Source organism: Sporolactobacillus sp. THM19-2, assembly GCF_004153195.1.
Lineage (GTDB): Bacteria > Bacillota > Bacilli > Bacillales > Sporolactobacillaceae > Sporolactobacillus.
Map to the genome: position 1 here is coordinate 1 of NZ_SEMC01000012.1, position 56,850 is coordinate 56,850.

The 56,850-nt window shown below is 45.7% G+C and carries 64 protein-coding genes and 5 tRNA genes (1 of these 69 only partly in view); 51 read left to right on the plus strand and 18 right to left on the minus strand.

The window, feature by feature from the left end:
- Positions 1-221: 221 nt before the first annotated feature.
- Positions 222-1,052 (minus strand): late competence protein ComER, encoded by an 831-nt coding sequence (gene comER / locus EWH91_RS09490; protein WP_129929811.1) that lies wholly within the window; start codon positions 1,050-1,052, stop codon positions 222-224.
- Between the two features lie 115 nt (positions 1,053-1,167).
- Here comER and EWH91_RS09495 point away from each other — a divergent pair, with 115 nt between their 5' ends.
- The 4 genes from EWH91_RS09495 to holA all read left to right on the plus strand — a co-directional run bounded on the left by EWH91_RS09495 (position 1,168) and on the right by holA (position 6,075).
- Positions 1,168-1,821 carry a helix-hairpin-helix domain-containing protein gene (locus tag EWH91_RS09495; RefSeq protein ID WP_129929812.1) on the plus strand — a complete coding sequence of 218 codons (654 nt, stop codon included), beginning with the start codon at positions 1,168-1,170 and terminating at the stop codon, positions 1,819-1,821.
- Positions 1,822-1,928: 107 nt separating this feature from the next.
- On the plus strand, positions 1,929-2,504 hold the full coding sequence (locus EWH91_RS09500; protein ID WP_129929813.1) for a ComE operon protein 2: 576 nt from the start codon (positions 1,929-1,931) through the stop codon (positions 2,502-2,504).
- The gene (locus EWH91_RS09505) at positions 2,501-4,825 is read left to right on the plus strand and encodes a DNA internalization-related competence protein ComEC/Rec2 (protein ID WP_129929814.1); all 2,325 of its coding nucleotides are present in this window, start codon (positions 2,501-2,503) and stop codon (positions 4,823-4,825) included. Before EWH91_RS09500 ends, EWH91_RS09505 begins: the two co-directional genes overlap by 4 nt.
- Before the next feature lie 224 nt (positions 4,826-5,049).
- Positions 5,050-6,075, plus strand: a complete 1,026-nt coding sequence (gene holA, locus EWH91_RS09510) for a DNA polymerase III subunit delta (protein ID WP_129929815.1) — start codon at positions 5,050-5,052, stop codon at positions 6,073-6,075.
- A gap of 52 nt (positions 6,076-6,127) precedes the next feature.
- On the opposite strand, the gene rpsT is transcribed toward holA, so the two are convergent.
- Positions 6,128-6,394 carry a 30S ribosomal protein S20 gene (gene rpsT, locus EWH91_RS09515; protein WP_129929816.1) on the minus strand — a complete coding sequence of 89 codons (267 nt, stop codon included), beginning with the start codon at positions 6,392-6,394 and terminating at the stop codon, positions 6,128-6,130.
- Between the two features lie 216 nt (positions 6,395-6,610).
- Here rpsT and gpr point away from each other — a divergent pair, with 216 nt between their 5' ends.
- From gpr to mtaB, 10 genes are all read left to right on the plus strand, one after another.
- On the plus strand, positions 6,611-7,693 hold the full coding sequence (gpr, locus tag EWH91_RS09520) for a GPR endopeptidase (protein ID WP_129929817.1): 1,083 nt from the start codon (positions 6,611-6,613) through the stop codon (positions 7,691-7,693).
- A gap of 169 nt (positions 7,694-7,862) precedes the next feature.
- On the plus strand, positions 7,863-8,177 hold the full coding sequence (locus EWH91_RS09525; protein ID WP_129929818.1) for a hypothetical protein: 315 nt from the start codon (positions 7,863-7,865) through the stop codon (positions 8,175-8,177).
- 178 nt (positions 8,178-8,355) lie between these two features.
- Positions 8,356-10,179 carry a translation elongation factor 4 gene (lepA, locus tag EWH91_RS09530; RefSeq protein ID WP_129929819.1) on the plus strand — a complete coding sequence of 608 codons (1,824 nt, stop codon included), beginning with the start codon at positions 8,356-8,358 and terminating at the stop codon, positions 10,177-10,179.
- Positions 10,172-11,311: a radical SAM family heme chaperone HemW gene (gene hemW / locus EWH91_RS09535; protein WP_129929820.1), complete on the plus strand. Its 1,140-nt coding sequence runs from the start codon at positions 10,172-10,174 to the stop codon at positions 11,309-11,311. The genes lepA and hemW overlap by 8 nt, the downstream gene beginning before the upstream one ends.
- Before the next feature lie 87 nt (positions 11,312-11,398).
- On the plus strand, positions 11,399-12,433 hold the full coding sequence (gene hrcA / locus EWH91_RS09540; protein WP_129929821.1) for a heat-inducible transcriptional repressor HrcA: 1,035 nt from the start codon (positions 11,399-11,401) through the stop codon (positions 12,431-12,433).
- Positions 12,434-12,469: 36 nt separating this feature from the next.
- Positions 12,470-13,150 (plus strand): nucleotide exchange factor GrpE, encoded by a 681-nt coding sequence (grpE, locus tag EWH91_RS09545; RefSeq protein ID WP_129929822.1) that lies wholly within the window; start codon positions 12,470-12,472, stop codon positions 13,148-13,150.
- Positions 13,151-13,203: 53 nt separating this feature from the next.
- A complete protein-coding gene (dnaK, locus tag EWH91_RS09550) occupies positions 13,204-15,051 on the plus strand; it encodes a molecular chaperone DnaK (protein ID WP_129929823.1) in 1,848 nt (615 codons plus the stop codon).
- A 137-nt stretch (positions 15,052-15,188) separates the two neighbouring features.
- Complete coding sequence (dnaJ, locus tag EWH91_RS09555) at positions 15,189-16,322, plus strand: molecular chaperone DnaJ (protein ID WP_129929824.1); 1,134 nt, start codon at positions 15,189-15,191, stop codon at positions 16,320-16,322.
- 29 nt (positions 16,323-16,351) lie between these two features.
- On the plus strand, positions 16,352-17,296 hold the full coding sequence (prmA, locus tag EWH91_RS09560; RefSeq protein ID WP_129929825.1) for a 50S ribosomal protein L11 methyltransferase: 945 nt from the start codon (positions 16,352-16,354) through the stop codon (positions 17,294-17,296).
- A 69-nt stretch (positions 17,297-17,365) separates the two neighbouring features.
- The gene (gene mtaB / locus EWH91_RS09565; RefSeq protein WP_129929826.1) at positions 17,366-18,718 is read left to right on the plus strand and encodes a tRNA (N(6)-L-threonylcarbamoyladenosine(37)-C(2))-methylthiotransferase MtaB; all 1,353 of its coding nucleotides are present in this window, start codon (positions 17,366-17,368) and stop codon (positions 18,716-18,718) included.
- A gap of 25 nt (positions 18,719-18,743) precedes the next feature.
- Here mtaB and EWH91_RS09570 read toward each other — a convergent pair whose 3' ends face one another.
- Entirely contained in the window at positions 18,744-19,667 is a 924-nt protein-coding gene (locus EWH91_RS09570) for a Na/Pi symporter (protein ID WP_129929827.1), read from the minus strand.
- Positions 19,668-19,911: 244 nt separating this feature from the next.
- Between EWH91_RS09570 and rpsU the strand changes: the two genes are divergently transcribed.
- From rpsU to EWH91_RS09670, 20 genes are all read left to right on the plus strand, one after another.
- Entirely contained in the window at positions 19,912-20,091 is a 180-nt protein-coding gene (rpsU, locus tag EWH91_RS09575) for a 30S ribosomal protein S21 (protein ID WP_129929828.1), read from the plus strand.
- A 16-nt stretch (positions 20,092-20,107) separates the two neighbouring features.
- Positions 20,108-20,551 (plus strand): GatB/YqeY domain-containing protein, encoded by a 444-nt coding sequence (locus tag EWH91_RS09580; protein WP_129929829.1) that lies wholly within the window; start codon positions 20,108-20,110, stop codon positions 20,549-20,551.
- A 97-nt stretch (positions 20,552-20,648) separates the two neighbouring features.
- A complete protein-coding gene (gene floA / locus EWH91_RS09585) occupies positions 20,649-21,644 on the plus strand; it encodes a flotillin-like protein FloA (RefSeq protein ID WP_129929830.1) in 996 nt (331 codons plus the stop codon).
- A gap of 18 nt (positions 21,645-21,662) precedes the next feature.
- Positions 21,663-22,127, plus strand: coding sequence for a hypothetical protein (locus EWH91_RS09590; protein ID WP_129929831.1), 465 nt, complete (start codon positions 21,663-21,665; stop codon positions 22,125-22,127).
- A 355-nt stretch (positions 22,128-22,482) separates the two neighbouring features.
- The gene (gene yqfC, locus EWH91_RS09595) at positions 22,483-22,779 is read left to right on the plus strand and encodes a sporulation protein YqfC (RefSeq protein ID WP_129929832.1); all 297 of its coding nucleotides are present in this window, start codon (positions 22,483-22,485) and stop codon (positions 22,777-22,779) included.
- Positions 22,780-22,848: 69 nt separating this feature from the next.
- The gene (yqfD, locus tag EWH91_RS09600; protein WP_129929833.1) at positions 22,849-24,063 is read left to right on the plus strand and encodes a sporulation protein YqfD; all 1,215 of its coding nucleotides are present in this window, start codon (positions 22,849-22,851) and stop codon (positions 24,061-24,063) included.
- Positions 24,064-24,239: 176 nt separating this feature from the next.
- Entirely contained in the window at positions 24,240-25,139 is a 900-nt protein-coding gene (locus EWH91_RS09605) for a PhoH family protein (RefSeq protein WP_206184320.1), read from the plus strand.
- 65 nt (positions 25,140-25,204) lie between these two features.
- On the plus strand, positions 25,205-27,352 hold the full coding sequence (locus tag EWH91_RS09610) for an HD family phosphohydrolase (protein ID WP_129929835.1): 2,148 nt from the start codon (positions 25,205-25,207) through the stop codon (positions 27,350-27,352).
- Positions 27,349-27,825, plus strand: a complete 477-nt coding sequence (gene ybeY / locus EWH91_RS09615) for an rRNA maturation RNase YbeY (RefSeq protein WP_129929836.1) — start codon at positions 27,349-27,351, stop codon at positions 27,823-27,825. Before EWH91_RS09610 ends, ybeY begins: the two co-directional genes overlap by 4 nt.
- Positions 27,822-28,205, plus strand: a complete 384-nt coding sequence (locus EWH91_RS09620) for a diacylglycerol kinase family protein (protein ID WP_129929837.1) — start codon at positions 27,822-27,824, stop codon at positions 28,203-28,205. The genes ybeY and EWH91_RS09620 overlap by 4 nt, the downstream gene beginning before the upstream one ends.
- 18 nt (positions 28,206-28,223) lie before the next feature.
- Complete coding sequence (locus EWH91_RS09625) at positions 28,224-28,625, plus strand: cytidine deaminase (RefSeq protein WP_129929838.1); 402 nt, start codon at positions 28,224-28,226, stop codon at positions 28,623-28,625.
- Entirely contained in the window at positions 28,618-29,523 is a 906-nt protein-coding gene (gene era, locus EWH91_RS09630) for a GTPase Era (protein ID WP_129929839.1), read from the plus strand. The genes EWH91_RS09625 and era overlap by 8 nt, the downstream gene beginning before the upstream one ends.
- 99 nt (positions 29,524-29,622) lie before the next feature.
- Positions 29,623-29,766 carry a YqzL family protein gene (locus EWH91_RS09635; protein ID WP_129929840.1) on the plus strand — a complete coding sequence of 48 codons (144 nt, stop codon included), beginning with the start codon at positions 29,623-29,625 and terminating at the stop codon, positions 29,764-29,766.
- Between the two features lie 48 nt (positions 29,767-29,814).
- Positions 29,815-30,579, plus strand: a complete 765-nt coding sequence (gene recO / locus EWH91_RS09640; RefSeq protein WP_129929841.1) for a DNA repair protein RecO — start codon at positions 29,815-29,817, stop codon at positions 30,577-30,579.
- Positions 30,580-30,626: 47 nt separating this feature from the next.
- The gene (gene ccpN, locus EWH91_RS09645) at positions 30,627-31,256 is read left to right on the plus strand and encodes a transcriptional regulator CcpN (protein ID WP_129929842.1); all 630 of its coding nucleotides are present in this window, start codon (positions 30,627-30,629) and stop codon (positions 31,254-31,256) included.
- Positions 31,257-31,509: 253 nt separating this feature from the next.
- On the plus strand, positions 31,510-31,965 hold the full coding sequence (locus EWH91_RS09650; RefSeq protein ID WP_129929843.1) for a DUF188 domain-containing protein: 456 nt from the start codon (positions 31,510-31,512) through the stop codon (positions 31,963-31,965).
- A 38-nt stretch (positions 31,966-32,003) separates the two neighbouring features.
- Entirely contained in the window at positions 32,004-33,818 is a 1,815-nt protein-coding gene (gene dnaG, locus EWH91_RS09655) for a DNA primase (RefSeq protein WP_129929844.1), read from the plus strand.
- A 21-nt stretch (positions 33,819-33,839) separates the two neighbouring features.
- Positions 33,840-34,946 carry an RNA polymerase sigma factor RpoD gene (gene rpoD / locus EWH91_RS09660; protein ID WP_129929845.1) on the plus strand — a complete coding sequence of 369 codons (1,107 nt, stop codon included), beginning with the start codon at positions 33,840-33,842 and terminating at the stop codon, positions 34,944-34,946.
- A 353-nt stretch (positions 34,947-35,299) separates the two neighbouring features.
- Complete coding sequence (locus EWH91_RS09665; protein ID WP_129929846.1) at positions 35,300-36,037, plus strand: tRNA (adenine(22)-N(1))-methyltransferase; 738 nt, start codon at positions 35,300-35,302, stop codon at positions 36,035-36,037.
- 55 nt (positions 36,038-36,092) lie between these two features.
- Positions 36,093-37,214: a Nif3-like dinuclear metal center hexameric protein gene (locus EWH91_RS09670; protein WP_129929847.1), complete on the plus strand. Its 1,122-nt coding sequence runs from the start codon at positions 36,093-36,095 to the stop codon at positions 37,212-37,214.
- A gap of 161 nt (positions 37,215-37,375) precedes the next feature.
- Here EWH91_RS09670 and EWH91_RS09675 read toward each other — a convergent pair whose 3' ends face one another.
- Together EWH91_RS09675 and vrrA are read right to left on the minus strand one after the other, a co-directional pair.
- Positions 37,376-38,368 carry a 4-hydroxy-3-methylbut-2-enyl diphosphate reductase gene (locus tag EWH91_RS09675; protein WP_129929848.1) on the minus strand — a complete coding sequence of 331 codons (993 nt, stop codon included), beginning with the start codon at positions 38,366-38,368 and terminating at the stop codon, positions 37,376-37,378.
- 92 nt (positions 38,369-38,460) lie between these two features.
- Positions 38,461-38,958 carry a VrrA/YqfQ family protein gene (vrrA, locus tag EWH91_RS09680; RefSeq protein WP_326407606.1) on the minus strand — a complete coding sequence of 166 codons (498 nt, stop codon included), beginning with the start codon at positions 38,956-38,958 and terminating at the stop codon, positions 38,461-38,463.
- Positions 38,959-39,289: 331 nt separating this feature from the next.
- Here vrrA and EWH91_RS09685 point away from each other — a divergent pair, with 331 nt between their 5' ends.
- Entirely contained in the window at positions 39,290-40,183 is an 894-nt protein-coding gene (locus EWH91_RS09685; protein WP_129929850.1) for a deoxyribonuclease IV, read from the plus strand.
- Between the two features lie 56 nt (positions 40,184-40,239).
- Here the strand turns inward: EWH91_RS09685 and EWH91_RS09690 are convergent, their stop codons facing one another.
- On the minus strand, positions 40,240-40,506 hold the full coding sequence (locus tag EWH91_RS09690) for a DUF2624 family protein (RefSeq protein WP_129929851.1): 267 nt from the start codon (positions 40,504-40,506) through the stop codon (positions 40,240-40,242).
- A gap of 251 nt (positions 40,507-40,757) precedes the next feature.
- On the opposite strand from EWH91_RS09690, the gene EWH91_RS09695 reads away from it, so the two are divergent.
- The 3 genes from EWH91_RS09695 to EWH91_RS09705 all read left to right on the plus strand — a co-directional run bounded on the left by EWH91_RS09695 (position 40,758) and on the right by EWH91_RS09705 (position 42,905).
- Entirely contained in the window at positions 40,758-41,747 is a 990-nt protein-coding gene (locus EWH91_RS09695) for an ATP-binding protein (protein WP_240697322.1), read from the plus strand.
- A gap of 92 nt (positions 41,748-41,839) precedes the next feature.
- On the plus strand, positions 41,840-42,202 hold the full coding sequence (locus EWH91_RS09700) for a hypothetical protein (protein ID WP_129929852.1): 363 nt from the start codon (positions 41,840-41,842) through the stop codon (positions 42,200-42,202).
- A gap of 124 nt (positions 42,203-42,326) precedes the next feature.
- Positions 42,327-42,905, plus strand: a complete 579-nt coding sequence (locus EWH91_RS09705; RefSeq protein WP_129929853.1) for a nitroreductase family protein — start codon at positions 42,327-42,329, stop codon at positions 42,903-42,905.
- 75 nt (positions 42,906-42,980) lie between these two features.
- Here EWH91_RS09705 and ispG read toward each other — a convergent pair whose 3' ends face one another.
- Together ispG and EWH91_RS09715 are read right to left on the minus strand one after the other, a co-directional pair.
- A complete protein-coding gene (gene ispG / locus EWH91_RS09710) occupies positions 42,981-44,090 on the minus strand; it encodes a flavodoxin-dependent (E)-4-hydroxy-3-methylbut-2-enyl-diphosphate synthase (RefSeq protein WP_129929854.1) in 1,110 nt (369 codons plus the stop codon).
- Positions 44,091-44,190: 100 nt separating this feature from the next.
- Complete coding sequence (locus EWH91_RS09715) at positions 44,191-44,508, minus strand: LysM peptidoglycan-binding domain-containing protein (RefSeq protein ID WP_129929855.1); 318 nt, start codon at positions 44,506-44,508, stop codon at positions 44,191-44,193.
- A 167-nt stretch (positions 44,509-44,675) separates the two neighbouring features.
- On the opposite strand from EWH91_RS09715, the gene EWH91_RS09720 reads away from it, so the two are divergent.
- The 6 genes from EWH91_RS09720 (at position 44,676) to EWH91_RS09745 (ending at position 45,883) form a co-directional block, all read left to right on the plus strand.
- The gene (locus tag EWH91_RS09720; protein WP_129929856.1) at positions 44,676-45,302 is read left to right on the plus strand and encodes an NfeD family protein; all 627 of its coding nucleotides are present in this window, start codon (positions 44,676-44,678) and stop codon (positions 45,300-45,302) included.
- Between the two features lie 164 nt (positions 45,303-45,466).
- Positions 45,467-45,541: transfer RNA gene (locus tag EWH91_RS09725), tRNA-Asn, on the plus strand.
- Position 45,542: 1 nt separating this feature from the next.
- Positions 45,543-45,616, plus strand: a tRNA-Met gene (locus tag EWH91_RS09730).
- Between the two features lie 19 nt (positions 45,617-45,635).
- Positions 45,636-45,708 (plus strand) — tRNA-His (locus EWH91_RS09735).
- Between the two features lie 3 nt (positions 45,709-45,711).
- Positions 45,712-45,788: transfer RNA gene (locus EWH91_RS09740), tRNA-Ile, on the plus strand.
- Between the two features lie 6 nt (positions 45,789-45,794).
- Positions 45,795-45,883 (plus strand) — tRNA-Ser (locus EWH91_RS09745).
- Between the two features lie 189 nt (positions 45,884-46,072).
- Here EWH91_RS09745 and EWH91_RS09750 read toward each other — a convergent pair.
- Positions 46,073-46,447 carry a YmaF family protein gene (locus EWH91_RS09750; protein ID WP_129929857.1) on the minus strand — a complete coding sequence of 125 codons (375 nt, stop codon included), beginning with the start codon at positions 46,445-46,447 and terminating at the stop codon, positions 46,073-46,075.
- Between the two features lie 172 nt (positions 46,448-46,619).
- Positions 46,620-46,733 (minus strand): YjcZ family sporulation protein, encoded by a 114-nt coding sequence (locus EWH91_RS09755; RefSeq protein ID WP_129929858.1) that lies wholly within the window; start codon positions 46,731-46,733, stop codon positions 46,620-46,622.
- Positions 46,734-47,258: 525 nt separating this feature from the next.
- Here EWH91_RS09755 and EWH91_RS09760 point away from each other — a divergent pair.
- Both EWH91_RS09760 and EWH91_RS09765 read left to right on the plus strand, forming a co-directional pair.
- On the plus strand, positions 47,259-47,744 hold the full coding sequence (locus EWH91_RS09760; RefSeq protein WP_129929859.1) for a Dps family protein: 486 nt from the start codon (positions 47,259-47,261) through the stop codon (positions 47,742-47,744).
- 319 nt (positions 47,745-48,063) lie between these two features.
- Entirely contained in the window at positions 48,064-50,157 is a 2,094-nt protein-coding gene (locus EWH91_RS09765; RefSeq protein WP_129929860.1) for a peptidoglycan D,D-transpeptidase FtsI family protein, read from the plus strand.
- Between the two features lie 69 nt (positions 50,158-50,226).
- Here EWH91_RS09765 and EWH91_RS09770 read toward each other — a convergent pair whose 3' ends face one another.
- Positions 50,227-50,748: a hypothetical protein gene (locus EWH91_RS09770; protein ID WP_129929861.1), complete on the minus strand. Its 522-nt coding sequence runs from the start codon at positions 50,746-50,748 to the stop codon at positions 50,227-50,229.
- An 8-nt stretch (positions 50,749-50,756) separates the two neighbouring features.
- Positions 50,757-50,963, minus strand: coding sequence for a hypothetical protein (locus EWH91_RS09775; protein ID WP_129929862.1), 207 nt, complete (start codon positions 50,961-50,963; stop codon positions 50,757-50,759).
- Between the two features lie 265 nt (positions 50,964-51,228).
- Between EWH91_RS09775 and rpmG the strand changes: the two genes are divergently transcribed.
- The 3 genes from rpmG (at position 51,229) to EWH91_RS14480 (ending at position 52,238) form a co-directional block, all read left to right on the plus strand.
- The gene (gene rpmG / locus EWH91_RS09780; protein WP_129929863.1) at positions 51,229-51,378 is read left to right on the plus strand and encodes a 50S ribosomal protein L33; all 150 of its coding nucleotides are present in this window, start codon (positions 51,229-51,231) and stop codon (positions 51,376-51,378) included.
- 74 nt (positions 51,379-51,452) lie between these two features.
- Positions 51,453-52,016: a 5-formyltetrahydrofolate cyclo-ligase gene (locus EWH91_RS09785; RefSeq protein WP_240697323.1), complete on the plus strand. Its 564-nt coding sequence runs from the start codon at positions 51,453-51,455 to the stop codon at positions 52,014-52,016.
- A gap of 66 nt (positions 52,017-52,082) precedes the next feature.
- A complete protein-coding gene (locus tag EWH91_RS14480; RefSeq protein ID WP_165364296.1) occupies positions 52,083-52,238 on the plus strand; it encodes a hypothetical protein in 156 nt (51 codons plus the stop codon).
- A 16-nt stretch (positions 52,239-52,254) separates the two neighbouring features.
- Here the strand turns inward: EWH91_RS14480 and EWH91_RS09790 are convergent, their stop codons facing one another.
- Positions 52,255-53,094 carry a hypothetical protein gene (locus tag EWH91_RS09790; protein WP_129929864.1) on the minus strand — a complete coding sequence of 280 codons (840 nt, stop codon included), beginning with the start codon at positions 53,092-53,094 and terminating at the stop codon, positions 52,255-52,257.
- A gap of 169 nt (positions 53,095-53,263) precedes the next feature.
- On the opposite strand from EWH91_RS09790, the gene EWH91_RS09795 reads away from it, so the two are divergent.
- Both EWH91_RS09795 and EWH91_RS09800 read left to right on the plus strand, forming a co-directional pair.
- Positions 53,264-54,247, plus strand: a complete 984-nt coding sequence (locus tag EWH91_RS09795; protein WP_129929865.1) for an ROK family glucokinase — start codon at positions 53,264-53,266, stop codon at positions 54,245-54,247.
- Between the two features lie 96 nt (positions 54,248-54,343).
- Positions 54,344-55,072: a class I SAM-dependent methyltransferase gene (locus EWH91_RS09800; protein WP_165364297.1), complete on the plus strand. Its 729-nt coding sequence runs from the start codon at positions 54,344-54,346 to the stop codon at positions 55,070-55,072.
- Positions 55,073-55,177: 105 nt separating this feature from the next.
- Here EWH91_RS09800 and EWH91_RS09805 read toward each other — a convergent pair whose 3' ends face one another.
- From EWH91_RS09805 to comGD, 5 genes are all read right to left on the minus strand, one after another.
- Complete coding sequence (locus EWH91_RS09805) at positions 55,178-55,378, minus strand: YqzE family protein (protein WP_129929867.1); 201 nt, start codon at positions 55,376-55,378, stop codon at positions 55,178-55,180.
- A 74-nt stretch (positions 55,379-55,452) separates the two neighbouring features.
- Complete coding sequence (gene comGG, locus EWH91_RS09810) at positions 55,453-55,830, minus strand: competence type IV pilus minor pilin ComGG (protein WP_129929868.1); 378 nt, start codon at positions 55,828-55,830, stop codon at positions 55,453-55,455.
- Positions 55,823-56,275 carry a ComGF family competence protein gene (locus tag EWH91_RS09815; RefSeq protein ID WP_129929869.1) on the minus strand — a complete coding sequence of 151 codons (453 nt, stop codon included), beginning with the start codon at positions 56,273-56,275 and terminating at the stop codon, positions 55,823-55,825. The genes comGG and EWH91_RS09815 overlap by 8 nt, the downstream gene beginning before the upstream one ends.
- Positions 56,272-56,598 (minus strand): type II secretion system protein, encoded by a 327-nt coding sequence (locus tag EWH91_RS09820; protein ID WP_129929870.1) that lies wholly within the window; start codon positions 56,596-56,598, stop codon positions 56,272-56,274. The genes EWH91_RS09815 and EWH91_RS09820 overlap by 4 nt, the downstream gene beginning before the upstream one ends.
- On the minus strand, positions 56,582-56,850 hold the 3' portion of the coding sequence (gene comGD, locus EWH91_RS09825) for a competence type IV pilus minor pilin ComGD (RefSeq protein WP_165364298.1). The gene runs 169 nt beyond the window's last position; only the last 269 of its 438 coding nucleotides appear in the window; its start codon lies beyond the right edge, outside the window — the gene reads right to left on this strand; its stop codon occupies positions 56,582-56,584. Before comGD ends, EWH91_RS09820 begins: the two co-directional genes overlap by 17 nt.

Here is a 56,850-nt window from a genome sequence, read left to right on the forward strand (position 1 = left end):
GTTTCTGAAAAAACTGCCGTCCAGCTATCGGGAACGGCTGACCAAAGCGGCAGCCTGAGCTAATTTATCCAGGAAGAACATAGAACCAGCAAGGAACAGGGACACTTTTCTATCTTTCAAGTTTTAGTTTATATTCTATTCAATAAATCGTCACATTTTCAGGCAGGAAACCCGATCGCCTGAACCGAACAGATATTAAGAAAGGCAGCGGGCCTGAGCCATTAATCATCCAGCACCTTAAACTGAGGGTCTACTTTCTGATGATCTTCAATAAATTTTTTCTGTGTTGCTGCGAACAGACGGTTAAATTCGGAATGATAGGCCTGTTCCAGAATATTCAGACCCACGCCTGTGACGCCCCCTTCGACAGTAACCTTTTTTCTGAGTTCAGAAAGAGAATAAGAGTTATCCTCCAGCAGCCTGCCGAACCCGATAATCATTTCCGTGACCAGCTGACTGGCCTCTTTTCGGGAAACAGATGTTGTCTCAACTGCCCCATCAATCATCTTTTCAAGAAAAAAAGACAGGAATGCAGGACCGCAGCTGGACAGATCTGATGCAACGCGGATATTTTCTTCATTGATCTCAACAGGTTTCGAAAAATTCCCCAAAAGGTTCCATAGCTTAAATTTTTGAAAATCAGTCATTCGTGTACCAAACGTAACCAGCGTGTTACCGCTCAGTCCTTCATTCACAATACTGGGGATGACTCTTGCCACCTGGCAGGGGATCAGTTTTTCCAGTTGCGGAACCGATATCGGACTGGTGACAGATATCACAAGCTGATCTGTATGCCACAGACTGCGCAGCGGTTCCAGCAATGGGAAGAATTGCAGCGGTTTGACGCAAATCACAATGATGTCTGACGAATGAATCGTCTCTTCCGCGGATCTGCAGACGTTTACACCTTGATATTTTTCAGCCACAGCAAGTGCTTTTTCACGGGTCTGGTTCATGACGTATATGTTTTTTGGCTTGACGGATTTACTGTTAATGAACGCACCGACGATCAGCGATCCAATCGTTCCGGTACCAATCACGCCGATCCTCATTCTTTCACCTCATTCTGTTCGTTATCCTTCTGAAACTTTATGAACAGAATTCATGAAATATGTATATTCGGCTGGATCCTGCTGTCGGTGTATTTTTTCAGAATGGATGTGACGTATGGAAAAAATATGGAGAGATCACAAGTTCATGATCATTCTGCTGATCATCGTCGCCTGTCTGTCACTTTTTTTCGCGTACAGGCATTTCAGTGGTTTGAAAGCCGCAGAAGCATTAAAGACGCAGGACATTTTTGATCAGACTCAGGAATCGAAAACAGCGGAGGCAGGCCGTCCCGAGCAGAAAACGCCGGTAAACGAAATTGTTGTGGACATCAAAGGTGAGGTAAACCGGCCGGGCATATACCGGATGAAGGAGACAGAAAGGGTCAGTGACGCGATCAACCGGGCGGGAGGATTAACGAAGAAAGCAGACGAGGAGCAAATTAATCTGGCACAAAAGGTCGTCGACGAGATGGTTATTTATATTCCGGAAAAGGGGGAAAAGCCGCCTGAAGGTATACCTGTGGCGCCGACAGCTCCGGCTCAGGCGCCTTCGAGTGGTGAAGAAAGTCCGGGCCAGAAGGTGAACGTCAACACGGCAGATGAACAGACTTTGCAGAACCTTCCGGGTATCGGGCCATCCAAGGCGAAAGCGATTATTCAATACCGGCAGGAAAAAGGGCCCTTTAAGTCGCTGGAGGAGCTAACAGAAGTTTCCGGCATCGGAGAAAAGTCGCTGGAACAGATCAAACCCTCTGCAACCCTTCACTGATTACAGGTATTGAGCACGAACTGTTCATCGGAAGAATACGATTTTTCAGTATTCATTTGATAAAATAAGATACAGAATGAAAACCCAAAAGATGGAGGAATGTCTCGATGAACAGACTATCCTGGGATGAATATTTTATGGCGCAAAGTCATTTACTGGCGTCACGCAGCACATGTACACGGCTTGTGGTCGGTGCAACCATTGTCCGTGACAGACGGATCATCGCCGGAGGCTATAATGGATCTATTTCCGGTGGTGTCCATTGTATTGATGAAGGATGCTACGTCGTGGACGGACACTGTGTACGCACCATTCATGCAGAAATGAATGCCATCCTGCAATGTGCCAAATTCGGCGAGCCGACTGACGGTGCGGAGATTTATGTCACGCATTATCCCTGTCTGCCCTGTTCGAAGGCGATTATTCAGGCGGGAATCCGGCGCGTCTATTATACAAATGATTACCGGAATGATCCTTATGCGGGAAAACTGTACCGCCAGGCAGGGGTAGAAGTGAAAAAAGTACCCTTTCGTCATATTTTTGACAGGACAGGTAAAGAGGATGAGAAGCAGCTTAACTTTGTGGAATCCGTGCTTCATCAGCTGAAGATCCGCGGGGCAGGGGAAGAAGAGTTGCGCCATTTCAGGGATCAGGAAAAACGGTTATTTCATCACAGCACATGATCACGCTGACCTCAAAATGGCATCTGGCAGCTTTTTGTGCCTGCCTGTCGGCCTGGGCCGCAGCAGGAACGCAGCCTGCTGTACCGCTTGTTCTTCTCGCCTGTTACGGAATCTTTCTCTGCATCAGGAAAAAGTTCCTGATGCTGGGCGCTCTGACCGTTATCGGTGTTGCAGTTGCAGCGGATGTCTTTTTTTTCCAAATCAATGCATCCGGTCTCTCTCCACGGCAGAACCTGTTGACCGGTAAAATAAGGGAGATCCCCGTCATTGATGGTGACCGGCTTCGTTACATTCTGGAGACGCCTTCACACGAAGCAGTCCTTGTTACATACAGGATACGTACTGAGACAGAGAAGGAGCAACTAAAGCGCGGACTTATGCCCGGACTCGTCTGCCGCGTATCCGGGGTTCTCGACCGGCCCGCTCTCCCGACAAATTTCTATGCCTTTAATTACAGGGATTATCTTGAAAAGCATCATATTTTCCGGGAACTTCAGGCGGACGGGCCACCGGTGATTATCCACGACCGCGCCTCGCCGGTGGATGACCTGAAACGGTTTCGGCAGCATCAGGTGGACCGGATATACAGCCTGTTTTCACCGACTGCGGCCGGGATGATTAATGCCCTGATTTTCGGGGAAGACCAGGCATTTGATTCGAACCTGTCCAATGCCTATCAATTATTTGGTCTGGTGCACCTGCTTGTCGTCTCGGGGATGCACATTGCCGTCATTTTTGGTTGTCTGTATTTTGTACTGAAAAGAATCGGTATGGTTCGGGAGCATATCTCAGTTCTCATTATGTTTCTGATTCCACTGTATGCGGTTGTTACTGGGGCAGAGCCTTCTGTTGTCAGATCGGCTCTGACTGCCTGCCTGTTACTTGGATCAGTCCTGCTGAAGTGTCATAAACTTCTGATTACGGACGTCCTCAGTCTGTCCTGCCTGATGATGATCTTTTTTGACCCTTATGTCGTGTTTGACATCGGCTTTCAACTATCGTTCACTGTGACTTTTATGGTGATCTTATGTGCCCCGATCATCAATCAGAAATATCGATCCCCACTCACCCGGGTCTTTATGATGGCTGTAATGAGTGAATTAGCTGCTTTTCCATTTGCAGTCTATCAGTTTTATCAGTTGTCATTCACCGGATTTTTTCTCAGCATCTTTTTTGTTCCGTTTATTACTTTAATTATTCTTCCTGTGGCTGCCGTGTCTTATTTTATGACGCTCTTTTCCGTATCGTTTGCTCCGGTCATGTCGTCATTTATGGACAGCCTTCTGCTCGTGCCCCACAATATTCTGCTCTACCTTTACCATCATCCGGTTCTTGACCTGAATTATGGAGCGATGGCCCCGTGGATGCTTGCCTGTTCTGTGGTCTTATTTGCCGTTGCCCTTATTCTGTGGGAAAGTCGGCAGAATAAATCGGCTTTGTGTTACCCCATCGGATCCTTCCTGGTGGTTTATCTTCTGGTATATGGCGCAGATCTGATAAACCCCCTGGGCTCAGTTACTTTTCTTGATGTGGGTCAGGGTGACAGTATCTTGATCCGGCTGCCGCACAGACAGGGAAATATTTTAATTGACAGTGGCGGGACACCGGTTTTTTCTCAGGAGAAATGGCGCATAAAGAATCATCCCTTTGAAGTCGGAAGAGATGTCGTTCTCCATGAGCTGAGAGCGATGCGGATCAATAAACTTGATGTTGTCGTTCTGACACATAGAGATCATGATCACGTCGGTGGTATGGAGAGCCTTGTGGGATCGATACCCATAAAAAGCATGCTTGTCAGTCCATATTTTGACCCGGATGGGAAGGATATCGCATGGTTCGAAAGGGCTGTCCGGGAGGGGACACAACTGGCCTCAGTCAGATCCCGGGATACATTCACAACAGGGGATCATCCATTTACTGTGATGGCCCGTCTGGATCGATCCGCGGAAAGTAATGACAATTCCGTCGTGATCTTTACCGAACTTGGCCGAAAAAAATGGCTGTTCACCGGAGATCTGTCTGTTCACGGTGAAAGAGATTTATTAGCACAATTCCCGGCTTTGCATGTAGATATACTCAAACTCGGGCACCATGGCAGCCGGACATCTACTTCGGAGCTGTTGCTGCAGTCGGTCCGGCCGTCTGTCGGTATCGTTTCAGCAGGTAAAAATAATCGATATGGACACCCGCACGCTGAAGTGCTGGATAAATTGAACAAATACAATATGCGAACGTTGCGAACTGACAGGGACGGAGCCATCCGCTTCTTTTTCAATGACCGGCAGATTCTTCGTATCGAAACGGCGGCGATAAAGGATTAAGTGTGATTTTCCATAATTTTTCCCGGCTGTCATACGTTGTCACCCATAGTTTGCACCGACATAGGATAACATAGAAACAGAATCGAGCATCGTCCTGCCGGCGCTATCCTAGGTTTCGCCCGCAGACGTTCATATAAATCAGGGCGGCTTGAAAAAGCTGCCCTTTTCCTTCTTGCCAGAAAATCGCTCAGACGGTAAAGTAGTGATAGAGAGGGGCGGTGAACATGGTTAAAGCCAAAAACGCTGATTTGTCGATTCAAAAGCCCCTTGCACCCGTCTATCTTCTGTTCGGAAAGCAGGATTATCTGATTCGTCTGATGGAAAAAAATCTGATCAATGAAGCACTTGAGGGCGAAGACCGTGATTTTAATCTATCCACGTATGATATGCTCAAAGTATCACTTGAGACCGCGCTGGAGGATGCTGATACGATTCCTTTTCTGGGTGAAAAAAAGGCAGTCATACTCGAAAATTCCTATTTTCTGGCATCTGAACGAGCCAAGCCGAAAGTGGAACAAAATCCGAAAAAACTGGAACAGTACCTCCAGAATCCTTCGCCCGGGACCGTATTGCTTCTCGTTGCCCCTTATGAAAAACTGGACCGGAGAAAAAAGCTTGTTAAAACTCTTGAAAAATCGGCGCGGGTCTATGAACTGAACGGATTATCCGATCACACTCTGTATCAGATTCTCAGCCAGATTGTTGCTTCGTATGGTGCCGTCTACACAAAAAGCGGTCATGAACAGCTGGTTGCTTCTGTGGGGACAGACCTGGCCCGGCTGGCCAGCGAAGCCGGAAAATGCGCGCTGTACTGTGGACGGGAGCGTCCTGTTGACCGGGAGGTTGTCCTTGAGATCTGTTCAAGATCACTGGAGACAAATGTCTTTTTGCTTGTCAATAAAGTGATGCAGAAAAAGACAGCAGAAGCGCTGCATCTGGTTCATGAACTGATCAGTATGAAAGAGGAGCCGCTTAAGCTGCTCGCCCTCCTGGAGCGGCAATTTCGGATTACCTATCAGGTTGCCTGTTATCGGGATGCGGGGTTTACTCAGAGAAGTATTGCCGGAAAAATCGGTGTGCATCCGTACGCAGTGAAACTTGCGGGCGAACAGACGCGTTTGTATACACCATCTATGTTGAAGTATGCTCTGGAAAAATGTACAGAAACGGATTATCAGATAAAAACGGGACAGGCTGACAAAATTCTTGCCCTTGAACTACTTATTCACAGGATATCAGAGACATCGTGAAATCGGGTAAAAAAAAGATCCGCCGGCTGGCGGATCTTTTTTTATTCCCTCTTTATGCATTGAGACCGTTCAGTTTTCTGGACAGCCGTGCTTTTTCATTGGCTGCCTTATTTTTGTGAATCAAACCTTTATTTGCAGCTTTATCAACTTTGGTCGTTGCGGCCAGAAAAGCAGCTTTTGCACCTTCAACATCCTGATCATCAACTTTTGAGTTAAATGATCTGATCGCTGTGCGCATGGCAGACTTTATCTGCACATTGTGCAGACGATTGGCTTCGCTTGTTTTTACGCGTTTAATGGCTGATTTAATGTTAGGCATTCCGTTCACCTCCAAATCATGAAATTCCCGGCCAGGCATAATCAAAAGGCTGCAGGAACGGCGATGGTCCCGGAAATGCAGCCATAATACCTTACGTGATTCATACTGACAAAGTGTATTGTATCAAAGCCCGTTTGCTTTTGCAATGTATGAATGAAATTTTGAAGAAGGAACATCCTTTGAATAGACAGGAAAGACAGGACGGAGGAATCATCAATGGAAAACGCTCTGGATATAAAATATTATGGCGTGCGTACAGACCTTGCCATCGAATCAGGTGTAAAAAAGGGTTCAGGACTAAATGGGGTGACAATGGATGAAAAGGTTGAAGATGGAATAAACATAACCCGGATGAGGATTCATCCTGATGCAGCTGCGTCAATTCGAAAAAAACCAGGACTGTATCTGACCTTTGAGGCAAAATTACTGAGGTCCGGAGACACAGAAGCAGAGGAAAAAGCAGAGAAAGTTTTTGCCCGTTACTTTGCGCAATTTCTAAAGGACCTCAATATTTCTCATGATGCCACCTGCCTGGTGGTTGGCCTTGGGAACTGGAAAGTGACCCCGGACGCTCTCGGGCCGGCGGTTGTGGAAAATGTCCTTGTCACGAAGCACCTTTTTGATCTCCAGCCGCAGAATGTGCAAAAAGGATATCGGCCGGTAAGTGCCATAACGCCGGGTGTTATGGGAGTAACAGGAATTGAAACGAGCGATATCATCCTCGGTGTGATCGAAAAGACGAAGCCGGATTTTCTGATTGCTGTTGATGCTCTTGCTGCGCGATCGATTGAACGTGTCAATACAACCATACAGGTTGCTGACAGCGGCATTCATCCCGGCTCAGGAATCGGAAACAACCGTAAGGAGTTAAGCCGGGACACACTCGGTATTCCGGTCATTGCCGTCGGTATCCCGACCGTTGTTGATGCTGTCACGATCACCAGTGATGTGCTGGATCTTGTTCTAAGGCATCTCGGGCACCAGATGAACAATACAAGTCCTTCCAGTTCGCTTGTTCCATCCTTTCTGCCCCCTGGCAGGAAGGAAGACCCCGGATCCTGGCAGATGCCGAGTAAAGAAAACAGGGCTGCCTTTCTTGGCATGGTCGGCACGTTAAGTACAGAGGAAAAAGAACAGCTGATTCAGGAAGCCCTGGGTGCATCAGGTACCCGGCTGATGGTCACACCGAAGGAGGTTGATTTTTTTATTGAGAAGATGGGAAATGTGCTGGCACAGGGACTGAACGCCGCACTTCACAGCCTTGTGAATCAGGAAAATGTCGGGCACTTCACGCATTGAAAGTGGCGGATATCCATTTGAATTGAATCTGATATGTTTTTTTGGACGGCTCCTGCAAGAAAAAGTCTGATGCAGGAGTTTTTTCATTTTTGGCACGATCAGGCATGTTTTTCTTTGAGATTGAATAAAATGGAGTAACAGGACAAGCCAAAAGGAGGAGGGGTTGAACATGATCAAAAGAGTATTAATCGAAAGTCTGGTGATCTTTTCCCTCCTTCTGATCTGTGTGCTTTATGGCTCCGTATCCATACGCGAAGCGCAGCATGCGAGTCAAAGCATGACGCCCGCACAGCAGATTGTGATTCCGGAACCGGAGTCTCCGCCGAATGACACTCCGGCTCTGTATCCGAGTGATTCGCCAGATGAGCCTGAAGAGATCGGGCGCGCGGGAGATTCGATTTCAGAAAAAATATCAGCCCTTTTCCTGTCTGGTGTCCATTTCATCGCATCCATCGTTGAGCACATCATTCATGTCTTCCTCTGAAGCAGCCCCTGCCTGTCTGGCCAGCCCGCGTTGAAACGGCCGGGTGTGATTGTTATAATCATTCATGAACCGGCTTTTTTGCACTTTAAGACAGGATCAAAGGATCAAAGTTTTGCAGAAAAAAGGTTCAGAAAAACCTGTTTAAGCCAGGCTTTTCTTCAGAGCAGGAGGACCATACATGTCGGATACCAAAAAGAGCAGGCAGTCGCATATTCGTAATTTTTCTATTATCGCTCATATTGATCACGGAAAATCAACACTTGCCGATCGTATACTCGAAGCCACCCAGGCTCTGACCAAAAGAGAGATGAAGGAGCAGGCCCTTGATGCCATGGACCTGGAGCGGGAGCGTGGAATAACGATCAAACTTAACGCGGTTGAGCTGACATACCACACACCTGAGGGCGAAACGTATATTTTCCACTTAATTGATACACCGGGCCATGTTGATTTTTCTTATGAAGTGTCGCGCAGTCTTGCAGCCTGTGAGGGAGCTATACTTGTCGTTGATGCAGCGCAGGGGGTTGAGGCGCAGACGCTGGCCAATGTCTATCTCGCACTGGAAAATAACCTTGAAATTATACCTGTTATTAATAAAATTGATCTTCCAAATGCAGACCCTGATCGAGTAAAGAAAGAGATTGAGGATGTGATCGGACTGGATGCATCAGACGCCGTTCTGGCATCAGCCAAAAAAGGAATTGGAACAGATGAGATATTAAAACAGATCATTGAAAAAATACCAGCACCGCAGGGCGATCCGGATGCGCCACTGCGTGCCTTGATTTTCGACTCGCTGTATGACACGTACAGAGGCGTTGTCGTCTACATTCGTGTGATGGACGGGACCGTGAAGGTTGGCGACAAAATAAAACTGATGTCAAATGGTAAAATATTTGAAGTCACCGAAGTCGGTGTTTCAACGCCAAAGATAGAGACGCGTGACAGCCTGACCGTCGGTGATGTCGGGTTTCTAACGGCGGCGATCAAGTCTGTGCATGAAACGCGGGTGGGGGATACAGTTACTTCTGCTGAACAGCCGGCATCAAAGCCGCTGCCAGGATACCGCAGGAAGCATCCGATGGTTTACTGCGGTCTCTATCCGATAGATAATGCGCGCTATGATGATCTGCGTGAAGCACTTGGACGACTGGAATTGAACGATGCAGCCCTGCAGTATGAACCGGAAACATCTGAAGCACTCGGGTTCGGCTTCCGCTGCGGTTTTCTCGGGCTTCTGCACATGGACATTGTTCAGGAACGGCTCGAACGTGAATTCAATATTGATCTGATTGCGACAGCACCGGGCGTCATTTATAAGGTAAAAAAGACAGATGGAACAATGGTCAGGGTGGGTAACCCGGCAGATATGCCTGAGAGAAAATACATCGATGAAATCGAAGAACCCTATGTTAAGGCGACAATAATGACGCCGAACGACTATATCGGAGCGGTTATGGAACTTTGCCAGAGAAAGCGCGGTGAATTCGGAACGATAGAATATCTTGACGAAAAACGGTCGAACGTCATTTATACGCTCCCGCTTTCCGAGATTATGTATGATTTCTTCGACTCTCTGAAATCCAATACAAAAGGATACGCCTCTCTGGATTACGAAATGGACGGATACAGAGCCAGTGATCTGGTAAAGATGGATATTTTACTCAACGGGGAAAAGGTAGATGCGCTTTCGGTGATTGTGCATAAAGAATTTGCCTATGAGCGTGGCAGGGCTATTGTAGAAAAACTGAAAGAACTGATACCTCGGCAACAATTTGAAGTTCCTGTTCAGGCGGCAATCGGCCAGAAGATTATCAGCCGCTCAAATATTAAAGCGTTACGGAAAAATGTCCTTGCAAAATGCTATGGTGGTGATGTATCCAGAAAGCGTAAACTGCTTGAGAAACAGAAAGAAGGTAAAAAAAGGATGAAGGCAGTCGGCAATGTAGAAGTCCCGCAGGAAGCCTTCATGGCCGTGTTCAGGATGAGTCACGATGACTGACAGAGTGGAAAGAGGTGCCTACATACATATCCCTTTTTGCAATCATATCTGTTTTTACTGCGATTTTAATAAAGTATTTATCAAAAATCAGCCGGTGGATGCCTATCTGGATGCACTGGAGAAAGAAATGGCCTTTTATGCGGCGATGGGACCTGCAGAAACAATCTATATCGGCGGAGGAACGCCGACAGCACTCAATGATGCACAGTTCAGCCGGCTGATGGACATGGTTGAGAAACATCTGCAGCACCCCGGTATCCGTGAATACACCGTTGAAGTGAACCCTGAAAATTTGAATGAAGAAAAATTAGATCTGATGAAGCAACATGGGGTCTCGCGGCTGAGTGTCGGCGTACAATCCTTTGATGATGCATTGCTGAAAACAATCGGCCGTGCTCATTCGGCATCTGAAGCGGAAAACGCCATTCGCCGCATCCGGTCAGCCGGCTTTCATAATATAACACTTGATCTGATGTTCGCTCTGCCGGGACAGACGGAGACGTCGCTGCACAACTCACTGGAACGCGCGATAGAGCTGGGCATGCCGCACATATCTATTTATTCACTGCAGATTGAGCCCAAAACCATTTTTTACAATCGGATGAAAAGCGGAAAACTCAGACTGCCCGGACAGGATATCGAGGCGGATATGTATGGCCAGATCATACTGAAATTAGAGGAAAGCGGACTCCGGCAATATGAAATCAGTAATTTTGCGAAGCCGGGCTATGAAGGGATCCATAATTCGCTTTACTGGCAGAACAAAGAATACTATGGAATCGGAGCCGGCGCGCACGGGTATGTCAGAGGAACGCGTTATGCAAATGCGGGACCTTTAAAAAAATATATCGCAAATGTCAGGCAAAAAAATCATGCAAGAGTGTTGGAACATCAGGTCACGGAAAAAGAAAAAATGGAAGAAGAAATGTTTCTTGGATTGAGGATGATGAAAGGCGTAAGCCAGCGCCGGTTTTTGAAAAAATTCCATCGATCGATGTCAGACATATATGGACGGCAAATCGATCAGTTAATCCATGAAGGTCTTTTAATTGAAAAGGAAGATCGAATCCGTTTATCCACGAAGGGCACTTTTTTGGGAAATAACGTTTTTGAAGCGTTTTTATTGTCGTGAACCATTTGACAAATGGACTAGAAGTTGGTAAATTTTATTGTAGAATTAGCACTCGTTAAGTGAGAGTGCTAACAGAGGTGACATGGAATGCCGACGGAACGCCAGTTGTTTCTCTTACAGCTTCTGGTTAATGATTATATCGTTACGGCTGAACCCGTAGGATCGCGTTCGATTGCCAAACGCGATGATGTCCATTTCAGTCCGGCAACGATTCGTAATGATCTTGCAGATCTGGAAGAGATGGGTTACCTTGAGAAAACACATCTCTCTTCGGGGCGTGTGCCGTCTGAGAAGGGGTATCGTTTTTACGTTGACCATCTTCTTTCTCCGGCAACTCTGACCCAAAAGGAATTAACAGATATTCGCGGGGTATATCGGGAAAAATTTCTGGAAACAGATGAAATGATCCGTGTGACAGCTAAGATCCTCTCTGAGTTTACGAATTATACGGCGATTATGCTGGGACCTGAACTTCTGGATATGAAACTGAAACATATCCAGCTAATCAAGTTATCCGATGTCCAGGGTGTTCTTATTATTGTTACGGATACAGGTCACGTGGAGAACCGGGTTGTTTCGCTTCCGGCTGGAATCAGGGCGGAGGATATAGAAAAAGTGGTTAATATCCTTAATGATAAACTGGATATGGTTCCGCTCTATCAGCTGCAGAGCCGGCTCAATACGGAAATTCGCAGTGTACTCAGAGATAATGTCAGCTATTATGAGCGGGTGATGGATCTTTTGACCGAAGGATTGACCATTGACGATCCGGAACAAATTTTTTATAGTGGCAAAAGCAACATGCTGGCGCAACCGGAATTTCAGGACATTAACAAAGTAATTCAGCTGCTCAACGTATTAGAAGGTAAAGACCTCGTTCGTGAGCTGCTGGACATGCCGCCCGGCGGACTGCATATTCGCATCGGTCGTGAAAACAAGCTGAATGGTATTGAGGACTGCAGTCTGATCACGACGACTTATACCGTCGGTGGCGAACATCTCGGCACAGTTGCTGTGATTGGTCCAAAACGTATGGCCTATCCTCGGGTGGTCACACTGATTGATCTGCTGTCAAAGATTTTAACAAGTGCATTAAGTGACAGGAGAGTTGAAAAAAGATAATCTTTTTATGTTGCAATCATTTCAGGAGGTGAGGATATGTCGCGTCAGGCAAATGAAGGAATGAAGGATAAAAACGAAGAAAAAGTAAATAAAAACGTAAAGGGAACTAAAGCAACTGAGGAGACAGATACGGCTCCGAAGGAAAATGCTTCTGAATCACATCAGGATGAAAATGAAAAGGAAGAAACAAAAGAAACTAAGTCTGATGAAAAGACAGAAGAAACTGTTCAGGATCCCAAACAGCTTCAGAAGAAAATAGCCGAACAGGCAACTCAGATCAAAGAACTGAAGAAAACATCAGATGATCTGAAAAAACGCTGGATGCGCGCCCAGGCAGATTTTGATAATTACCGCAAACGCTCGGTGAAAGAAAAAGCTGAGGCCAGAAAATACCGGGCACAGGATCTTGTAACAGATATGCTTGAGATACTCGATAATTTCAAAAGGGCTCTTGAAGTTGAAACCGTGTCTGATGATGGTGCCGCGCTCAAAAAGGGTATGGAAATGGTCCTTGGCAAACTGGAAAAAGCGCTGAAAAAAGAAGGCGTTGAAGAAATTGATTCCCTTGGCAAACCGTTTGACCCTAATTTCCATCAGGCGGTTATGCAGGAGGCAAGTGATGAGCACGATTCAGGCATTGTCACTCAGGTGCTTCAGGCAGGATATACATTGAACGGACGGGTGATCCGTCCGGCTATGGTTAAAGTCAGCGCATAAATCACATGGTGATTTAATAAGATTGCTTTTAATTATCTGGGAGGAAAATGAACATGAGTAAAATTATCGGCATTGATTTGGGTACGACAAATTCATGTGTGGCTGTCATGGAGGGTGGCGAACCCGTTGTCATTCCAAATCCGGAAGGCGGAAGGACAACTCCATCAGCTGTAGCATTCAAAAATGGTGAGCGTCAGGTTGGCGAAGTAGCAAAGCGTCAGGCAGTAACGAATCCAAACGTTGTCCTCTCTATTAAGAGACACATGGGTTCGGATTACAAAGTTGAAATTGAAGGGAAAAAATATACACCTCAGGAAATTTCAGCCATCATCCTTCAAAAGCTCAAAGCAGATGCTGAAGCTTACCTTGGAGAAAAAGTGGAGAAGGCAGTTATCACTGTTCCTGCCTATTTTAACGATGGACAGCGTCAGGCGACAAAGGATGCAGGTAAAATCGCCGGTCTTGATGTTCTGAGAATCATTAATGAACCGACCGCTTCGTCTCTGGCATACGGCCTTGACAAGGAAGGCGATCAGACCATTCTGGTATTTGACCTTGGTGGCGGAACATTCGATGTGTCGATCCTTGATCTTGGCGATGGAATTTTTGAAGTAAAGGCAACCGCAGGAAATAACCATCTGGGCGGTGACGATTTCGATCAGCGGATCATTAAATATTTGATCGAACAGTTCAAAAATGAAACGGGTATTGATCTCTCCGGCGACAAAATGGCCCTGCAGCGTCTGAAGGATGCTTCTGAAAAGGCAAAGAAGGAACTCTCAGGGGTCAGCCAGGCCCAGATTTCTCTGCCGTTCATTTCTGCGGATGCAACCGGACCGAAGCATCTTGAAACCACTCTGACACGTGCTAAATTCGATGAACTGACTTCTGATCTGGTTGAATCCACGATGGGTCCTGTCCGTCAGGCACTGTCAGATGCCGATTTAACGATGGACGACATTGATAAAATTATTCTTGTCGGTGGATCAACACGTATTCCGGCCGTACAGAAGGCCATTCAAAATCTGACTGGTAAGGAACCCAGCAAGGGAGTTAACCCGGATGAAGTCGTCGCCGTCGGTGCGGCCATTCAGGGCGGTGTTCTGGCTGGTGATGTAAAAGATGTTGTTCTTCTCGATGTGACACCACTTTCCCTGGGTATTGAAACGATGGGCGGCGTCTTCACAAAGCTGATTGACCGTAACACAACGATTCCGACGAGTAAATCACAGGTCTTTTCAACCGCAGCCGATAATCAGACAGCTGTTGATATTCATGTCCTTCAGGGTGAACGTCAGATGGCGGCTGATAATAAGACACTGGGACGTTTTCAGCTGACCGACATCCCGCCGGCACCGCGTGGTGTCCCTCAGATTGAAGTCACTTTTGAAATTGATGCAAACGGCATTGTTAATGTTAAAGCCAAGGATAAGGGCACGAATAAGGAACAGTCGATCACCATTAAATCTTCTTCAGGTCTGAGTGATGAAGAAATCGATAAAATGGTTAAAGATGCTGAAGCAAATGCAGAAGCGGATAAAAAACGTAAGGAAGAAGTGGACCTGCGTAACGAATCGGATCAGCTGATTTTCGCTACGGATAAAACACTGAAAGATCTGGGTGATAAAGTTGACTCCTCGGAAAAATCCAAAGCTGAAGATGCCAAAAATAAACTGAAAAAAGCATTGGACGGCAAAGATACAGAGGCCATTAAGAAGGCTAAGGATGAACTGAACGAAGTGGTCCAGCAACTGTCCGTGAAACTGTATCAGCAGGCTTCACAAAATGGTAAGGGAGCCCAGAAGGGTTCAGGGAAAAAAGATGGCAAAGATGACAATGTCGTCGATGCTGATTACCATGAAGTCAATGATGATGACAAGAACAAAGACAAAAAGAAATAATCGAGTATGAAAAAGATCTGCTGATTGTTAGAAAAGCCGAAGTCAGACAAGCGTCTTGGCTTTGGCTTTTTCTTGCTTAACAGACTATCCAGATGTTATGATTTAATTTAACGTGAAATCATTTCGGGAGTGATTTGATGAGTAAGCGGGATTATTATGAAATCCTTGGCGTGAATAAAGAGGCCTCCAAGGACGAAATAAAAAAGGCATTTCGAAAACTGGCCAGGAAATATCATCCCGATGTCAATAAAAGTCCAGACGCTGCTGAAAAGTTTAAGGAGATTACCAAGGCATATGAAGTGCTGAGCGACCCGCAGAAACGACAGCAATATGATCAGTTTGGTGAAGAGGGCCAGGATCAGGGCGGATTTGGCGGTTTCAGTGGTCAGGGATTCAGTGGGGACTTTGGCGGCTTTGGTGATATTTTCGATCAGATCTTTAACGGAGGAAGCAGAAGACGCGATCCGAATGCACCAAGACAGGGTGATGATCTGCAGTATCACATGTCGATTACTTTTGAAGAAGCCGCATTCGGGAAAAAAGAAAATATCAGGATCCCAAAGGAAGAGACCTGCACAACCTGCCACGGTTCAGGTGCACAACCGGGATCACATCCTGAAACCTGCAAACATTGTCATGGTACAGGCCAGATGAATACGGAACAGAATACGCCTTTCGGCCGGATTGTGAACAGGCGTGTCTGCCCCTATTGCAGTGGTACCGGGAAAATTATTAAAAATCATTGTCATACATGTGGTGGCTCCGGGAAGATCAGAGTCAATAAGAAGATCGAGGTCAAAGTGCCTGCCGGAATTGATGACGGACAGCAAATCCGGCTCTCCGGTCAGGGCGGTGCCGGTATCAACGGCGGCCCGGCGGGTGATCTGTATATTGTGTTTACAGTTAAGCCGCATAAAGTATTCCAGAGGGACGGTGATAACGTCAATATTGAAATTCCTCTGAGCTTTGCTCAGGTCGCCCTCGGTGATGAAATTGAAGTGCCCACACTTTATGGAAATGTAAAGCTTCGCATCCCGGCAGGTACACAGACCGGTACAAAGTTCCGCCTGAGAGGTAAAGGAATTAAAAATGTCAGAGGATACGGGCAGGGTGATGAGCATGTCACCGTTAAGGTGATGACTCCGAAACATTTAACGGACGAGGAAAAACAATTGTTCAGAAAACTTGCCGGTGTCAAAGGCGGTGCCATGAACAGCGAAAGCGAGAGCCTGTTTGATAAAATGAAGAAAAAAGTGTTTAAAGCGGATTGATGAATAAGGATGAACGGAGTGTACCCCCGATGAAATGGTCGGAAATCTGTATTCACACAACTGAAGAAGCCATCGAACCGGTTACAGGCATCCTCTATCAGGCTGGAGCCGGTGGTGTAGTTATCGAAGATTCGCGCGACCTCAGTCAGGACCACAGTGATACGGATGGGCAAGTTTACGACCTTGACCCGGAAGATTATCCGACCGATGGAGTTAACGTCAAGGCCTATCTGCCGGTAAACAGTTTTCTTGGAGAAACCGTTGAAGAGATCCGACAGGCACTAAATAATCTGCTGATTTATGATATTGATCCGGGAGAAAACCGGCTCTCCATCAGCGAACATAATGAAGAAGAGTGGGCAACCGCCTGGAAAAAATATTATAAACCGGTTACTGTCGGCCGTTCATTTATTATTATTCCGACATGGATCGATTATCAGCCTGAAGATCCCAAAAGACAGGTGATCGAACTGGATCCGGGCATGGCTTTTGGAACAGGAACGCATCCGACAACCGTTCTTTGCATGGAAGCCCTGGAGAACTGTCTGTCACCTGGTGCTGAAGTACTCGACGTGGGAACGGGGACCGGTGTTCTCTCTATTACTGCAGCAAAATCAGGGGCAAAACATGTTCTTGCCGTTGACTTAAGTGATACAGCAGTCCGATCAGCCAGGCTGAATGTACGCCTGAATAAAGTTCAGAAAACCGTAACTGTCAGACAGAATAATCTGATTGATCATATCACAGAGACATTCGATGTGATTACAGCAAATCTTCTGGCTGAGCTGGTGATCCGGCTCATCAGAGAAGGAGTGGTCAGGCACCTTCGCCGGAAGGGCTATCTGATTGTTTCAGGCATTATTAATACAAAAAAGGATCAGGTCAGACGAGTCCTTCATGATGCAGGACTGCATGTTCTTAATGAGTCGGAAAAGGGTGACTGGATTGCTCTGACCGCTCAAAAAGACTTCTGACAGGTTCTGTAAAAGGTGATCTGTAACCTGTACATCGATTAAATTAATTTGTGAGGTGGCCCATAAAAAATGCCTTCCGTCGCTTTTCATACACTTGGCTGTAAAGTGAATCACTATGAAACCGAAGCTATTTGGCAGCTGTTTAAAAAACAAGGCTATGAACGTGGAGCGTTCGAAAAAAAAGCGGATGTCTACGTGATCAATACCTGTACGGTGACGAATACGGGTGACCAGAAGAGTCGCCAGGTCATCAGACGGGCTATCCGCCGGAATCCGGATGCCGTGATATGCGTGACCGGCTGTTATGCACAGACGTCACCTGCTGAAGTGATGTCCATCCCCGGTGTTGATGTCGTTGTCGGTACACAGAACAGGGAAAAACTACTTGGTTATGTTGATCAGTACAGACAAGAGCGCGAACCCATTAACGGGGTCAGCGATATTATGAAAGCAAAGGTTTATGAAGAAATGGATGTGCCGGAGTTTACCGATCGTACGCGTGCGTCCCTGAAAATTCAGGAGGGATGTAACAATTTTTGTACGTTCTGCATTATTCCGTGGGCACGTGGACTTTTGCGTTCAAGAAAACCGGAAAATGTCATTCAACAGGCACAGCAGCTGGTAGACGCCGGATACAAAGAAATTGTCCTTACCGGCATTCATACAGCAGGTTATGGTGAAGACATGGAAAACTATAATTTTGCTCATCTGCTGAGGGATCTTGAAGCTCAGGTCTCCGGGCTGAAGAGGCTTCGGATATCTTCGATTGAAGCCAGCCAGATTACCGATGAAGTGGTGGATACAATCAACCGGTCAAAGATTATTGCCCGGCATCTTCATATACCGCTTCAGTCTGGTTCAGATGCTGTACTTGAACGGATGCATCGTAAATACAAAACCGGGTTTTTCGCAGAGAAAATTGCAAATTTGAGAAAAGCTCTGCCCGATTTTGCCTTAACATCCGATGTCATTGTCGGTTTTCCGGGAGAAACAGACGAAGAATTTCAGGAGACTTTCGACTTCATCAGGGATCTTCATTTTTCAGAACTGCATGTATTCCCTTACTCACAGCGAACAGGGACACCGGCTGCCAAAATGCCCGATCAGGTTCCGGATGAGATCAAACATGAACGTGTCACCCGGCTGATTGATCTGTCGAATCAGCTGTCCAGGGAATATGCGGCAAATTATCAGGATAAAGTTCTTGAAGTGATTCCTGAAGAACCGCTGAATCATCACGAACCGGACGGGTATTATGTCGGGTTTACTGATAATTATCTCAAGGTCAAATTCCGCTATCCGTCAAGAGATATTGTTGGCAAACTGGTCCGTGTGAAACTGACTCATACGGATTATCCGGTCAGTGAAGGCCGGTTTGTCCGTATTTTGGACGAGAACAACCGGCAAGCGGCAGTACACTGAATGGAAAGTGATAGGTTGTATGGTGTCAGTTCAACCTGTTTCTTTCTACCCATCTGCCATACATGCCTGCAAATGGCACTGCAATCAGGGCAGTGACAAGATTAAAGATGACTGATGCGTGGGCGAGCGCCGCCCGACCGCTGCCCGAAATACCCATTAACAGATCGGCTGAGAATGTAATGAATGGGAAAAATACCACAACACTCAGAAGATTAAAGAGAATATGTGTATAAGCCGTCCATCTTCCCTCTTTTCCGGTTCCAAGACCTGCCAGATACGTGGTCATGCACGTCCCAATATTAGATCCAAGCATAATGGCAATGGCTGTCGACAGTGACAAAAGCTGATGATCAAGGAACCCCATACAGACAAGCATGGTGGCCGAGCTGGATTGAATAACAGCTGCGAAAAGGGTCCCTGCCACGACTGCATAAAGCAGATTGTCATTCGCATCCATAAGGATATCACGGATGAAAGCAGATTCGACGAGCGGCTGTGCGAGATTTCTGAATCCGGCCATCGATGCGAAGAGGCAACCGATACCGAAAAACAGCGAACCGACCGGGAAGCTGCGTCTGAAGGGCAGACACATGAGAACAAATCCGGCACCGAAAAACAGATAATGCAGTGATCCAACCGGAAGAGCGGCTATTTCACCGGTCAATGTCGTTCCTATGTTTGCTCCAAGAATGACGCCGACACTTTGAGAGAAACGCATGGCATGTGCACTGATCAGTCCGACCGTGATGATCGTTACTGCTGAACTGCTCTGTAAAAGCATGGAAGCCAGGGTTCCCAGAAAAAGGCCCTTTAACGGGGTGTCTGCGGCGCGCTCCAGTGTTTCCTTCATCCGTCCTCCGACCAGCGCATGCATGCCTCCGGTCATGACACCCATACCAATCAGGAAGAGAAGTATATAAAGAATCAGGATAATGATCTGTTGATCCATCGAATGACCACCTCGTCCTATTTTATTTAAGAGAGAGGTTGTCCATGACTGAAAGTAAGGGAAACGTGCGGGTGAATCAGTCGGTCAGGGCAGAAAATATGTTGTAATGAGACAGATCTCTTCCGGATGGACGATAAAAAACGCTTTCGTATATTTGATAATTTGTTATCTATCGTATATAATGGCTAGTGACATACGGATGTCAGTTTAAGCTGCTTTTGTTTTCGGAGGGAGGGAAACTACGATGGTCGAGACGAGGGTACGAAAGAATGAATCAATTGAAGATGCATTAAGACGTTTCAAACGTTCGGTTTCAAAATCCGGTACTTTAGCTGAAGTTAAAAAGCGGAGAACTTACGAGAAACCGAGTGTTAAGCGTAAGAAAAAATCTGAGGCTGCACGTAAAAAACGTCGCAGATACTGAGAAGGGGTTTTGATCAATGAACCTGGTTGATCGACTGACTGCCGATATGAAGCAGGCGATGAAAGCAAGAGATAAAGATCGACTCACCGTTATTCGCATGATCAAAACATCGCTTCATAATGAGTCAATCAGGCGCCGTAAAGAGTTGTCAGACGAAGAAGCGCTCTCAGTCCTGACCCATGAGCTTAAGCAAAGAAAAGACTCCCTCCAAGAGTTTAAGAAAGCCGAGCGGCAGGATCTGATCGATGAAGTCCGTAAAGAAATTGCTATTGTTCAATCTTACATGCCTGAACAATTATCTGAGAATGAAGTTAATTCTATTGTTGATCAGGTGATTTCAGAGGTCGGAGCAGTATCAAAGACCGAAATTGGCAAAGTGATGAAGGCCATCATGCCAAAGGTAAAAGGCCGGGCTGACGGTAGCCTGATTAATCGTCTTGTTCGCAGTAAATTAAATTAAATGAAAAGCTCTGTTTGCGTTGATCACAAGCAGGGCTTTCTTTATACACAGGAATAGTCTGACTAAGAGTATTCCACTAAAGGGGATGAGGATGTTCATGGATGCATCAACGGTAGGTATTTTAATTATTGCTGCACTGATTATTATTGGTCTTGTCATTCTGTTTACGTTTGTACCGATTATGCTTTGGATATCGGCACTGTCGTCAGGAGTTAAAATCGGGATATTCACTCTGATCGGTATGCGGCTCAGACGAGTGGTACCGAGGCGCGTCATTGAACCTCTGATCAAAGCAACGAAAGCCGGTCTTGACCTTCATACGAACCAGCTGGAAAGCCACTACCTGGCAGGGGGGAATGTTGATCGTGTCGTTAATGCACTGATCGCCGCACACCGGGCAAATATTTCTCTGACATTTGAACGGACAGCAGCGATTGATCTGGCCGGAAGAGATGTACTTCAGGCTGTGCAGATGAGTGTTAATCCCAAAGTTATTGAAACGCCTTTCATTTCCGGTGTCGCGATCAATGGGATTGAAGTGAAGGTAAAAGCACGGATTACCGTGCGTGCGAATATCGACAGACTGGTTGGTGGTGCCGGGGAAGAAACCATTGTTGCCCGTGTCGGTGAAGGTGTTGTGAGCACGATTGGTTCTTCTCCGTCACATAAGGATGTTCTGAAAAATCCGGATACGATTTCAAAAACGGTACTTGAAAAGGGCCTTGATGCAGGAACTGCTTTTGAAATCCTCTCCATTGATATTGCCGATGTTGATATCGGTAAAAATATCGGTGCCATGTTGCAGACGGAACAGGCGGAGGCCGATAAGAATATTGCTCAGGCCAAAGCTGAAGAAAGGCGTGCAATGGCCGTTGCCGGCGAGCAGGAGATGCGCGCCCGCGTGGAAGAAATGCACGCCAAAGTGGTTGAAGCAGAATCTGATGTACCTCTTGCAATGGCTGCTGCACTCAGGGCAGGCAAACTCGGCGTTATGGATTACATGAATTATAATAACATTAAGGCTGATACAGAAATGCGTCATTCATTCGGAGATCAGGGAACCTCAGACACCTCTCCGAATGATTCTAAGTAAAAAGGAGTTGTCTCCTCCATGAGTTTTGTCGGAATCATCATTGCCGTTATCGCTTTCATTTTCTATATTGCCCGCTCGGTTGAAAAACAAAATGAGAATGAACGAAAACGGCGTCAGGAAAGAAGAGGGAGAATTGAGCCTGGTAAGATGATTCCTGTGTCTGATTCTAAAGATCAGATTCCGGATCAACCCGTACAGGAAAAAAAGCCTGAACCTGAAAGTGAAACAGTTCCTGACCTTCCTGCTTCCAGTGAATGGCAGAAAAAAATGCTTGAAGCCAGTCGCCGTCTGGAAAAAGCAGGTGCCGGGAAAGAGGGGCCTCCGGACAAACCGTTTCCTGCGAAGAAGCCGGAATCCCCTGGACCCGGAGACTGGATACATCAACCTGAACGGGTCCGTCAGGCGTTCATTCTCTCTGAATGTATCGGAAAACCACGTGCTTTACGCCCGCACCGTTTTTATAAACGGCCATATACACGATGAACAAGCCCCCCCTTCAAAAGGGGTAGTTTGTTCTAAGGCTTATAAGATAAACCATGGATTACCGGCCAGCGTCTCAAGCGCTGGCCATATTTTCCTTCGTCTCCTTTTATTTCCCCATTAATGGACGTTCGTATACTCAGCGCTCCAGAAGCCTTCGTATTCCCGTTTAACGTACTAAAGTCCATAAAGCAAGAATCGCTGACGGGCAGGTCGCAGGTACCGGCTGAATCCTGGTTGTATCGACTTTAATCATCGTGTGAAAACAAACAGTAAAGACCTGCAGTGAAAACTGCGGGCTTTTTTAGTGCTATGCCGGTTTTATCAGTCATATGGTGGTTATGAGGTGGGATTGATCATGAGAAAATGGCCCGATAAGCTCAGAAAGTGGTTTACGGAAGTTTCCGACCTTCCGGAAGACGTCATAACAGGCTTACCGAGAATCACACTGATCGGACAATCCAGCCTCAGTATCGAAAATCATCATGGAGTGATTGCTTTTTCAGAGAATGAACTGGTCCTTGCGATGGATTCCCGAAAGCTTCACATAGCTGGTGAAGGTTTTGTCCTGGAATATATTGCCGGAACAGAAATAGAGCTCAAAGGACTTGTTCAGAAGATCTATTACCAGGAAGAGCAGCAGGCTATGAAGTGATCAAGGAAAAATCTTTATTTATAAAGCCATAAATTGAGGCTCAAACATAGTATACAAGGAGGACATGAATTGAAAAACCGGATTCAGCAGAGTACGAGCCGGTTAAAGGTGGAAATAAAAGGAGATCAACCCGAACGCTTTTTAGCCGTATGCAGGACGCTGGGTATTCCGCTCTGGCAGGTCAGGCGTATAAATGGGACAACTCTTGTCTGTACCCTGCCTGTTCAGAACCCATCGACGTTAAAGCGACTGGTTAAGAAAAGCGGGTGTCGTATTCATATCATAAAGAAAACCGGCATCGCCTTTTCGTGGAGAAAAATTCAGATACAAATCGGTTCCGTCATCGGTATCTTTTTCTTTATCTTTATCCTGATTATTTTATCAAACATGGTCTGGTCTGTTCAGATTAAGGGAGCCGATCCGGAACTTGAAGAACGTATACGTACCTTGTTAAAAGAGCAGCATCTGTATGTCGGTACTCTGGATATTTTCGTACCTGACTCCGGACAAATCGAAGACAGCCTGACCTCCAGTCTGACTAAAGTCACCTGGATTGGCGTCTCACGGGAGGGGACAACTTATCATATCGATGTGGTTCAGAAGAAATATGCCGAAAAGAAGAAACCGGCGGGTCCAAGAAATCTCATAGCGGCAAAGCCGGCCGTGATCCACCAAATGTTTGTCGAGAAAGGACAGCCGGTAGTTGAAAGCAGCCAGTTTGTCAGGCGGGGGCAATTGCTCGTTTCGGGCAGGACCGGGTCGGACAAGTCTCCGAAATTTGTCTCTTCAGAGGGGAAAGTCATTGGTGAAACCTGGTATCAGTCGGAAACGTCTGTGCCTCTGACAAGCCGTTACAGCCTTTATACCGGAAAGTCCAGTAAGCAGTACCGTCTGTCGTTCTGGAACGTTCAGATCCCTTTGTGGGGGCTTAAATCGAAACCGTACAATACCTTCAGTAAAGAAACAGTCAAAAAGAAAGTACGTTTTCTTCTTTGGGAGCTTCCCGTTACCTGGAGTCGGACTCTTTATCGGGAAAAAAAGGTATCTGAAAGGCGGTTAACACAAGAGGAGGCCCTGGAGGAAGCAAAACGGACGGCGGTAAATAAACTGCTTGGCCGGCTTCCTCAGGGTGCGAAGGTGGTATCCACTAAAGTGGATCAGAAAGCGCAGTCAGGAAGGGGAGAGCTTGTGGTTAAAAGCCACCATGTCGTTTATGAAGATATTGTCCGTCCCCAGGCGCTGGATCCGGCAGCGGAAAAGAAAAAGGAAGGGGGAAAAAAGTAATCGCCTGTCGATAAATAATGCGGGAGTTCATGCGATTAAAAACGGATTGGAATTCAATAGATCACATATGGTAAAATGAGAGAAACGCAGAAGCAACCGAGGGGGATAAATAGAGCTTGCCAGAACGCCATTTATATAAAATTTCATTAGACCTGGATAATGCAAATGAAGCACTGATGCTTTTTGGCCCGGGAGATGCTCATTTAAAAATTATAGAAAAGACTCTGGGCATTTCAATCGTCACCCGGGGTGGTACAATCAGTGTCTCTTCTGAGAAAGAGGAGGACGCAGCAAGAGTTGAAGAAGTGTTACGTGCACTCCTTCGGCTGATCAGGCGCGGGATATCTGTGACCGAACGGGATGCAGTGTACGCCCTGAAGATGGCTGAAAATGGTCAGCTGGAAAGTTTCGGCCGCCTCTATGATGATGAAATCGTGACAAATGCCAAGGGGAAGCCCATTCGTGCGAAAACCCTGGGACAAAAGCGATACATCGAAGCGATAGAAAAACATGATATGGTTTTTGCCATAGGTCCGGCCGGTACGGGGAAGACGTATCTTGCTGTTGTCATGGCCGTAACCGCTTTGAAAAATGGCAGAATTAAAAGACTGATCCTGACTCGTCCGGCAGTTGAGGCCGGTGAAAATCTTGGCTTTCTTCCGGGGGACCTTAAAGAAAAGGTTGATCCCTATCTTCGCCCGCTTTATGATGCATTACATGATGTGCTCGGAGCAGAGCATACACTCCGACTGCTGGATCGCGGAACGATTGAAATTGCTCCCCTTGCTTATATGAGAGGCCGGACACTGGAAGATGCCTTTGTGATCCTTGATGAAGCGCAAAACACAACACAGGAACAGATGAAAATGTTTCTGACCCGTCTGGGTTTCGGTTCAAAAATGATTATCACCGGAGATGTGACACAGGTAGATCTTCCCAAGGGGAAAAAATCAGGATTGATAACGGCAAGGGAACTTCTGGAGCATATAGAAGGAATCGCTTTTGTTTCTTTAAAAAGTACGGATGTTGTCCGCCATCCACTGGTACAGAAAATTATTGAAGCCTATGGAGACTGAATCGACCTTAACGGACAGGTTGGGGAAATATAACAGGTGACTAGTGAAATTTCGGAGGCACTGCAATGAAATCTTCATCTGGAATAATTAATAAGCTGAAGGACGTATCTCTAAAATTTGTCACCGGCTGGAGCGTTGCAGCTATTGTCGGCATTGTTTTGTATGCCCTTATGATCGGCAGTGTCCTTCCGAAGAATCCGGATGTCAGACTTCATGAAGTAGCGACCCATGACATTCAGGCACCTGTTGATGTGGTTGATACACAGGCGACTGAATTAAGAAAACAGGAAGCGATGGAGTCCACCCCCTCTGCATATGCCTACAATAAAAGTCTGGCGCTGATGCAGGTTGAGAAGGTTGGCGATCTGTTTGACACCATCGATCAGGTAAAAAAAGAAGATCATATTGATGCAGAATCTTCGCCAAAGGATCAGGATAAGGCGACACAGCGCATTTCTGATAGCCTTGCTGAAACTCCGGATGCGAATATATCGCCGTCTGCACTCAAGTCTTTGCTGACTGCTTCTGAAAATGAAATAAGTATTGCAGAGGATATGGCAAGTACCAGCATTTACGAAGCGATGAGCCAGAAAATCGGTTGGAATGATCTGCAGCGTGTTCAGGAAAGATCTGCAGTATCCCTGCCGACATCTGTTCTCAATGACGACATCAGGAAGGCACTTAATGAAGTGCTCCAGAGCTACATAACAGCGAATTATTCACTGGATACAAAGGCAACACGGCAAAATAAGCAAGAAGCAGCAAGCAACGTCGACAGCGTAGTGATTCATCAGGGAGAAGTGATTGTCAGAAAGGGCGAGCTGGTCACCAACGATATGATGCGCCAGCTGAAACTGGTTGGCATTATCGATGAAAAGTTTAATGCACTTCCATTTATTGGTTTATTTCTGCTTACAGCTTTTATCACTTCAATTTTCTGGTTTGAATATAAGCGTTTCAGAGAAAGGAACCGGAACAGATCCATCAAGTATTTGTATATTTATGCGCTCGTTTTTCTCGGCACGGCAGGTATTATTAAGATCTGCAGTTACCTGGGCCTGACAGGTGTCCATGGATTGTACCTGATTATTCCAGCCGCGGTTGGACCCCTGCTTATCCGTATGCTGCTCAGTGAGCGTCTTGCTCTGGTTTCAGGTGTACTGCTGGCACTGGCAGGCAGTGTTATTTTTGGTATCGATATCAAAGCTGCACTTTTCGATGCGCCGATGACTGTCTATCTCATGTTCTCCTCCATCACCGGAGCCCTTGTCCTTGGCCGCCGATCGAGACCGAGGGTTCTTCAGACCGGGTCGATCATTGCCTCTGTAAACGCCGTAACGCTATTAGCCCTCATGATGTTTCAGAATCAGCCATTTTCTTTAACCGGTACCAGTCTGTCGATTGGTTTTGCCCTCTTATCCGGGTTCCTGTCTGTTATTTTAGCTAATGGTGTGATGCCCCTGTTTGAAGCCGGCTTTGGTATTCTGTCCCCCTTCCGGTTGATTGAACTGTCGAATCCCAGCCAGCCATTGCTGCGAAAAATACTGATTGAGGCGCCGGGGACCTATCATCATAGTGTCATGGTGGCAAATCTTGCAGAGCGGGCCTGCGAAGCGATCGGCGCAAACGGTCTGCTTGCGAGAGTGGCGGCCTATTATCACGACATCGGTAAAACGAAGCGGCCAAAATTTTTCGTTGAAAATCAGCTGGACGGGGTTAACCCTCATGAAAAAATATCACCTCAGCTGAGCCGGACCATCATCTTCTCGCATCCGTATGATGGGGCTGATATCCTGAGGAACCATCATTTTCCTAAGGAGATCATTGATATTGCCGAACAGCATCATGGGACAACCCTTCTGCGCTATTTTTATGTCAAAGCACAGGAGCAGAGCGAAAAGCCGATACCGGAAAGTGAATTCCGATATCCCGGGCCCAAAGTCCAGACGAAAGAAGCCGCAGTGGTCGAACTGTCTGACAGTATTGAAGCTGCAGTACGTGCAATGAAAAAACCGACACAATTAAAAGTCCAGAATCTGGTAAAAAGTATTTTTAGCGATCGACTGAGCGATGGACAATTTGATGAATGTGATATTACGCTGAAAGAATTAAAAGCAGTGGAGAAGTCGATCGATGAGACGCTGCGCGGGGTCTATCATTCAAGAATTGAATACCCCAAAGAACTTAAGATTAAAAAGGTGAATGTCAGATGACGATGATCATTGATATGCATGATGAAACAGAGGAATTAAATGAACAGCAGCAAAGGTGGATCATCCGGCTGCTTAACCATGCTTCAGAAGTACTTCAGCTCGTTGGAGAGATTGAATGCTCGCTGACATTTGTGGGAAATGAACGGATCAGGGAGATAAACCGCCAATATCGTGGAATTGATCGCCCAACCGATGTCATTTCGTTTGCTCTGGAAGAAAAAGCAGATGATGAGGCTCCTCTTCATCTGGGTAAAGGAGAGCCACGTGTTTTAGGTGATATCATCGTTTCCCTGAAGAAAGCTCATGAACAGGCAGCAGAATATGGACATTCTTTTGAACGGGAACTTGGTTTTCTTGTTATTCATGGACTTCTGCATCTGCTGGGTTATGACCATACGACAGAGCAGGAAAAGAAAGAGATGTTCGGGCTTCAGGAAAAAATTCTTGAGTCGTTTGGGCTGAAACGTTTATGAAAAGGTATCCGGCAGAACATCGCAAACACAAAAAGCTGCCGAGGAGTTTTGTGGATGCCATTTCAGGTTTTCGTCTCGCTGTTCTTCAGGAACGGAACATCCGGCTTCAGTTGTTTGCAGCAGTTGTTGTACTGATTTTTTCCCTGGTTATTGGCGTCTCGCGTTCCAATCTTCTGATCATCCTGATACTGATTGGCGGGGTGATCAGCCTGGAACTGGTAAATACTGCTGTGGAAAGGGCGGTAGATCTTGTGACGAGGGAGCCTCATCCTATGGCTAAAGCGGCAAAAGATGCTGCAGCGGCAGCTGTCTGGTGGTTTTCGGTCATTGCAACCATTATTTTCGCTATTATCCTTTATACAACTTTTATGACAGAATGAAAAAAAGGTGGATCTATTATGGACGACAGACGTCTGATTGAGGCAGCGAAAAAAGCAATGGAAAAGGCCTATGTTCCTTATTCACATTTTCATGTGGGTGCAGCGCTGATGACAAAGTCAGGGAAAGTGATCACGGGCTTTAATATCGAGAACGCCGCGTATTCCGTCTGCAACTGTGCCGAAAGAACAGCTATTTTTAAGGCTTTTTCAGAGGGTATAAAAGATTATACGGCATTGGCAGTCATTGCCGAGAGCCCGCGACCGGTCACTCCATGCGGGGCGTGCCGGCAGGTGATGAGTGAACTTTGTCCGAAAGATATGCGCGTTATTCTGGCCAATACGGCTGGAAAAACACAGACCACAACCGTTGCAGAACTGCTCCCCGGGGCTTTTAATTCGGAGGATATGGACCATGAGTAAAACATTTAAATCCGGTTTTGTCGCCATTGTCGGCAGGCCAAATGTGGGGAAATCTACTTTATTGAACAGAGTTCTTGGCCAGAAAATAGCCATCATGAGCGACAAGGCACAGACAACACGCAATAAAATTCGCGGTATCTATACCACAGACGAAGAACAGGTTATTTTTATTGATACACCAGGAATACATAAACCGAAACATCGTCTCGGCGAAGTCATGACGTCGCTCGCCCTGGATACCCTGAATGAGGCCGATCTGATCCTGTTTTTGATCGATGCGGAACAAGGTTATGGAAGAGGCGATCAGTTTATCATCGATTTTCTGAAAAAAACGGAATCTCCCGTTTTTCTTCTTGTGAATAAAATCGATAAGGTTCATCCGGATGACCTGTTGCCGCTGATTGACCGCTATCGTCAGTTATATACATTCAGCGAAGTGATTCCGCTGTCCGCACTTCAGGGGCAGAATGTTTCCGCGCTGTTAGGTCAGATCAAGGCTTATCTTCCGGAAGGACCAAAGTATTATCCCGAAGATCAGGTCACCGATCATCCCGAGCGCTTTATTGCTGCTGAATTGATTCGTGAGAAGATCCTTCAGATGACTCGTGATGAAGTGCCACACTCCGTAGCCGTGATCATCGATAAGATGAAAAGAAAATCGGGGCGGAACCTCACGGATGTTCAGGCGACCATTATGGTTGAACGTCCTTCACAGAAAGGAATTATTATCGGGCGTGCCGGCAGCATGCTGAAGAAGATCGGGACACTGGCCAGAAAAGAAATAGAAGCGATGCTTGGTTCCAGAGTATTCCTTGAATTATGGGTGAAAGTAGATAAAAACTGGCGGGACAAAGATGAAGAATTAAAAAACTTCGGATATATGGACCGTGATGAGTAAAAGTCCTGAAGTCCTGAATGAATTGACAATCATTTCTTCTCATGAAAATCTTCATTTCGTAAAAACTAAGCATGAGGTTTAAATGGGGGGATGAAACAAATGCAGGATCTGACTTGGCGTATATTCTGTATGACGGGGAGCATTGATTCTTACCTGCTCATGAAAGAGATGGAAAATGAAAATAACCGGCCGGCGGAGGAAAAAAGCACCATTCAGGAAATTTCAGAAGAATCCGGTCAATAAATTTTATCCCGAAGGCGGAGTATATAGAGAAACTGGGTGATCGCTTTGATGGTCAAAGCGAAGGGCATTGTTATTCGAACAACAGATTATGGGGAATCAAATAAAATTCTGACCCTATACACGGCGGATTTTGGAAAGATCGGGCTCATGGCGCGGGGAGCAAGGAAGCCACGCAGTACACTATCCGGCGTCAGTCATGTCCTTTTTTATGGTATGTGCCTGTTTAACAGGGGAAGAGGTCTTGGATCCCTTTATCAGGCTGAGTCCATTCATACCTTTCGCGGCATTATGGCCGATATCAGAAGCACAGCATATGCGGCGCTTATTGTGGAACTTCTCGATCGATTAACAGAAGACAACAAACCCTTTCCCGGACTTTACCGCCTGCTTCGTGATACACTGGTAAAGATTGATAAAGGTACAGATGCCGCAGTGCTTGCGGCCATTTTTTCGATAAAATTGATGCGGATAGCCGGAATTGATCCACAGGTCGATCACTGTCTGAAATGTGGTGAAAAGAAGAAATCCTATCGCTTTTCCATTTCCGGAGGGGGGTTCCTTTGTCCTGACTGTGCTCAGTCCGATCCTTATGCTATTCCAATGACTTTACGCGCTTCAACACTGATTTCGCTTTTTAAAAGGATTCCGCTCGAAAGGATCGGTACCGTTTCAGTGAAACCCGATACGATTCGGGAAATAGAGGCGCTGATCGCTGCTTATTACGAGCAAAATGCAGGCATTAAATGTCGGTCCAGAAGATTCATAGAACAACTTAGTCATTTTAAAGCCGATAATAAATCCTCGTCTCAATAAACAGGGACGGAGAGTTCAGAAATAGATGAGTAAGAGAGGGAAACCGCATGGAACTGAATGAACGCCAGAAAAAAATTATCGAGATTGTTAAAAAATCAGCTCCGGTTACAGGAGAATCGATAGCTGAACAGCTGAACATCGCCCGTGCGACGTTACGTCCCGATCTGGCACTATTAACCATGGCCGGCTTTCTCGATGCCCGGCCGCGTGTCGGTTATTTTTATACAGGCCAGACCCTTCATTCATTGTTTTCCGAGCAGTTGGCGAAACTTAAAGTCATTGACTTTCTTTCCTTTCCGGCAGTAATAAAAGAAGACGCTTCTGCGTATCAGGCGGTATGTGATATGTTTACCGAGGATGTAGGTTCACTGTTTGTCATCGATGAAAACGGCTATCTGACTGGTGTCACTTCACGCAAGGATCTGCTCCGTACGGCCATCGGCACGCAGGATATGAATCAGGTACCCGTCAGCATGATCATGTCGCGTATGCCGAATATTGTCTGCTGCCATGAACAGGATTCTGTGATTGATGTGGCAGAAATGTTGATTTCAAGACAGGTCGACGCTGTTCCGGTAGTCCGTGACCATGAACATGGGCTGGAAGTGATCGGTCGCATGACAAAAACCAATATAACGAGGGCGTTCGTCAAACTGGCGAAAGGTACTGTGGAGTGATGCCGGTCCGAATCACAGGGAAAAACTTGCACATCGGTCAAGATTTATTGGGTTCAACGATCAATCAGCGGGGGATGAAGGAAGCCCCACTGATGATCTGATGCATATATATTGCCAGAGTTTATGAATTTGGTTATAATAAGCTTTTGTGAATCTAAGGGACATGCATGTCATTTTTGATAATATTTTAAAAATAAAAACATAACAGGAGAAGCAGGAATTCTATGCCCTGAACGAGAATGTGAATATAGAGATGAAAAAAACCACGTTATTTGTCGATGCGGATGCATGTCCTGTTACGGAAGAGATTAGACAGATTACCGCCCGGTTTGGCGTTTCCCCTGTGTTCGTTGCCAGTTATGCCGGATACCGGCGGGATGATCATGCAGAAGAAAAGTGGATTTATGTCGACCAGGAAAAGGAGGCTGCCGACCTTTATATCGTCAATCATGCGTGCAGGGGAGATGCAGCGGTAACCCAGGATATGGGACTGGCCGGCCTTCTGACAGGCCGGGGGATATCGGTTCTCTCCATCTATGGGAAACAGATCCGCGACCAGGATATTCCGCAGATCCTGCATAAACGATATCTGTCATATAAATCACTCCAATCCGGCAGGAAAATCAGAGGACCCAGGCGGTTTTCTGACCGGGATCGGAAAAATTTTTCATTTGCCTTGACAAATTTGTTATGCCGTTTGATTCATTAGGATATAAATAAGTAGTAATGTTGGTGGTGCATGATGTTTTGCAACTACAGCAAAGGGCAATTGAGAAAATCAGAAAATCTCTTGATATAGTGGAAGTTATCAGTGATTATGTGCAGCTTAATAAGCAGGGTAAGAATTATATGGGACTTTGTCCCTTTCACAGTGAACGGACACCGTCTTTTTCCGTTTCCCCTGACAAACAGCTTTATCATTGCTTTGGTTGTGGTGCCGGTGGCAACATCTTTACATTTGTTATGGAGATTGAGGGGCTGTCTTTCCCGGATGCAGCTCAGTTTCTTGCAGACAAGGCCCAGATAGATCTTGGCGGGTTACCTGATCAGCACAGGTCGCCCGGCCATTCTAAAGATCAATCCAGAAAGCTTCTTCTGGATGGTTTTGAACTGTTAACCAAATTTTATCATTATTTGCTCGGAACTTCAAAGTATGGGGGGCCTGCTGTACGTTATCTTAAAGACCGTTCATTCAGTCCGGAAATGATTAAGCAGTTCAGAATCGGATATGCGGTAAACAGCTGGAATGCTGCCACATCTCTGATTCAGAAGAGAAAGATCAGTCTGGATCAGATGGAACGTGCAGGGCTGATTGCTAAACGCGGTTTTGATAACCAGTATTTTGACCGTTTTCGCAACCGAATCATTTTCCCAATATGTAATATGCGGGGGCAGACCGTTGCATTCGGTGGAAGAACGGTCGGTGATGATAAACCGAAATATTTGAACTCACCTGAGTCGCCTGTCTTTCAAAAGGGACGAATCCTGTATGGTTATCATATTGCCCGGCAGCACATCAGGAAAAGTAATCAGGTCGTCCTTCTTGAAGGCTATGTGGATGTTGTGCGGGCGCATCAGGCAGGCATCCAAAACAGCGTTGCCTCTATGGGCACCTCACTGACAGAGGAACAGGCAGCCATACTTACAAGGGTGGCCGATACGATTATTATCTGCTACGACTCGGATACGGCAGGGATTGAAGCAAGTTTTCGTGCTTCAAACATGTTGAAGGGAAACGGTAAAATTGTTAAAATCGCTAAGATGCCTGAAGGATTGGACCCCGATGACTACATTTGCAAGTTTGGCGGCGAACGTTTTAAGAGGGATGTAATAGGGGCAAGCCAGACGTTGATGACATTCAAGATGGATTACTTCCGCAGAAAAAGGAATCTCAGTGATGAAGGAGATCGACTGCTTTATATCGAAGATGTATTGGGTGAAATCACTGCGTTAAACAGAGCGGTGGAACGTGATCATTACCTGAGACTTCTCTCTGAGGAATTTTCGATTTCTCTTGACGCCCTGAAAAGGCAGGAAACGCAGATGTATTATGCGGCCAAAAAACGTGAAAAGGGCGAGAAACATGCAGCAGAAACCACACCGATCAACCGGGACAACCGGATTGCTCCCGCCTACGAAATGGCAGAGCGAAGACTGCTCGCAAGAATGATGAGAAGCAGGGAGATAACGGAACGTGTCAGAAAATCGGTGGGGGGACTGTTTCACTCGGAAATCGACCAGGCACTGGCCGCCGGTCTGTATGCCTATTATGATGACGGGAATCCACCTGATGAAGGTCTTTTTATCCAGCAAATTGAGGATCCTTTACTTCAAAAGAGAGCGGTGGAATTATCCATGATTTCTATGAGTCCCCAGGCGGAGGAACAGGAGATATCGGACTGTATCCATCAAGTCATCAGGCATTCAAAATCATCGATGATCTCGGAGCTGGAAGAGAAGAGAAAACAGGCAGAGCAAAGTGGCCGATATTCAGAGGCTGCACAGATTTTGTCCCGGATCATCGATATGAAGAAACAACTGGATACAAATTTCGCTGAGTAAGCGTCGGAAGGAGGGGATCAAATGGCCGGCAAAACGAGTAAGGCGGAACCGGAACTGACCGCAGATCAGGAAAAAGAACGGCTTCTTGAATTAGGAAAGAAACGGGGTCACCTGACCTATCAGGAAATTGCAAACCGTCTTGCGCCATTTGATCAGGAACCGGAACAAATGGATGAATTTTACGAGATGCTTGCCGATCAGGGCGTTGATGTCTCGGATGAATCCGAAGAATCCGATTCTGATAAAAATAACAAAGAAGAAGCATTCGATTTAAACGATCTGAGTGTACCACCAGGCGTGAAAATCAATGACCCGGTCAGAATGTACCTGAAAGAAATCGGGCGTGTTGATCTGCTGTCTGCAGACGAGGAGATTGCACTGGCCAAACGAATACAAGCCGGAGATGAAGAAGCCAAGAGACGTCTGGCAGAAGCCAACCTGCGTCTTGTTGTAAGTATCGCTAAAAGATACGTGGGGCGTGGCATGCTGTTTCTCGACCTGATTCAGGAAGGGAATATGGGCCTGATTAAGGCGGTCGAAAAATTCGACTACACTAAAGGATTTAAATTCAGCACCTATGCGACATGGTGGATCCGCCAGGCCATCACCCGGGCCATTGCCGATCAGGCGAGAACAATCCGTATTCCGGTTCATATGGTTGAAACGATCAATAAGCTGATTCGTGTCCAAAGGCAGCAGCTTCAGGATCTGGGCAGAGAACCCACTCCTGAAGAGATCGGAAAAGAAATGAATTTATCTCCCGAAAAGGTCAGAGAAATTCTGAAGATTGCACAGGAACCCGTTTCTCTTGAAACGCCAATCGGCGAAGAGGACGACTCGCACCTCGGCGACTTCATTGAGGACCATGATGCCAAAGCGCCGTCTGATGCAGCTGCCTATGAGCTTCTTAAGGAGCAGCTCGAAGATGTGCTGGACACACTCACCGACCGTGAGGAAAATGTGCTCAGACTTCGCTTCGGACTTGATGACGGACGTACTCGGACACTGGAAGAGGTCGGAAAAGTCTTCGGAGTAACAAGAGAACGGATCAGACAGATTGAGGCAAAGGCTTTGCGTAAACTTCGTCACCCGAGCCGGAGTAAACAGCTGAAAGATTTTCTGGATTGACAGACATGTCACACGCCCGCTCCCAAAAAGGAGCGGGATTTCTTTTCAGCATAGCTTTGTGATGTGTGATCATCATTAGACCTGTCATTGAATGAACAGGTAAAGAAGGCTCAGATCATTCAGCAGGATCATTTTAAGATCCTGCCTTTGTTTTAAATGAAAATGAAAACGTTATCAACAAAAAATACCTGGCGGCGCTCGGGCATTTCTTTTGATATTTCAGGATAAAATAAATCTTTTATAGAAAAAAAGTCAGAAAAACTTCGGCGTGCCTGTGACCTGCCACTCGGCAGATTTTTGTTCAATGTGTTACGATAACAGGGAATTGACTGAACATATAAGGAAAGTGAAAAATGAAAGACATCCATTTATCTGAGCGATTGTGCGCTGTTTTGAATTTTATCCCCGATCGTTGTGTACTGGCGGATATCGGGTCTGATCATGCGCTTCTTGCCTGTAAAGCAGTTGAGGATGGTCGTGCGATTCGGGCGATTGCAGGTGAAGTTCGTGTCGGGCCTTTCAGGCGGTCTGAAGAAGGTGTACGAAACCGGGGACTGGACGAGATGGTGTGTGTACGACTGGGTGACGGACTTTCTGTTCTTGCTCCCGGTGAAGCGGATTGTATTGTCATCGCCGGGATGGGAGGGGAATTAATAACGGATATTCTGCAGAGGGGAAGGGACAGGCTGAACGAACAAACGACTTTAATTCTGCAGCCGAATATCCGGGAGCCGTTATGTCGTTCGTGGCTGGCCGCTCATCACTGGGCCGTCCTCGATGAGCATATTGTTGAAGAAGGGTCACATTTCTATGAAATCATTCTCGCGAAATACGCCGTGACCGGATGTACAGAATTAAGTGAATCCGAATGTATCATGGGTCCGGTTTTATCAAAGAAACAATCGCCTGTTTTTATAAAAAAATGGCTGAAGAGAGAAAAGAAACTGCATCAGATTCTAAGTGCAATAGATCATTCCGTTCAGAAGCCGTCGCCATCCATTCTAATGAAAAAAAGGCAGTGTGTTAAAGAAATGAAGATGATTCAGAACTGCCTGCGAAGGTATTTTAAAACGATAAAGGAGAAACAGTAGCACCAAGTTCAGTTCAAATCGCAGCGATTACTGTGATGTCAGGAGGAGGATGCATATGAACCAATGGATTTCAGGCCAGCGTCTTATTCAGCGTTTTGAGGAGTGGGTACCTGAATCACTAGCCTTTGAAAATGATAAAATCGGACTTCTGATCGGGACGTTGAACAAAGACATCAAAAAGGTTATGGTGACGCTTGATGTTCTGGAAAATGTCGCGCAGGAAGCTGCCGACAAACATGTGGATTTGATCATTGCCCATCATCCGGTCATTTTTCACCCATTAAAAAATGTGCGATCAGATGCCGGACAAGGGAAAATTGTCACGAAGTGCGTGAAGCATGATGTCGCCGTATATGCGGCACATACCAATCTGGATATCGCTGAGGGCGGGGTAAATGATATGCTGGCGAAGCAGCTTGGCCTCCGCCGGACACAGATTCTTAAACCGACCCAAAGTGAGCCACTCTATAAACTCACGGTGTATGTACCGGAAAGTCATATACAAACGGTTAGAAAGGCTATTGGAGATGCCGGCGCCGGCGCCATTGGCAGGTACAGCCACTGCACGTTCACTGCGAGAGGAAAGGGCACCTTTCTGCCGGAAGAAGGAACGCACCCCTATATTGGTGCCCATGGGAAGCTGGCTTATGCTGATGAAGGTAGAATTGAGACTATTGTGCCTGAACATCTGCTGAAAAAGGTCATCAGCCGAATGCTGAAGGTGCATCCTTATGAAGAAGTGGCTTACGACGTCTATCCCCTGAAAAATGAAGGGGTGACTTATGGACTCGGAAGAATAGGAGAACTTGAGGAACCGGCAGTCTTCGGGGACTACTGCCGTGAAGTGAAACAAAAACTGGGTGTAGACGGGTTGCGCGCCGTCGGAAACTTGAAGGATAAGGTCAGAAAAATTGCGGTATGCGGCGGCGACGGGAACAGTCTGATCCCTTATGCCAGATATCGCGGGGCGGATGTTCTGATCAGCGGTGATATTTATTACCATACCGCACACGATGCCCTGCTGGCCGGTCTGAAAGTCATCGATGCGGGACATCATATTGAATCCGTGATGAAAAAAGGCGTTCAACACTATTTACAAAAAGTGATCAAAGAGGAAGGGTGCGACACGGAAGTGATTGTCTCAGATGCACGAACGAATCCCTTCCGTTTCTTTTGATCCCTTTATATTCCATTTTTATGAAGAAAGGTTCAGAAAACCGTCCCCTGCGACCTGCAGTCGGTCAGTTTTTCTTCATCCTGACGGAGAGTCGTAAATATTCCGTCAGGAGATTAATGAAGGGCATCCGCTTTGTGGCGGATGCCCTTTTTGCTGATTTATCAGACGGATTTAGATTTTCCCATCCTGCGCCTGCGGTGGATATGGTTGAACTTTACCTTAGGCAGGATGTCCCTGTTTTTTGATGCCTTGCTTTCAGTAGACCAGGTTTCCGGGTTATCAGGATCATACTGGTCAAGAAATAAAATAACCTCTTTAGTCAGCTGAGTAGGCGTGGAAGCCCCTGCTGTGACTGCTACTGTATGTACATGCTCCAGCCAGGAGCGTTGGAGCTCGGAAAGATCAGCAATTCTATGGGCCGGCGTATGCGCAATTTCTCGGGATACCTGAGCAAGCCTGTTCGAGTTGTTGCTACGCGGATCACCGACAACAATCAGCAGATCAGCTTCTTTCGCCTGCCTGGCAACGGCCTCCTGACGGGTTTGTGTCGCACGACAAATTTCATTACAGGATTCAGCCTGAGGATATTTGTCCCTGATGTAGTTCATGATCTCCTGAACATCCCACTGGCTCATGGTTGTCTGATTGGTAATGATGATTTTTTCCGCATCAAGATGCAATCGATCGACATCATCGGCTGTTTCCACAAGATGTACTTTGTCGGGTGCTACGCCGACAGCACCTTCCGGCTCAGGATGTCCCTTTTTGCCAATATAAATGACATGATACCCTTCCTCTTTCTTCTTTTCAATCAACGTATGTGTTTTTGTCACGTCCGGACAAGTGGCATCTATTGTTGTCAAGCCTTTTTGTTCTGCTGTTTTTCGTACTTCAGGAGAGACGCCGTGCGCTGTAAATATGACGGTACCATGATCAATTTCCTTAAGAAGATCGATACGCTTTTCCCCGCGCGCGTCCAATGTGATAATGCCTTCTTTATCAAACGCATCAGTCACGTGTTGGTTATGAACAATCATGCCTAATATATATATGGGACGCGGTAAGTCCTTATTCATCGCAGCTTTTCTGGCAATAACAAGTGCGTCTACCACACCATAACAGTAGCCCCGCGGCGAGACTTTGATTACTTTCATTGTGTGTCCTCTCCGTTCTGCAGTAAGCATTCTGCACTAATCTTTATTATAGGGGACAAGTGATCATAACACAACGAAGGCTTCCGGGTCTCTCAGACGTACAGGCGGGGTTTTGACGGTTTTGTCACCTGTTGTGTCCCTTGTCGATTTTTCGCTTTTTTTACCCTGCGGTCGGACCGACTGTCTGTCACAGCTTTATTGTCAGAATCCGTTGCAGCATGAGCGCTAAGGCTATCCGTTTCCCTTTTTTCCGGCACAGCATCCATTTTGGCACGCTCAGGTTCGCGCTCCTGAACGGATGACTTTTCCTGGCTGCTCTCATCTGAGGACTGCAGGGTTTTTAAAATGCTCAGTATGGTCGGCGCGCTTTTAATCATCGGTCCGAATTGCTGAATCATGGGCAGGACGGTCTGGGCGGTCTGAATCGCTTTCTGTGCATTCATCAGCATACCTGTCAGGTTTAAACCACCGCCATTCTGACCTGCTCCGGATGACAGCAGAGAAGATACCATGCTGGCCAGACCACCTGGTGTCTGAGGCGGTACAGCAGGCGGCGGTGAAGGAGGCGGAAAAGGTGAACCCGGAAACAGAGGAGGGAATCCCCGTTGCGACGGTTGAGGGAAGGGCGGAGTCTGATGCTGTGGAAACATTTGCTGAAACGGATCTTGACCGAATGGGGGCATAATCATCCCTTCCTTTGTTTTTTTGTACTTTAAGTAAGCATAAAATTTTACGGGGGGAAAGATTTAGAAGACGTAACCTCCGGCGACGCCTGCGCTTTTCCGCCGGCAGTATTTTACCCATTGCTACTGATATCAGTGTATGTATTCTTCCCTGTCAGGTGAATACCTCAAACGTTCTGTGGGGAGAAAACAGTCAGAATATGTTAGAATGTTGATGTTAAGAAGAGGGGGGACGGATGTGCTGAAGATTGGTTCACATGTACATATGTCGGGTAAAAAAATGCTTCTCGGCGCCAGTGAGGAAGCTGCTGCTTTTGATGAAACCGTCATGATGATTTATACTGGCGCGCCACAGAATACAGCCAGGAAACCTGTAGAAAAACTGAATATCGAAGCCGGACGCGAACATATGAAAAAGCATCATATTGAGGAAGTTGTCGTTCATGCGCCGTATATTATAAATATTGCGAATACAGTAAAGCCGGAAACCTTTGCCCTGGGTGTGTCTTTTTTAAGAAAGGAAATTGACAGGGCAGAAGCGATTGGGGCCAGACAGATCGTGCTGCATCCGGGTGCGCATGTCGGAGCCGGAGTCGATACCGGCCTGAAAAAAATTATCGAGGGTTTAAACGAGGTGCTCGAAGCCCGGGACACGGTACAGATTGCCCTGGAAACCATGGCCGGGAAGGGCAGTGAATGCGGGTACCGGTTTGAGCAGCTGGCACAGATTATCGATGGTGTTCATCTGAATGAGAAACTGTCGATCTGCTTCGATACCTGCCATACCAGTGATGCCGGTTATCCTGTTAAGGATGATTTTGATGATGTATTAAATACTTTTGACAAGGTTATCGGCCTTGACCGGATGAAAGTGGTTCATGTTAATGACAGTAAAAATCCTCAGGGATCACATAAGGACAGGCACGCGAATATTGGACTGGGCTGTATCGGTTTTGATGCTTTGAATGCTATTGTTCACCACCCGCAGCTTTCCCATCTGCCTAAAATACTTGAAACGCCTTATGTCGGTGAGGACAGAAAGAATAAAAAACCACCATATAAATTTGAAATTGCCATGTTGAAGCAGGAGAAATTTAACAGCCATCTTCTGGATGATATTATGGCTCAATAGACCGGGAAATCAAAAACAGATCAGTGCGAAAACTGATCTGTTTTTTTGGCTTTTTTTCAATGAAATTGATCGATGATTTTATTGAATTGCTGCTGCAGTTTTTCAGCCAGGTCAGGGCCAATTTCATCGTCAAGAATTCTGCGTAGAGCGAGCTGACCGTTCGGGTGAAACAGGTCGAGATTCTTCCCTTGCACGCGTGATGCTATTCTTTTCGCCTGATTTTTTGAAACCGGAATCTGGTATTGTCTGGCTTGCTGAAACAGTTCATCTGCAGTGACTGAGTTGACTCTCTTATTAATGATGGCCTGAATAAGGGGATTCAATAAGGCTCCCTCCTGCTTGCGTGTATATCGTCGCTTCTGTTTAACCTATGAGAGCGGATTAAAAAAGATACAGGAAATCTAAAAATGGGCAGAATGTCAAATCGTGTCGAACAATATTCGTGTGTTTTTCTATGTCATTTGTCGCCGATCAAGTATAATTAGTGTAAACAAGAAAAAAGGGTCACTTAAAAATATAGAACAGTGATCAACATACGGGGAGCGCTTGAAATCAGGCATTAAGTAAAAGAGGAGTGATAACCATCATCTATCATGAATCCTTTTTAACCGTTTCTGAAAAAGACCTGTTTGAAAATCAGCTGTCTCTGGAAATACGCTTCTGCCTTGCTCCCGATGGCAGGATTATCGACTGCAATCAGAATGGTGACATTATGGTCAGACAGTTTGGACATTCCTTTTATGATTTTTTTACCAAAGACGCGGTGATTGAAGCAAAAGCCTTTCTGAATGCGATCCAGAAAGAGCCTGATATTGTTTCAGCCTTGCTCCATGACCGTATGAACGACAGGGACATGGGTATTTATTACAACGGCTTCTTCAAAAACGGGAAAATTTATCTTGCCGGTTACAGAACTGATCCATTGAAAAGGGCTGCAGCAGAATTTGCTCATGAGCTGAGGAATCCGCTGACTGTTATCAAGGGTTTTGTCCAATTGTCCACGTATACACAGGAATTTGATAAATATAACCGTACGATCTTATCGGAAATTGACAGGATGTATGGCATTCTGGATAATTTTCTGAAACTGACCCGGAAAAAAATAAATATGAAAAAAATGCTTCCGGACAAACTCTGCATGGCTCTCATTGCGTTCATTTCATCGGAATGCCTGGTTAAAAAGGTGACATTCGATTATGATATTGCCTTTTCTGTAAACGTATGCAATGTTGATTTATCAATGATTAAGCAAGTCATTCTGAATATGCTGAGAAACGCCCTGGAGGCCGTAGAGGGAAAAGAAGGGACAGAAAAAAAGATTTTTTTCCGTGGTTCGGTTGAAGACAGTGGGTATAGAATCTCATTGACCGATAATGGCCCGGGTATTGAAAATCGTCTTCTGAAACAGGTTGGGCGCCCCTTCTTCTCCACGAAAGAAAACGGGACAGGCGTTGGCTTGTCTCTATGTAAAAAGATTATCACAGAGCATCATGGCAGCTTTTGCCTCAGCAGTATGCCGGGAAAAGGAACGACTGCAAGCTTCAGTCTGCCATTTGCTGATTAGTGTTTACATTTTCATTTCCAATAAATGCATCATTAAAAGTGAAGATCTGAGTCACACTATAGGTGATCCTAAAAAGAAAGCGAGGGGTCACTATGGCTGGACGGGATCATGATGAAGAATCATTATATGATAAGCGGAATGCTTACAATAATGAGGAATATGCAAAGGAACTGGCAGCCGATCAATACGATCCGGAAGCCGCGAGACGAAACAGAGATGATAAGCCGCTGCATTCTGAAGGACGCCGGTCACTGGAAGGCGGGACAGGAATCGGCTGGCTCGCACTGATCATTTCTGCGTGCGCGCTTTTCTTTCTACCGATCGTACTGGGGATTGCCGGTATCATTATCGGCTATGTAGCGTATCGTCAGGGCGCCCGCACACTTGGTGGCTGGGCGATCGGAATCGGGATCGTTGCCGTTCTGATTCAATTACTGTCACCGTTATTCTGGTGACATTTTGGCAAAAAGGTGCTTTGTTCAGTCAAAGCGCCTTTTTGTACAGGCATTTTTCTTCAGAACAAAAAGTCACTGTGATAAAATTAAAGTGTGACAATATTGTGAAGAAGGAATGATATACATGGATGCGCTAGAAGTGATTAAAACGAGGAGATCTGTTCGAAAAGTGACCGAACAACAGCCTCCGAAAGAACTTATTGAAAAAATGCTGGATGCCGCCCGTCGCGCACCCAATCATTTTAATACAGAACCCTGGCATTTTACAGTGCTGACAGGGGAGGGACGTAATAAACTGGGAAAGGTATACGGGACCCTTAACCAGCAGAAACTTGAGAACCCTGATCAGGCAGCTCTGGATACAGCGATGAAAAAGGGCATTGCCAAGGCAAAGCGATCTCCTGTCGTGATCGTGATTTCAATTGAACCGAGCGATCAGCCAAAAGTCAAAAAAGTTGAGGAAATCGCAGCAACGGCCTGTGCCGTCGAAAATATGTGGCTGACAGCGCATGCACTTGGACTGGGAGCCATCTGGCGTACAGGTGATCCGTCATATACAGATCTCATGAAACAGTCCTTTGGTGTTTCAGAAGGGGGGCTGGTTCTGGGGTATCTTTATGTCGGATATCCGGAGCCCGGACTTACACCGAAGGCTCCGAAGCGTAAATCTGTAGATGAAATTTCAACCTGGGTTACAGAATAAGACTTCTATCCAATTTATATTTCAAAGTAAGACCCGGAGCATCTCGGAGCTCCGGGTCTTTCAGCAAGGAATCGGTCAGACATTCATTTTTTCCTGCTCAGCTTTTTTCTTTGCCTCATATTCAGCGGCCAGTTTGTCTATTTCAATCTTCAGTTCATCCACCATCCGGTCTTCAGGGACTTTTCTGATGATTTTTCCGTGACGGAAAAGCAGGCCCTCCCCATGCCCCCCGGCAATGCCGATATCTGCTTCACGTGCCTCACCTGGTCCGTTAACAGCGCAGCCAAGGACAGATACTTTAATGGGTGCATGGATATGATCAATGTATTCCTCAACTTGATTGGCAATCTTAATCAGATCAATCTGAATACGTCCGCAGGTCGGACACGAGACCAGGGTCGCTGCATTTGTCAGACCGAACGCTTTAAGTAATTCGCGGCAGACCCTTACCTCTTCAACAGGATCAGCAGAAAGAGAGATACGGATCGTATTGCCAATGCCTTCATGCAGAAGGATACCGAGTCCGGCTGCGCTCTTAATACTGCCTGAAAATTTAGTGCCGGATTCTGTAATCCCAAGGTGAAGAGGGTAATCAAAAGCATGTGCTGCTTTTTCATACGCTTCAACAGCCAGATTGATATTGGAGGCTTTCAGTGAAACCACAATGTCATGAAAGTCGAGATCTTCAAGAATTTTGATGTGATGCAGCGCGCTTTCAACCATCCCGTCAGCTGTCGGATAGCCGTATTTTTCCAGAATATGTCGCTCAAGAGAGCCTGCATTGACACCAATCCGGATCGGGATATGTTTGGCTTTTGCGGCACGGACGACGGCTTCGACATTTTCTCTTTTGCCGATATTTCCGGGGTTGATACGAATTTTGTCGGCACCGCCTTCAATTGCTTTTAGTGCCAGTTTGTAATTAAAGTGGATATCCACAACCAGAGGAATGTGAATCTGTTTTTTTATATCAGGGATTGCGAGTGCGTCCTCCATAGTCGGGCACGCTACGCGAACCAGCTGGCAACCCGCATTTTCAAGACGGTGAATTTGTGCAACCGTCGCTTCCACATCACGTGTTTTGGTTGTTGTCATGCTTTGTATAATGACTTCATTGGATCCGCCAATGATTAAATTTCCAACTTTTACTTTTCTGGTTTTTGTGCGATGCGTCATTTCAGACACGAAACATTCGCCCCTTTTATGAGTGAAAATGAATTATCTGCAAAAGATCCAGACAAATTCAGTATATCATGATTTGCTGTGAAATGCTGTGAATGGTTATTCAGTGTTTTTGATCATAGACAGGAAAAGCATAGGTTCTGCCAATTTGCAGATGGTTAGGATCGACTGAAGGGTTCAGCCTGGTAAAGTCCTGCATCACCTGCGAGATGTCAGGTACACTCTGGTTAACCCGTTCAATCACAGAGAGAAGGGTGTCGCCGGGCGTAACCATTATATTCTTATAAGGAATCGCCGTCTGCCGGGTTGATCCGGCATTTTCTCTGACCTGCTGCCCACCGGGAAGTGATCCGGAGGTCAGATCCGTATAACTTGTCCAGCAGGCAATAAGAAAGAGAATGGTAAAAATACGCCTCCTCATATCAATCATCTCCTTGAAACATATGTATGCGACAGGCAGTCCATTTATGCTGCCCGGCTAAAAAAATATTGTTGTATCTTTCCTGCCGGCTTCCCGTATGTTTTAATAAGATAGGGGTGTCTCTTTCGCATGAGTACGGGGGCCTCAGACAGAGAGGAGTGCTGACTTTGGACTATTTATCCTATCCTGCAGGCGGATTCTTTGTGATTCTGCTTGCTGCATGTTTACTTTTTGCCGAACTTCTCGTTAAGGGAAAAGGGATTCTTGCTATTCTTGGGAGCTTGCTTTTTATTTATTACTTCCATTATTTTCTGACTGATCAGGCTTCGATATGGATTGTTCTGCTGCTTATTGGCGGACTTCTGCTGATCATTATTGACGGTAAGCTGTTTACAACCGGTATTATCGGTATACTGGGATTCATTCTGATGATCCTTGGAGTAGCGCTGCCTGCACCGTCTCTGCTTTACGGCATGCTGGTTGGTATCGCGTTTATTATTGGTTCCTTTGCATCGTTACTGTTCAGAAAGTGGATTCCGCAGCGGGACTATCTTGACAAACTGCAACTGCATGAAAAGCTGTCCAGCGATAAAGGGTATAATTCAATTAATGAAGACTATAATGAGCTCGTTGGTAAGAAAGGGATCACACTGACGCCTTTTCATCCCGTTGGAACGGTGAAGATAGACGGGAAAAATTACAGTGCGATTACAGATGGCGTTTATCTTGATCAGCATGTGGCGGTTAAAGTCGTATCTGTCGATGGAACGAGGATTGTCATCGACAAAGACTGAATGAGGTTTTTGTTATTTTTTCCAGATTGGGGATCTATTTTACATTGTTATTTTCTTTCAGATATGATATATTACATCTTGTCGTTGGAAAAGCTGTGATGTCCGAAAATGCATATTGACAGGCGTTGCTGCTTATGTTAAATTAATTCTTGTTCTGATTTTGTTCCACAGTAGCTCAGCGGTAGAGCAATCGGCTGTTAACCGATTGGTCGCAGGTTCGAACCCTGCCTGTGGAGCCATGGCGGTGTAGCTCAGCTGGCTAGAGCGTACGGTTCATACCCGTGAGGTCGAGGGTTCGATCCCCCCCGCCGCTATTTTTTTGTGTATGTTATGGCGGTTATGGTGAAGTGGTTAACACACCGGATTGTGGTTCCGGCACGCGTGGGTTCGATCCCCACTAACCGCCCGTGGACCCTTAGCTCAATTGGTTAGAGCTGACGGCCCATAACCGTCCGGTTGTAGGTTCGAGTCCTACAGGGTCCACCATTCTTTGGAGGAATACCCAAGTTGGCTGAAGGGATCGGTCTTGAAAACCGACAGGGGCTTCACGGCTCGCGGGGGTTCGAATCCCTCTTCCTCCGCTTATAGTGTATCAGTTCCTATTCTTAAATGCTCAAAATCATTGTTAAATCAATGATTTTGAGCGTTTTTGCTTTTCAGGGATATAAAAGAAAATCAAATTATTTTGCGTCAATTTTGCACAAGATTTCATAATTCGTAACCTCCAGGAAACTTGTTATTTCAACGATGAGAGGAATGGGCTTAGGTGTTTATGTGCTTGTTTGACCAGAGTATTGGTGAGTGTGAGGATTAGCACCATTTACCGAGGTCGTTCCTCTAAATTCGTGATAGTGTCCTACATCTGGAAGCGGAATTGCAGGCCCTGTAACACCGGATATTTGATGTCTGTGTCCATCATCAACAGAAGTCACAGTGAAATATCGATGATTATGCGGGACACCAGTCGGAGCGGGTTCAGTCGTTCCGGCATATTGATGTCTGTGCCCTAAATCAAAAGAGGTAATGCCCCTGAATTGATGGCTATGCACAGGCACGCCGTCCCAACTCGTAATGAAAAGCTGATGGGAATGAAGCGGATCTGAATCATCAGAATGGAACATGAGACCAGTAACAGGGATTTCCATTAATTAGACTCCTTTGAATACAAAAGAATTTTGAAACAGTAATTTATATTCATAGGAATTGGATCTAGAACAAAAATGAGTTGAATTGAATGCTTAAAAGGACACCCGGGTGCCAGGTGCCCTTATGAAAGAAGGTGCTGAATGGATTTCTGGCTGCTAAGCGGTTCCATTATTAATAGCAGAATGCTGTACCAACAATGATCAGCAGAATGAACAGGACAACAATCAGGGCAAACCCCTTAGAATGATCGAAACCGCCGTAGCCACCGTATCCACCATCACTCATGAGCGACACCTCCTTATCACGTGATAATGCATTATATTATATCAAGGGCGAAGTGGAAGGGACAGATGAATGAAGGAAAAAGCCTATTTGGGAATAATACAAGTTGACTTTCTTGCGGAGTAGACTGCTAAGGCGAAGGAATTGAAATTAAATGTCTGAAGATTTATATGGGATCTTCTTATGCTTTCTCAACAGGGCAGAATCCCTCTTCCTCTTAAATTACATGCTTTATGTTTTTAGTTGTGTCCGTAAAGAATATTGCGTGGTTTTCCTGCAGTCATTTAAGCGATCGGGAGGCAGAGAAACATTGTCAGTTTGTCTTTCAATCCGTGTACCCCGTTGTATTCGAAAGGCTCAGAAGGAGCTGCTTTATTGATCCTTCAGAATCGTGTTCAGCCATCGGTTTTTTAAAATGAAATCCCCTCACAAATAGAGACTTTATAGTGGACAAGGCCCGGGATTTATATTATTATAATTATTGTTAAATAATAATTATTATAATATAAATAACAAGGAGTGGTACACTTGACCATAACACAAAGTAAAACAACGAAAACATTTTTGAATCAGCAGGTCGCTAATTATGGACTGTTTTACACAAAAATCCATCAATTTCATTGGTATGTTAAAGGACACAACTTTTTTGCACTTCATGAAAAATTTGAGGAATTGTATAATCAGGTGACGTTGATTCTTGACGATATTGCCGAACGCCTCCTGCAAATTAACGGCCGGCCCTATTCGACACTTCGAGAATTCCTTGAACATGCGACGATAAAGGAAGATCCATACACAAAGCCGTTGTCTGAAAACGAAATGGTTCAGACTGTGGTCGATGATCTTGAAACCCTGAGAAACGAACTCGTTGAAGGCATCTCTCTGTCAGATAAAGAGGGTGACGATGTAACGAACGATATGCTGATTGCAATTAAGGGTAAGGTAGATAAAGAACTGTGGTTCTTTAGTTCATTTCTGGGCAAAGATCCGGTTCCTCAGATCAGCGTAAAATGAGTCAGCCAGTCGGACGATAAAAAGCGGAGTGCCAACAGGCATTTCGCTTTTTTGGTACGCCCGGATATACTCGGTCGCCATTTTCAGGGGATTATATTTGTTCCTGACGGGTTCTGAAATACTTTGACAGGGACAGGAGACGAACGTAAAATGAATTCATGAGATGAAATAAAAGCATCTGATTATCACGTGACTTATTTTCATATTTTTAATCATTTCAACTGATTTCAATGGAAAAAAAAACAAAACGGACTTCGAATATTTATATCAGCTAGAGTTAGGCTAATCGGCTGTCAAACAGGTACAGGAGGACACGGTTTTGACCAATCAGACAGTAAAAAACAAGGGGACAAAAAACAATCTGCCTCTCAGACTCAATATTATTTTTCTAACCGTATTTCTTGCTTTTTCCGGTCTGATTCTGCGTCTGGGCTACGTCCAGATCGTAAATGGGGAACATTATAATAAAATGTTGCATGCGAGTGATACTCAGACAGCCCGTATTGACTCCGCACGCGGAAAAATCATGGATACGAATGGAACCATTCTGGCAGACAACAAAGCAGAGCTGGCGATTGTTTATATCCGAAATCTGGGGATCAGCGGCGCAGAGAGCCTGCAAATTGCCAAAAAGTTATCCCGACTGATTACAATGGATAGCGATGCAATGGAAAGAGTATCTGACCGGGATAAACGAGAATTCTACATTTTGAACAAATATCCTGATTTGCGGAAAGCTTATAATCAATATTTAAGTACTGAAGAGCAGAATAATCTGGAAAAGAAGCCATCTCAGGCTTATAAACTTCTGCTCAGCCGGGTTCCGGAAAAGAACATCAGCCATTTTTCAAAAAGAGATATGCAGGTTATGGCTATTATGCACGAATTTAATCAGGCGTCCAATCTGAACCCGCACATCATCAAAAGAGGCCTGACTGTGAGTGATAAGGAATATGTCAATGTTGTGGATCACCTTGATGAATTCAACGGGACGATACAGACGGCCGATGTTTCTTCCCGTGTTTATACGAAAAATGCACCGAAATACATTGGCAAGATTGGCGACATCCCACAGGAAAAGATTGACAACTACCTTGCCGCCGGCTACAGACGGGACGATAAGGTGGGCATCAGCAAGTTAGAACAGCAATATGAGTCTTATCTTCGCGGGATACCGATGGAACTGACTTATAACACAAAGAAAGGCGTTCCGACCGGAAATCCGACCATCAAGGAAGGAAAGCGTGGAGATGATGTCCGGCTGACCATAGATATCCGTCTTCAGGATAAAATGAATCAGATCCTGGAATCCAATATCAAAGCGGCGATGTCTCTTCCTGGAAATAATCTGAACAACAGTGCTTACGCTGTTGCCTTGAACCCGAAAACAGGCGCTGTTCTGGCGATTGGCGGTAAAAAGTTTGAGAACGGAAAATTCACAGATGCAACGAATGAAGCAATCAATGCCCAGTTTGCTATGGGTTCCGCGGTTAAAGGGGCGACGGAGCTGACCGGCTTCCAGCATCATGCTGTTCCCGAGCACTTCCGCGATATGCCAATCGAATATGATGAATCAACAGGGCAGAGATTATTTACATCCTGGGAGAAAGGCGGCCTGGGTGCTCTGACGCCCGAAACAGCCCTTCAGTTTTCTTCCAACGTATTTATGGCGAAAATTGTATCCAACATGGCCGGGATCACACTCACACCAGCCGGAGGTCGTTATAAGGCCAACCTGCCGTATGCCACAACCCCACGCTTTATCCAGGCTGTAAATAACTTAAGAAATGGGTATAACCAGTTTGGTCTCGGCGTAAAAACCGGTATTGACCTGCCGACAGAAGGAACAGGATATAATGGCGGCATGCCCCCGCAATCCGGTCTGATTCACCAATTTGCGATTGGACAGTATGACACGTATACGCCGCTCCAGATGGCACAGTATATCTCCACAATAGCTAATGGCGGGTATAGGATGCAGACGCATTTTCTCGAATCCGTCCATGCACCGGGAAGCGATCCAAACCAGCCGGGTCCAACCGTTTATACCTATCAGCCGCGTGTTCTCAACACGCTTGGAAATAATAAAAGGGACCTTGAAAGGGTGCAGCATGGTTTGTATCTGGTTACCCATGGAACGGGTGGAACCGGGAACGTGGTCTTGGGAGCTCCGGGAACTCAAAAATACAAGATCGCTGCAAAGACCGGGACCGCTCAGATTGACCAGAATGATCTGAGTCTCTATAACGAAACGCTGGTATCCTATGCACCTTATGACAATCCGCAGATTGCCGTTTCTGTCGTTGTCCCTTCAGTAAGAAGCGGGCGGCAAAACCAGCAGATCGCCCTTGAAGTCATCAAAGCTTATGACGATTTATATCACTACACAGATCAGAAGGGGCAGAAGAAATAATCGTCTTTCCTCTTAAATTTAACGAAAAAAAATAACAGCCGTACGGAAATTCTTCCGTACGGCTGCCTGTTAATTCTGATGGTTTTTCGTAATAACCTGAGCTATCTTTTCAACTGACATATCACTGGAAACAGTAAATGTGCCAAGTTGAACATATTTTTCCAGCTTCTTATCCTGGAGATACTTATCAAGAGCTTTTTTCTTATCCGAATTAATAACCTTGGCACTGACCAGACTGCCTGATATGTCGCCTGGCGTCATACCACTTTTGATATTCAGTTTATATGATTTAACATCGGGTTTCGCTTTTGAATTCTTATCGCTGCTGTTATTATTCTTATCACTCTGATTATTTTTTGATGTTGCTGTTTTCATATCTGCCTGCCACTGGTTCCAGGCATCAATATCTATCGCTTTACGGTGATGATTCGTTAAGTATTGGGTAACTGTTGCTTCTGTCAAAGGAGTTTGTTTGACCACTTTAGCGGACTGAGACTCACCCTCATTAAAGATCAGGTAGTAAAAGAATGCAAACACAGCTGCTGCAACGAGAATCCCGGCGGCGAATCCACGTATTCCGTTTTTCGTCACTTATTCATTCACCCTTTAAAATTTTTCCGGTCTCCGACCATGACTTCCTCTTCGAGAACACGGATCTTTTTCTTGACCTTATATAGTTCCTGCATCATGGTGATTGAGTTTTCTTCCAGCTGACCTTCTACCTGTTTCACACGGTCCTGTTTGAAATAGGACACGCCCAGTGCGATCAGACCGGCTATCACCAGAATCAAGATAACATAACCCATTTAAACCCCCCCAATACTTTTTAAAGCATAACACTTCTATTGCCGGATTACCGGCCAATATCAATCACTAACATACCATTTATATCATAACTTGGTCTGCTGCGGAAGAAGATAAGGGAAAAAGAAAGAAGAATGTAAAATAAATTGAAAATAATGGCGAAAATGGAAGAAGCCATGGGGGTTGAACCTCGTCATGATATTTGGTAATATGAATTGTATGTTTCTGTTATATCGATATATAGATGAGTATTGGAGGGATATAAGCATGCGTGTAAAAGTCATTCTTGAAAATACGGAAACCGGCGATCGTGATTACATTACAACAAAGAACAAACAAAAGAATCCGGAACGTCTGGAATTAAAGAAATACAGCCCAAAGCTGAGAAGGTATGTCCTTTATCGCGAAACCAAATAAGGTTTCCTGAACTTGAAAGCCGCAAATGCCTTTCATAAGGTGGTTTGCGGCTTTAATTTACCGGGAGGATCCTATTGAAGACAAAAAAACAATGGCGTGAACGCGTGCTTAACCAGCTGAAATTAATGAGTGATCAATCTTTTGATGACCAGTGCCGGAAGATCCGTGAATCCCTGTTTCAGGCTGATCAGTGGAAACGGACCGGAACGGTGGCACTCACGCTCTCCATGGGCCGTGAAGTGGAAACGCGTCCGATTATCCGTCGTGCATGGAAAGAACATAAGCATGTGGTCGTACCCAAATGCGATTCAAAACACAAAATACTTCAATTTTACAGACTGAGTTCATTTGATCAGTTGCAGCGGGGCTTTTATGGCCTAATGGAACCTGATCCCGAAAAATCTGAACGGGTCTTTCCATCAGAAATTGATCTGACGGTTGTCCCCGGTGTTGTTTTTGACAGAAAAGGGTATCGAATAGGATACGGTGGGGGTTACTATGACCGCTTCCTCAGCAATTATTGCGGAGAAACGCTCTCCTTACTTTTATCCTGTCAGCTCTGCAGCGGTATCCCTGTGGAAGCCCATGATCAGAGGGTCGGCATGCTGATAACAGAGAAGGAAGTCATCATCCCCTGAGCGCATGAATGGAATCGGTATGTGGCACACTAAACCGGTATGATTCAGCTGAGAGGATGTTTCTATATGAAAAAAAGTGGGTGGCTTCCTGAATTCTTAATTCTGATTATCGTCGTTTATATCTTCTGCAGAAGAAAAGTTCTTTTTGAGATGGTGCTGTTCATGCTCGGAGGTCGGTGCCTGTATAAACTGGTCAGAGAACAACATTTTCTGAAAACCTGACTCATCTTCTCTGTATTTAAAATTGTTGTCTGAGAAGTGCAATCTGATAATTAGACGTCTGAATGACAACAAGCAGGTGATCCGGTCCGATCAGTAAAAGAGGCATCAAACTTCCGACCGGAGACTGCAGTCTGCCGTCCGGTGTCTGAATTCCCCGTACCATTGTTTTATAAATCCCCTCCATCAATTGGCCACTGATTCGCTGCGCCCCTTCACCTGATGATGGAAAGACTTCATCTGATGATTTTGAGAATAATTCGGACAGCGGAAAGACGTGGTATTTTTCGCGCGCGATCCCATACTGTTTTACAGCCTCTGCCAGAAGATCAGACTGTTCTTTATTAATCTTATTATGATAACTCTGCCTCAGCTTTATTTCCCGTTTCGACCGGGCCTGTTTAAAGGTATAGAGCTTGCCGCCGATTTGTCCGGCATAGATCCTGTCACCGGATCGTGTTATTTTCCCGTAAATCAAGTCATCTTCGTGTACCTCAGCCTGATGCATGCTCAGACTTTCATAAAAACCCGGGTCGATTTTAACCGACCGGCTTTTAAAAAGCGAAATCCGGTTTCTCTCCCAATGATTTATAATAGCAATCAATCGATTGTTTTTGTACAATATAGAGAAATCCTGAAGCAGGTAAACGCGGCGATTAACGCTCGATCCGACGCTCCAGTTCACACGGTTGTTTTCCTGCTTCAGCCGCGTTTCGGCCTGGTTGAAGGTGATGCTGCCGGTAGCAGGAAAATAGGTAATGGCCGGTCTATCCTGAAACGTGGCCGTTCTGGAGATCAGTAAGACTGGAATGAGAAGGATAAATGCAGCGATAAGGGTGAACCGGAAAAAGTGACGCAACAGGCCTGACCTCCTTATAGTACGAGCATATTCTAAAGGGCGGGGAATCATGACCGGTCTCTCCGGTCTAATGGACGATTGTTTAAAATGTTAATGATTTACCATTGGCAAATCACCTTATATGAGTAAAAATAGAAGAATGAGGTAAATATTAAAGGTGGAGATCATTATGGTGGAAATGATTAATATTGGTGTCGATTTAGGCGGTACAACAATCAAAATGGCATTAATTGATGATAATGGGAAAATGATTGACAAATGGGCCATTCCGACCAACACGATTGATAATGGCAGCCATATCACGGGGGATATCAGCACCAGCATTGTGAAAAAACTTGCCCAGCTGAATTATGACCGGCAGCAGGTAAGAGGAATAGGTATGGGTGCACCGGGTTTTATTAATATGGATACCGGGTTTATTTATAAAGCCGTGAATATTGGGTGGGAAAATTATCCACTCAAGGACGAACTTGAGAAATCAACGGGATTACCTGTCATTATAGATAATGATGCCAATATGGCCGCTTTGGGAGAAATGTGGCAGGGAGCCGGAAGGGGTGCGAAAGATATCATTTGTGTCACCTTAGGTACCGGTGTAGGCGGTGGAATTATCTGCGGTGGTGAAATTCTTCATGGCGCCAGCGGTATGGCAGGTGAGATTGGCCACATCACCGTCGTTCCGAAATTCGGTGCACCCTGTAATTGCGGGAAAAAGGGTTGCCTTGAAACGGTCGCATCTGCTACCGGTATCCGGCGACTTGCACTGGAAGCTCTTGACTACAATGATTCCGACAGTATTCTTCGAGATATATTTGAAGAAAAAGGCGACATATCCGCTGAAGATGTCTTTAACTGTACAGCAAAGGATGATCCGCTTTCCGCAGCCGTAGCGGATAAAGCAATACGTTATCTGGGTTATGCGCTTGGCGCGATATCCATCGTGATTAATCCGGAAAAAATCGTCATTGGCGGCGGTGTTTCCCACGCAGGAGATACACTGCTTGTTCCGCTCAGAAATTATTTCAATAAGTATTCCTTGCCCAGGGTTACAGAAGCTTGTTCAATCGATATTGCCAAACTGGGGAATGATGCCGGAGTCATTGGCGGTGCATGGCTGTCTAAAACAAAAATAAAACAGATGCACACAGCCTGATACTGAGCAGGCACTTTATCCTTCATTCACCATCCATACTGTCCGATCATATCCTGTCAACTAAGGGAGCAGGGTCAGGATGGAGGGAATGGTGCTGTGAATGAACGAAAGAACCGATATATTGATTTTCTGGCTCAATTAGGTGTGGATCATGCGCATCCGGGTGGACGAAGCCTGAGTGAAGCTATCATTCGGACCCTGCCGATTCAGGCTGTCGATGACGTTCTGGATATCGGTTGCGGGACCGGAGCAACAGCTCAATATCTTGCAGATCAAACAAAAGCTTCAGTAACTGGCATCGATCTCCATCCCCAGATGGTGAAAGCCGCAAAAAAAAGATCCGAACAGTCTCTGAACCCGTTTCGCGTGGTACATGGATCAGCAGAATCACTGCCATTCAGGGACAAGGCATTTGACTGGCTATTCTCAGAATCTGTTACTGCATTTACTCATTTGTCCCGGTCACTTCCGGAATATTTTCGTGTACTGCGCTCAGGAGGTCAGCTGTTTGCTGTTGAAATGACTGTGGAACAAAAACTTCCGGAACAGGATAAAAGAAAGATATGTGATTTTTATGGTGTTCCGGATTTGTATACAACGACGGAGTGGGAAAACCAGTTAAAGAAGAGTGGATTTTTTGAAGTACATGTTCTGGAAGGAAAAGACTTTTTCTTTCGTCAGAAGATATCGGAATTTCCTCTTTCTTTAATTACGAAACGTCTGAGTGAGGAAGCACTGAAAATTTGGATGGGACACCTTGCAACGGTAAACACATACCAAAGTGTACTGAACTACAGAATATATCATGCTATGAAGAAAAACTAGCCAACTGGCAAATTGCCGTCGTCATAAGCCTTTTATTCTGAACCTTATTAAATTTTATACCATCATAAAAATCCTGTCTGGTCATCTTCAGACAGGATTTTTCCGTTATCTCTTTTTTGAAAAAAATGGTTTTAATCGGGCCACATAATTCTCGATCGCGTTCGGAATCTGGCCAAAAAGCTGGTTTCTGACAGGGAGTCGCTGCTCTCGATGCTCCTGTCTCGTCTGCTTTCGTTCGGCACGCGGCCGCTCCATATAACGGACAAACTGCTCCGTAAGAAACTTTACATACTCTTCGGGTTTCAAAACGAAAGAGTCCTTTCATCAGTTTTTCTGGATACAGCGTGTCCATTTTTGCACGTGTTTATACATTCAGAGCATTATGGATTTGCTTTCTCAAACCAGGTGACAGGCTGGCCGTCAGGAAGACGGTAAATTATCCGATCCGTCTCCGTATTCTGTCCAGAGTAAACCGTAAAAGTGACAGCAACCTGGTCACTGCCTTTCAGTGCTGTGAAGGTCACAGTACCGGAATCATAGCTAAAATGTCCGCTTTCAGGGAGTGATGTACTGCGTACGCGTTCCCCAATCTCGGCAAGTGCATTTTCTCTTAACTGCTGAATCTGAAAATGAGCGTAAGAGGATTGAAAAAAATTTCGGTCACTTGCCATCAGAAAAATCGCGTGAAAAACGAAAGCGATCAGAAGTGTTGAAACGAACAAGGTGACCGGGAGAATAAAACCGTTCTGATTAGTCAAAGGAATGGTTAACTGCCTCCTTACCAAGATAAGTACTGTCTACCAGAAAATAAGATCGATGCTGCTGATCCACTAGATGAATAAACAGGTATCTGCCATCGGTGTCGAACCGCACGCTTTTTATTCTCTGCAGGACAATCTCATACCCTCTGTCGTCAACGGACCGGACCAGCCGACCCTTTGAATCAAGTTTGTACGTGATTTCCTGATCATCTTTCAAAATAATCAGCGTCCTGTTGCCATCTGAACAACTGATCGCATTTGATTGATGCAGTTCCAGTGCAGTCTGTGAAAGGAAAATAGTGATTTCTTTTCTCAGGCCGACATCATCCTGAAAACGGCTGGCCAGTATTCCTGCTGCACAGGTCACGAGCAGGAGGACGATCGAGAATATGCTGAGTCCTAATAATGTCGACAGGAGTGTGAATCCATCCTGTTTTTTCATTTTCTTGCCTCACTGCGTAACTGATAGTGCCGGTTGTCATAAGTCCAGCTGACGGAAAGAATGGCTTCCTTCCCGGTTTTTTTCTCCCATTTCAGGTCAAAAGGATAGCTGGAAACAGGCTCAGGAATGGACTCAGGCGAGGCTTTCCATCTGACGAGATGATAACGGAGGAGTTGCAGTGCCTCCGTTTTTTGCTGAATCACCTGACGTTCTCGGTAGACATGAGGGATGACCGGCAAGAGCATCAGGATGACGATCGTGAGGATACAAATGGACAGGGCTGCTTCTGTAAAAAATACACCACGTTCAGCTTGCTTTGTCAATTCTGAATCTCCCCTGTCCAAGGTAAATGATCAGCTCATATCGAATATTTCCGAGAAAAAAAGCATAGGTCCCTGATTGAGAAAAAGTTCCCTGAGAGGTGATAAAAATCGTCTTTTTGTTTAAATTACTCGCCATCCACAGCCGTGGATGCAGCGGCTTTTTGGTTTCTTTCCGATTTTTGAGTACGGAAAAATAATCCTGATCTGTGTTAAAAATAATTTTGATCATGGTGGATGAAGAAATGGCATCCA

Bases quoted from the DNA above. Each gene is read 5' to 3' on its own strand.
- EWH91_RS09625 (WP_129929838.1), top strand. From the start codon at position 28,224: ATGGACGACAGACGTCTGATTGAGGCAGCGAAAAAAGCAATGGAAAAG.
- rpsU (WP_129929828.1), top strand. From the start codon at position 19,912: ATGGTCGAGACGAGGGTACGAAAGAATGAATCAATTGAAGATGCATTA.
- EWH91_RS09580 (WP_129929829.1), top strand. From the start codon at position 20,108: ATGAACCTGGTTGATCGACTGACTGCCGATATGAAGCAGGCGATGAAA.
- gpr (WP_129929817.1), top strand. From the start codon at position 6,611: ATGGAAAACGCTCTGGATATAAAATATTATGGCGTGCGTACAGACCTT.
- lepA (WP_129929819.1), top strand. From the start codon at position 8,356: ATGTCGGATACCAAAAAGAGCAGGCAGTCGCATATTCGTAATTTTTCT.
- dnaJ (WP_129929824.1), top strand. From the start codon at position 15,189: ATGAGTAAGCGGGATTATTATGAAATCCTTGGCGTGAATAAAGAGGCC.
- hrcA (WP_129929821.1), top strand. From the start codon at position 11,399: ATGCCGACGGAACGCCAGTTGTTTCTCTTACAGCTTCTGGTTAATGAT.
- EWH91_RS09815 (WP_129929869.1), bottom strand. From the start codon at position 56,275: ATGAAAAAACAGGATGGATTCACACTCCTGTCGACATTATTAGGACTC.
- EWH91_RS09605 (WP_206184320.1), top strand. From the start codon at position 24,240: ATGCTTTTTGGCCCGGGAGATGCTCATTTAAAAATTATAGAAAAGACT.
- EWH91_RS09715 (WP_129929855.1), bottom strand. From the start codon at position 44,508: ATGAGGAGGCGTATTTTTACCATTCTCTTTCTTATTGCCTGCTGGACA.
- rpoD (WP_129929845.1), top strand. From the start codon at position 33,840: ATGGCCGGCAAAACGAGTAAGGCGGAACCGGAACTGACCGCAGATCAG.
- comER (WP_129929811.1), bottom strand. From the start codon at position 1,052: ATGAGGATCGGCGTGATTGGTACCGGAACGATTGGATCGCTGATCGTC.
- dnaK (WP_129929823.1), top strand. From the start codon at position 13,204: ATGAGTAAAATTATCGGCATTGATTTGGGTACGACAAATTCATGTGTG.
- EWH91_RS09775 (WP_129929862.1), bottom strand. From the start codon at position 50,963: ATGGGTTATGTTATCTTGATTCTGGTGATAGCCGGTCTGATCGCACTG.
- yqfC (WP_129929832.1), top strand. From the start codon at position 22,483: ATGAGAAAATGGCCCGATAAGCTCAGAAAGTGGTTTACGGAAGTTTCC.
- prmA (WP_129929825.1), top strand. From the start codon at position 16,352: ATGAAATGGTCGGAAATCTGTATTCACACAACTGAAGAAGCCATCGAA.
- era (WP_129929839.1), top strand. From the start codon at position 28,618: ATGAGTAAAACATTTAAATCCGGTTTTGTCGCCATTGTCGGCAGGCCA.
- EWH91_RS09650 (WP_129929843.1), top strand. From the start codon at position 31,510: ATGAAAAAAACCACGTTATTTGTCGATGCGGATGCATGTCCTGTTACG.
- ybeY (WP_129929836.1), top strand. From the start codon at position 27,349: ATGACGATGATCATTGATATGCATGATGAAACAGAGGAATTAAATGAA.
- ccpN (WP_129929842.1), top strand. From the start codon at position 30,627: ATGGAACTGAATGAACGCCAGAAAAAAATTATCGAGATTGTTAAAAAA.
- recO (WP_129929841.1), top strand. From the start codon at position 29,815: ATGGTCAAAGCGAAGGGCATTGTTATTCGAACAACAGATTATGGGGAA.
- grpE (WP_129929822.1), top strand. From the start codon at position 12,470: ATGTCGCGTCAGGCAAATGAAGGAATGAAGGATAAAAACGAAGAAAAA.
- EWH91_RS09500 (WP_129929813.1), top strand. From the start codon at position 1,929: ATGAACAGACTATCCTGGGATGAATATTTTATGGCGCAAAGTCATTTA.
- hemW (WP_129929820.1), top strand. From the start codon at position 10,172: ATGACTGACAGAGTGGAAAGAGGTGCCTACATACATATCCCTTTTTGC.
- EWH91_RS09590 (WP_129929831.1), top strand. From the start codon at position 21,663: ATGAGTTTTGTCGGAATCATCATTGCCGTTATCGCTTTCATTTTCTAT.
- rpmG (WP_129929863.1), top strand. From the start codon at position 51,229: ATGCGTGTAAAAGTCATTCTTGAAAATACGGAAACCGGCGATCGTGAT.
- EWH91_RS09635 (WP_129929840.1), top strand. From the start codon at position 29,623: ATGCAGGATCTGACTTGGCGTATATTCTGTATGACGGGGAGCATTGAT.
- mtaB (WP_129929826.1), top strand. From the start codon at position 17,366: ATGCCTTCCGTCGCTTTTCATACACTTGGCTGTAAAGTGAATCACTAT.
- EWH91_RS09705 (WP_129929853.1), top strand. From the start codon at position 42,327: ATGGATGCGCTAGAAGTGATTAAAACGAGGAGATCTGTTCGAAAAGTG.
- EWH91_RS09570 (WP_129929827.1), bottom strand. From the start codon at position 19,667: ATGGATCAACAGATCATTATCCTGATTCTTTATATACTTCTCTTCCTG.
- EWH91_RS09750 (WP_129929857.1), bottom strand. From the start codon at position 46,447: ATGGAAATCCCTGTTACTGGTCTCATGTTCCATTCTGATGATTCAGAT.
- EWH91_RS09665 (WP_129929846.1), top strand. From the start codon at position 35,300: ATGAAAGACATCCATTTATCTGAGCGATTGTGCGCTGTTTTGAATTTT.
- floA (WP_129929830.1), top strand. From the start codon at position 20,649: ATGGATGCATCAACGGTAGGTATTTTAATTATTGCTGCACTGATTATT.
- holA (WP_129929815.1), top strand. From the start codon at position 5,050: ATGGTTAAAGCCAAAAACGCTGATTTGTCGATTCAAAAGCCCCTTGCA.
- EWH91_RS09505 (WP_129929814.1), top strand. From the start codon at position 2,501: ATGATCACGCTGACCTCAAAATGGCATCTGGCAGCTTTTTGTGCCTGC.
- EWH91_RS09525 (WP_129929818.1), top strand. From the start codon at position 7,863: ATGATCAAAAGAGTATTAATCGAAAGTCTGGTGATCTTTTCCCTCCTT.
- EWH91_RS14480 (WP_165364296.1), top strand. From the start codon at position 52,083: ATGAAAAAAAGTGGGTGGCTTCCTGAATTCTTAATTCTGATTATCGTC.
- EWH91_RS09620 (WP_129929837.1), top strand. From the start codon at position 27,822: ATGAAAAGGTATCCGGCAGAACATCGCAAACACAAAAAGCTGCCGAGG.
- EWH91_RS09610 (WP_129929835.1), top strand. From the start codon at position 25,205: ATGAAATCTTCATCTGGAATAATTAATAAGCTGAAGGACGTATCTCTA.
- EWH91_RS09675 (WP_129929848.1), bottom strand. From the start codon at position 38,368: ATGAAAGTAATCAAAGTCTCGCCGCGGGGCTACTGTTATGGTGTGGTA.
- EWH91_RS09670 (WP_129929847.1), top strand. From the start codon at position 36,093: ATGAACCAATGGATTTCAGGCCAGCGTCTTATTCAGCGTTTTGAGGAG.
- rpsT (WP_129929816.1), bottom strand. From the start codon at position 6,394: ATGCCTAACATTAAATCAGCCATTAAACGCGTAAAAACAAGCGAAGCC.
- EWH91_RS09495 (WP_129929812.1), top strand. From the start codon at position 1,168: ATGGAAAAAATATGGAGAGATCACAAGTTCATGATCATTCTGCTGATC.
- EWH91_RS09795 (WP_129929865.1), top strand. From the start codon at position 53,264: ATGGTGGAAATGATTAATATTGGTGTCGATTTAGGCGGTACAACAATC.
- EWH91_RS09755 (WP_129929858.1), bottom strand. From the start codon at position 46,733: ATGAGTGATGGTGGATACGGTGGCTACGGCGGTTTCGATCATTCTAAG.
- EWH91_RS09700 (WP_129929852.1), top strand. From the start codon at position 41,840: ATGGCTGGACGGGATCATGATGAAGAATCATTATATGATAAGCGGAAT.